Here is a 56326-nt window from a genome sequence, read left to right on the forward strand (position 1 = left end):
CTGGTCGCCACTGCGGCTTGCCTGGCCACGCTGTATCTGGTTGAACGCGCCGGCAATGCGGATAGAGCCCTCAGTGAAACTGTATGGCGATGGATTGCTGTCGGTTGTCTGGCCAGCGGGATCTGGGCCATGCACTTCATCTGCATCCTGGCATTCGCGCCCCCTGTTGCCACTCGCTACAGCATCGGCACCGCCATTGGCGCCCTACTCATGTCCCTGATCGCAGCCATCGCTGTCGTACAAGCCCTGCACCGCACAACCTACTGGCGCTCACTCCATCAGCTTTTGAAACTCGCCCTGTGTATTGGCGCCGCAGTCGCCATGCTCAGCATTCAGCTCACCAGCATGCCGACGCTCACCGCCCCCCTGGCGGACAGTTCAGGCAACCCACACTGGCAACTGGCCCTTGCGGTGGCCGTGGTGGTGCTGTTGTTGATTGGCAGCAGCGCCAGCGCCGCACTGGTCGACAAGAAACTGCAACTCAAGGAGCACGACCTGAGGCGGGTCAACGCCCTGCTGAGCCAGCTCGACCAGGCGCGTGCGTCCTTGCAGCAAGTCGCGCATTACGACCCCTTGACCAACCTGATCAACCGCCGCGGCTTCAACCAGCTATTTGCTGAAAAACTCAGTGATTGCGCCGCAAGGAACAGCAAGCTGGCCGTGATGTTCCTCGACATTGACCACTTCAAGCGCATCAATGACAGCCTGGGTCACGATGCGGGGGATGAGCTGCTCAAGACGATCGCCGCCCGCATCAAGCACTCCACCCGCAGCCACAATGACGTGGTCGCGCGTTTTGGCGGTGACGAGTTCTGTATTTTGATCAATCTCAACCATCGCGATGAAGCGCAAAGCATGGCTCAGCGCATCATGCTCAAATTGAAAGAGCCCATCGAACTGTCAGGACGCCAAATGGTGATGACCACCAGCATTGGCATCAGCGTGTTCCCGGATGACGGTACAAACAGTGCTGAACTGCTCAAGCATGCGGATCTGGCCCTTTACCAGTCCAAGGGCAGCGGGCGTAACAACCTGAACTTCTTCAGCTCCAACCTCAAGACCCGCGCCTCGCTGGAGCTGCAAATAGAGGAAGAACTGCGCAGTGCGTTGAACGAAGACAAGGAGCTGTTCCTGCAGTACCAGCCCATCTTCGACCTCAAGAATGGCCAGGTGGCCAAGCTTGAGGCCCTGATCCGCTGGCAACACCCCGAACACGGCCTGCTCGGCCCTGAACGCTTCATCGGCATCGCCGAGGCCAACGGGCTTATCGCCGATCTGGACCATTGGGTGCTGCGCAAAGCCTGCCATGACCTTGCTGCCCTTTCCCTCCAGGGATGGCAACATCTGGGGGTCGCGGTGAATTGCTCGGCGCGCAATCTGGTGCGGGTAGAGCTGGCCGACGAAATCGAAAGCGCGCTGCGCTCATCCGGGATTGCGGCGCACCGGCTGGAACTGGAAGTCACGGAAAACGCCCTGATGTGCAATCTGAGCAGCACTTCGCAGCTGTTACGCCAGATCCGTGCCCTTGGCGTGTCATTGTCCATTGATGACTTCGGTACCGGCTATTCCTCCCTCGCCTACCTCAAGCGGCTGCCGCTCAACACCTTAAAAATTGACCGCTCGTTCATCCAGGACATCCCGACCTCAAGTCAGGACATGGAAATCGTCCAGGCCATTATCGTCATGGCCCACACCCTGCACCTGCAAGTGGTCACCGAGGGTGTCGAAACTACCCAGCAATTCGAGTTCCTCAACCAGTACGGGTGCGATTTTATCCAGGGCTATCTGCTCAGCCGCCCCGTGAACTTCGAGGCGCTGCAAGAAACTCTCGAACAGCTCAACAAAAGCCCTGTCCCCGTAGCGGATTACGCCACCTTCATTCCCGTCAGCCAGTAAGCCGCATCTGTTCTCCAGACACAAAAAAACGCCACAGTAGCAACTGTGGCGTTTCTCTACGGCAAATTGCCACTACCTGAAACCGGGTTACTGGCCTACACACTCCGGGCTCTTCACAGCAGTGCAATAAAATGCGCCTGTTTGGTGCAAGGGGTTATTTTTGCGCCCTTTCCTGGACCATTACCCACGGCGAAACCACCACTGCCCATAGCTGCGGGTCACGTTCAAGAACGTCTAGCGCCTGCGCTTCAGTCATCTTGCCAAGTAACCCGGAGGCCATCCAGGCCGCGACTTTCTCTGCATCATCCTGAGTCACGGCCTGCGCCGCCTCAATCAAGTCCAGCCCGGGTTCAACCCATAGCAGATCGCCTTTGGCGAAGAAGGGCTGCAAGGCTTTCCATTCGATAGTTGAGGTCTCGCCAAGCAGCTTGGCATAGAGGGTGCTAGGTTCTTGATTCATGGGTTTCACCGGGTAAAAAAATCGGCGCAATGATAACGCCACCCACCCGGTAGAAAAACCCGGATTTTCAGGTACAGAAACGAGGAAAGAGGGAAAGTCCAAGGACAGGCACGTTGATTCGGCAACATTCTGATAACTATCAACAGCCTTATCCGCCGCGATTCTGTCTCTTTCTTTCGTTTAAGCGACATTTCCTGTTTTTTCCCTCGCCAGTACGCTGTTCAAGCGTTGAAGCGGCGCTCTACACTGTACCGGTACAGTTGCAGGGGGGATTGACCGGGAATTTCGCTAGTTGAGAAGACCCGGTCCGGCTGCCTTGGCTTCCAGGACTATAAAAATTACAACAGAAGAGTGGAGCACCAATAAAGATGGCTACGAAGCAGATTACTAAACTGTTTGCCGCTATGGTTTTGGCCGGGTTCGCCAGCCATTCATTTGCCGCAGACACCATCAAGATCGGTATCGCAGGTCCAAAAACCGGGCCTCTGACTCAGTACGGCGACATGCAGTTTGCTGGTGCAAAAATGGCCATCGAACAAATCAACGCCAAGGGCGGCGTTGATGGCAAAAAGCTTGAAGCGGTTGACTACGATGACGCCTGCGACCCGAAACAAGCGGTGGCCGTTGCCAACAAAGTGGTCAATGACGGTATTAAATTTGTAGTCGGTCACCTGTGCTCAAGCTCCACTCAGCCTGCTTCGGACATCTACGAAGACGAAGGCATCATCATGATTACCCCGGCCGCCACCGGCCCGGAAATCACCGCCCGCGGTTACAAAATGATCTTCCGCACCATCGGTCTGGACAGCGCCCAGGGCCCTGCAGCCGGTAACTACATCGCGGATCACGTAAAACCGAAAATCGTTGCGGTATTGCACGACAAACAGCAATACGGTGAAGGCATCGCCACCGCCGTTAAAAAGACCCTGGAAGACAAAGGCGTCAAAGTCGCAGTCTTTGAAGGCGTCAACGCTGGCGAAAAAGACTATTCCTCTGTTATTGCCAAACTCAAGCAAGCCAACGTCGACTTCGTCTACTACGGCGGCTACCACCCGGAGCTGGGCCTGATCCTGCGCCAAGCCAAAGAGAAAGGCCTGAACGCCAAGTTCATGGGTCCTGAAGGTGTGGGCAACGAGTCCATCTCGCAAATCGCCCAAGGTGCTTCCGAAGGCCTGCTGGTTACCCTGCCAAAAGCGTTCGACGCCGACCCTGCCAACAAGGCTCTGGTTGAAGCCTTTGCTGCCAAAAAGCAGGACCCTACCGGCCCATTCGTGTTCCCGGCATACGCCGCGGTTGAAGTAATTGCCGGTGGTATCGAGCAAGCCAAAAGCGAAGACCCGACCAAAGTCGCTGAAGCTATCCACAAAGGCACTTACAAAACGCCAACCGGCAACCTGAAGTTTGACGCCAAGGGTGACGTCGAAGATTTCAAATTCGTGGTCTACGAATGGCACTTCGGCAAGCCTAAAACCGAAGTAAGCCCTCAGTAAGAGCCAGCTTGCGGCCTGACATTCAAAGCCCACTGCGCTAGCGGTGGGTTTTGTTTTACGGGCCTTTGTCGTACGGATAATGAGCCGCACTTTCGTGATCCGAAAGTCGGCCCACCTGAAAATCTTTAAAACCGTCACCAGCGGTTCGCTGGCAGAAGACCTGTGCTCAAAGTGGGTGAAAACCCATACAGCCCGGGCCGGAAAATGACTCCACCAGTGAAATGCGTCTCAGGTTTTTAGGAGCTTTGTAATGCCTGACATCTATCACTTCTTCCAAATGCTGGTTAACGGCCTCAACGTTGGCAGCACCTATGCCTTGATCGCCATCGGCTACACGATGGTTTACGGCATTATTGGAATGATCAACTTCGCCCACGGCGAGGTGTACATGATTGGTTCCTATATTGCGTTTATCGCCATTGCCGGCCTGACCATGATGGGTCTGGACAGCGTGCCACTGCTGCTGACTGCCGCGTTTCTCGCCAGCATCGTGGTCACCAGCGCTTACGGCTACAGCATTGAACGGGTTGCCTACCGTCCGCTGCGTGGCAGTAACCGTCTGATCCCTCTGATTTCTGCCATCGGCATGTCGATCTTCCTGCAAAACACCGTGCTACTGGCACAAGACTCAAAAGACAAATCGATCCCCAACCTGATCCCCGGCGGTTTCACCTTTGGCCCAGGAGGCGCCAGCGAAGTTATCGTCTCCTACATGCAGATTGTGGTCTTCGTCGTCACCTTCCTCGCAATGCTTGGTCTGACCCTGTTCATCTCTCGCTCACGCATGGGCCGCGCCTGCCGCGCCTGCGCCGAAGACATGAAGATGGCCAACCTGCTGGGCATCAATACCAACAACGTCATTGCGCTGACCTTCGTGATCGGTGCTGCCCTGGCCGCCGTTGCGGCGGTGCTGATCAGTGTGCAATACGGCGTGATCAACCCTAACGCGGGTTTCCTGGTAGGCCTTAAAGCCTTCACCGCTGCGGTATTGGGCGGGATCGGCAGCATTCCCGGCGCGATGCTCGGTGGCCTGGTGCTCGGTGTGGCTGAAGCCTTTGGTGCCGATATCTTTGGCGACCAGTACAAAGACGTAGTGGCTTTTGGCTTGCTGGTGCTGGTGCTGCTGTTCCGTCCGACCGGCATCCTGGGGCGTCCGGAGATTGAAAAAGTATGACTAGGAATCTTAAGTCGGCGCTCTTCAGCGCCCTGTTGGTCTGGGCCGTAGCCTACCCGGTTCTCGGTCTCAAACTGACTATCGTCGGGATCAACATCGAAGTTCACAACACCAGCACCTTTACCCTGAGCGTGATCGCGATCTGCTCCTTGCTGATGTTTGTGCGCGTGTTTTTCAACCAGCAATTGAGCACGGCCTGGAAAAACTCTCCCAGCCTGCCCAAAGTACCTGCCAAGGCCACCAACTTCCTGACCCTGCCCAGCACACAGCGCTGGATCATCCTCGGTCTGGTCATGGTGGCACTGGTCTGGCCGTTCTACGGCTCGCGCGGTGCTGTAGACATTGCTACGCTGATCCTGATCTACGTAATGCTCGGCCTGGGCCTGAACATCGTGGTCGGCCTGGCCGGCCTGCTGGACCTGGGTTATGTCGGGTTCTATGCCGTGGGTGCCTACACCTACGCCCTGCTCTCGCATTACTTCGGCCTGAGCTTCTGGGTCTGCCTGCCGCTGGCTGGCCTGATGACAGCCACCTTCGGCCTGCTGCTCGGTTTCCCGGTACTGCGCTTGCGAGGCGACTATCTGGCCATCGTGACCCTGGGCTTCGGTGAAATAATCCGCCTGTTCCTGCGTAACCTGACGGACATCACCGGCGGGCCAAACGGTATCAGCAATATCCCGAAACCAACGTTGTTCGGCCTCAGCTTCGACAGGACCGCCGCCGAAGGCATGCAAACCTTTCACGAATACTTTGGCATCGCCTACAACTCGATCAACAAGGTCATTTTCCTGTACCTGATCGCGCTGGTACTGGTGCTGCTGGTGCTGTTCGTGATCAACCGCCTGCTGCGCATGCCTATCGGCCGTGCCTGGGAAGCGCTGCGCGAAGACGAAATTGCCTGCCGTGCCCTGGGCCTGAACCCGACTGTGATCAAGCTGTCGGCCTTTACCCTGGGTGCAACCTTCGCAGGTTTTGCCGGCAGCTTCTTTGCCGCGCGCCAGGGCCTGGTGACACCGGAATCGTTCACCTTCCTTGAGTCGGCGATCATTCTGGCCATCGTGGTACTGGGCGGCATGGGCTCGCAACTGGGTGTCATCCTGGCGGCCGTGGTCATGATCCTGCTGCCGGAAATGATGCGTGAATTCAGCGAATACCGGATGCTGCTGTTCGGAGCCCTGATGGTGCTGATGATGATCTGGCGTCCGCAAGGCCTGCTGCCAATGCAACGTCCTCACCTGGAGCTGCGAAAATGAGCCGCGAGTTACTGAAAGTCAGCGGCCTGAGCATGCGCTTTGGCGGCTTGTTGGCGGTGAATGGCGTGGCCCTGACCGTCAAGGAAAAACAGGTGGTGTCGATGATCGGCCCTAACGGCGCCGGCAAGACCACCGTATTCAACTGCCTGACCGGTTTTTACAAACCGTCTGCGGGCAGCATCCTGCTTGATGGTGAGTCGATTGAAGGCTTGCCGGGCCACGAGATTGCGCGCAAAGGCGTGGTTCGCACCTTCCAGAACGTACGCCTGTTCAAGGACATGACGGCCGTTGAGAACTTGCTGATTGCACAGCATCGCCACCTCAACACCAACTTCCTGTCAGGCCTGTTCAAAACCCCGTCATTCCGCAAAAGCGAACGTGATGCCCTGGACTACGCCGCGTACTGGCTGGACAAGGTCCACCTGACCGAGTTCGCCAACCGCCCGGCGGGCACCCTGGCCTACGGACAACAGCGACGCCTGGAAATCGCCCGCTGCATGATGACGCGCCCGCGCATTCTTATGCTCGACGAGCCGGCGGCCGGCCTGAACCCCAGGGAAACCGAAGACCTCAAAGCGCTGATCAGCGTATTGCGCAATGAACACAACGCCACCGTGCTGTTGATTGAGCACGACATGAAACTGGTCATGAGCATTTCCGACCATATCGTGGTGATCAACCAGGGCACGCCTTTGGCTGACGGGACGCCGGAACAGATCCGCGATAACCCTGAAGTGATCAAAGCCTATTTGGGGGAAGCGTAAATGCTGCAATTTGAAAACGTTTCGACCTTTTACGGCAAGATCCAGGCCCTGCACGGTGTCAACGTCGAGGTCCGTCAGGGCGAAATCGTTACCCTGATCGGCGCCAACGGTGCAGGCAAATCGACCTTGATGATGACTCTGTGCGGTTCGCCGCAAGCCCACAGCGGCAGCATCCGCTACCTGGGCGAAGAGCTGGTGGGACTGACCTCGGCGCAGATCATGCGCAAAAGCATCGCCGTTGTACCTGAAGGGCGCAGGGTGTTTGCTCGCCTGACCGTGGAAGAGAACCTCGCCATGGGCGGGTTCTTTACCGGCAAGCAAGAGTATGAAGAGCAAATGGACAAGGTTTTGCACTTGTTCCCGCGCCTCAAAGAACGCTTCAACCAACGCGGCGGCACCATGTCCGGTGGCGAGCAGCAAATGCTCGCCATTGGCCGCGCCTTGATGAGCAAGCCCAAGCTGCTGTTGCTTGACGAGCCATCACTGGGCCTGGCACCGATCATCATCCAGCAGATTTTCGACATCATCGAACAACTGCGAAGTGAAGGTGTAACGGTGTTTCTGGTGGAGCAAAACGCCAACCAGGCACTGAAAATTGCTGACCGCGCCTACGTGCTGGAAAACGGCCGGGTGGTCATGCAAGGCACCGGGGAGCAACTGCTCAACGATCCTAAAGTGCGTGACGCATATCTGGGCGGCTAAACCTGCCTGCGACACAAAACGGCCCTTCGGGGCCGTTTTTTATTTAACGGCTCATAATCTGTAGCCGCTGACGAGGAACGAAGGCTGCGCAGCCTCGCCGAGCTCCTCACCTCAGCGGCCACATGAAAATAATTCAGATGGGGTGTAACAACTCGCCACCTCGTCTCTCTAGTGGGGTAAGCCGGCAGCAATCGCTACCGGGTCTCTGGAGAGTCACCATGAACAACAAAACTACCCGCACCCTGTCCGCCGCCGCCCTGGCACTTGCCTTGGGCTCTGCTCTGAGCATCGCCGCCCTGCCCGCCCAGGCTGCTGGCGATATGGAGAAGTGCTTCGGGGTTGCCATGAAAGGCCACAACGATTGCGCCGCCGGTGCAGGCACTACCTGCGCAGGCACCGCCAAGACCGACCACCAGGCCAATGCCTGGAAACTGGTCCCTGAAGGCACCTGCGAGAAAACCGCCAGCAGCACCTCTGCGACCGGTTTTGGCCAACTCAAAGCGTTCACCGCCAAATCCTGATTCCCGTAGCCGAGTGTTGATGATGCACAGCCCGCTTGCTTCGCTCATCGCGCCTCGTGCGCCCCAGCTTGCGCCGCGTGCGGGGCTGGGGCTCAAGGCCGAGCATTTCCAGGATGTACTCGACACCCGGCCCGACGTCGGGTTCTTTGAGGTGCATGCAGAAAACTACATGGTTGCCGGTGGCCCTTTCCACCACTACCTGAACCTGATCCGCGAGCTGTACCCGCTCTCGATCCATGGCGTAGGCCTGTCGATTGGTGGCGAAAAGCCGCTAGATACCGAACACTTGAAACGCTTGAGCACTTTGCTCAAGCGCTACCAGCCACAGATGTTTTCCGAACATCTGGCGTGGTCCTCCCACGGGCCGTTTTTCCTTAATGACCTGCTGCCTTTGCGCTATGACACCGCCACCCTGACGCGGGTTTGCGCCCATGTGGACCAGGTGCAAGACCTGCTGCAGCGCCAGATCCTGCTGGAAAACCCCGCAACCTATATTGAGTTCGACGAGGCCCGCTTCGACGAAGCCGGTTTTATCCACGAAGTCATCAACCGCAGTGGCTGCGGGCTTTTGCTGGATGTAAACAACGTCTATGTGTCCTGCGTGAACCACGGTCGCGACCCCTTGGCCTACATCGATGCCTTGCCGTTACAAGCCGTTGGTGAGCTTCATCTGGCAGGTTTTGCTGAAGACACGGGCAACCCGGGCCAACGCCTGCTGATCGACAACCACGGAGCACCAGTCGATCAGGCGGTATGGGCGCTGTACCGGCAGGTACTCAATCGAACAGGTCCGATGGCCACCCTGATCGAACGCGACAACTGCCTGCCAGCACTTGCCGAACTGGTACAGGAAGCCCGACTCGCTGATGACTGTCTGCTCCGCGCACAGGTGCAAGCATGAATATGTACGATGACTTCAGCACGGCGCTGCTCAACCCCCTCGAACCCTGCCCGAGGGGTATTGCCTCCCATGACGGCGACGTTGACCGCCGCTTCTCTGTATATCGCAACAATGTCCAAAGCGGCCTGATCAACGCGCTGGCCACCAGCTACCCGGTGGTTTCACAGTTGGTCGGTGAAGCCTTTTTCCAGGCCATGGCGCAAATTTTCATTGCGAAATTCCCGCCCGACAACCCGGTCATGAGCACCTATGGCAGCCAGTTTTCTGACTTCATCAAGAGTTTTGCACCCGCCGACAGCGTGCCTTATCTGCCCGATATCGCCCGCCTCGAACGCTTGTGTGTGCAAGCCTTTCACGCCGCAGACGTGCGCGCAGTGAGCCCCCGATTACTGGCCCGGGCGCTCAACAACCCGGACGGCCTGGCCCAATTGCAGCTGCAGCTGCATCCCGGCGTCGCAGCCATGCATTCGCCCTACGCCATAGCGGCCTTGTGGGCGACTCACCAGCCCCAAGGGCAGATCAAGGGGCTTGACCCACGCCAACCACAAAGCACATTGGTGCTGCGCCACGGATTGCGAGTGGAGGTGTTCGCGGTCAGCGCGGGCTGCGCTGCTTTTGTACGCTTGATCAAAGACGGCAACGCCCTGGGCCTGGCCGCTGCGCATGCCCTGGAAGCCGACCCTGATTTTGACCTGAGCCAGGCCCTGGCGCTGTTGATTGCCCATGGCGCCATCACGGGCCTTCACCCTTGCTGCGAGGTTTCGCCATGAACACCCACTCTGCGCCGCCATCCCTGCTACACCGCTGGCTTGAGGGTGCGATCGAACTGATGCAACGCATCCCCCACTCGCTGATAGCCTTTGTCGCACGGTTTTCGATCGCGGCGGTGTTCTGGAAATCAGGCCAGACCAAGGTTGAAGGTTTGGCCATCGACCTGGTAAGCGGCACCTTTGAACCCGGCATCCCCCACCTGGCGGACTCTACGCTGTACTTGTTCAGTACCGAATACAAAGTCCCGCTGCTGTCACCCGAGATGGCCGCACACGCAGCGGCCTTCGGTGAGCACGTCTTCCCGGTGCTGATCCTGCTGGGGTTCGCCACCCGTTTCTCGGCGCTGGCGCTGCTGGGGATGACACTGACCATTCAGCTATTCATATACCCCGACGCCTACCCGACCCACGGCACCTGGATAGCGATCCTGTTGTACCTGATGGCCAGAGGCCCCGGCGTATTGTCGATTGATCATCTGATCGCCCGGGGTTTTCGTTAAAGCTGGTTAATTGCCTCACCACTGCGCTGGAACCAGCCTACAAGGTAGTCTGCCAAGACCTGCGTGCGCTTGGGCAAACCGCCCTGATACGGATGCACCAGATACATCGGGTTACTGCGTGTCTGATAGTCACGCAGCAGCCCGCACAAACGCCCGTCGGTCAATTCGGCATTGAGCATGTACGAGGGCAAACGGGCGATGCCGGCGCCGATCACCGCAGCCTTTTTCAGCAAACTGTAGTGGTTGCTGGCAAACGGCCCGGAGACCCGCACCCGGTGCAGTTCATGCTGGCGGTGGTACTGCCATTCTTCGCGGCCACTGTAGTGGCTGTTGAGCAGGCAGCGATGCTCGGCCAGTTGCTGCGGCGTGGTCGGTTCACCGTGTTGCTCAAGATAGGTCGGGCTGGCGCAAGTGACTTCGTGCCAGTTCAGCACGGGCTTGGCCACCAGTCGCTCGTGGCTGGCGACCTGGGAACGGATCGCCAGATCAAACCCCTCCCGTGCCATGTCGCGGTAGCTGTTGTTGAGTTCAAGCTCGATCTGCACCTCTGGGTAGTCTCGGGAAAACTCCAGCAACAGCGCATCAAAAAACGTTTCGCCCAAGGATACGGGCACAGTCATACGCACCGGGCCGGCCATGTCGTCCTTTAACCGAGCCAATGCCTGACGTGCCCGCTCCACTTGCACCACCAATGCCTGGGCCTGGGGCAATAACGCTGCGCCCGCTGCGGTCAGGCTCAAGCGCCTGGTGGTGCGGTGCAGCAATACCACCGAAAACCGGTCTTCCAGCAAACTGATGCGCTTGGACAGTTGCCCTTTACTGCAGCCCAATTGCTGGGCGGCCAAAGTGAAACTGCCCGCATCAATCAGCACCGCGAACGCCGCCAGATCATCCATTTCACTCATGGATTGTTTCCATATGAAAACCAAAGGTTGCCTATTAGCGCGCTTATCGCGCTAAAAAACCACCACTAGACTGGGCGCTCACCTCTTCCTTGAAGGAACACAGCATGAAAATCCTGTTGATCGGCGCTAACGGCACCATTGGTTCAGCCATTGATCGCGAACTGTCACCGCGCCATGAGATCGTGCGTATTGGCCGCAAAAACGGCGATTTTCAGGTGGACATCAGCGACAGCACATCGATCCGCACGCTGTTCGAACAGACCGGGCGTTTCGACGCGCTGATCTGTGCGGCAGGCAACGTCAACTTTGTGGCTCTGGACGAGATGAACGAAAAAGACTTTGCCCTGGGCTTGCAGGACAAATTGATGGGCCAGGTCAACTTGCTGCTGATCGGTCGCGAATTTGCCAACGATGGCGCCTCGTTCACCTTCACCAGCGGTGTGCTCAACCGCGAACCGATCCGCACCGGCAGCTCGGCGGCACTGGTCAACGCTGCGCTGGACGGTTTTGTAAAAGCGGCAGCCATTGAATTGCCACGCGGGATGCGGGTGAACTCGGTCAGCCCTACCGTGCTGGCAGAAGCCATGGGCAAATACGCGCCGTACTTCCGTGGTTTCAAACCGGTTGCAGCCGCAGATGTGGCGCTGGCCTACGCCAAAAGCGTGGAAGGCTTGCAGACCGGTCAGACCTACAACGTCGGCTGACCCAAAACCCAAATTTTCGGCCCCTGAAATCAATGTGGGGGCAGGCTGTTCGCGATGGCTTCAGCGTAGTTTCACTGACAAATCGCGTTGCCTGTATCGCGAGCAAGCCCGCTCCCACAAAGACCTCAGGCATCACCCGGTTCTACTTGTGATGCACGGCGAGCCTGAGTAACGTGGCGGCACCAGTCAGGAGTCCCAATGATGCGTGTCGCCCGTCCCTTAGTTTTGCTCGCCCTGCTGCCCGTGTTTGCGGGCTGCCAGATGTTCAGCAGCAAACCCGCCGATACCACTGCAGGCCAGACCCGCCTGCAAGGTGAGCTGGTTTCATCCAATGGCCAGCTAGTGTTCCAACCGTGCGTCGGCCAACAGCGCTATGTGGTGCGCGACAGTGCCAACACCACCCTCGTACAAGACGCTACGTATATGCCTGACGCACCGGGCAAATTGTTCGCAGACATCCGCGGCAGTTTTGTCGCCAGCAAAGCACCCGGCACTGACGGCGAAGTCGAGTTGCAACAGCTTTACCGCCTGGAGCGCAGCAGCACTGCCTGCCAGGACCCCAACTTCAAGCAACTGACCGTTCACGCCAACGGCAATGGCCCGGCGTGGGAAGTACAGGCCGGCGGCAAGGGCATGGTGCTTAAACGTCAGGGGCAGCCGGACCTGGCCCTGCCTTACGTTGAAGAACAGGTCGGCGATGGCCGTTTCTCCCTGTCCACCGAAGCCAACAATCAACGCATCGAACTGTGGGTTGCCCCACAACGTTGCACCGACAGCGCCAACGGCAGCGTGCAACATCTGGGCGCCGAATTGCGGATCAACGGTCAGGTCCAGCGCGGTTGCGGCTATTTTGGCGGTGCACGTAACGACTGATCGACGAGTGTTGCTGCATATGGCTGACGGTCGCGCGCCCATACAGCTTATAATCGCCCGTTGTTAAGGCTGCCAGGGTTTACCTGGCCCCGATATTGGACACTGTCATGTTACGAATCACCGAACTCAAGTTGCCGATCGACCATCCCGAAGAAGACCTGCGCCCTGCCATCCTGCAGCGCCTGGGCATCGCCAGTGATGACCTGCTCGATTTCACCTTGTTCAAGCGCAGCTACGATGCGCGTAAAAAATCATCCGAATTGTGCTTTATCTACACCATCGACCTGAGCGTGCGCGATGAAGCACCGTTGCTGGTCAAGTTCGCGGATGACCGTAACGTCAATCCGGCACCTGACGTCAGCTACAAAGTCGTCGGCCAGGCCCCGCAGGATTTGAACGAGCGTCCGATTGTGGTCGGCTTCGGTCCATGCGGTATTTTCGCCGGGCTGCTGCTGGCACAAATGGGCTTCAAGCCGATCATTCTTGAGCGCGGCACCGAAGTTCGCCAGCGCACCAAGGACACCTGGGGCCTGTGGCGTAAAAACGTGCTCAACCCCGAGTCCAACGTGCAGTTTGGCGAAGGCGGCGCAGGCACGTTCTCGGACGGCAAGCTCTATAGCCAGATCAAGGACCCTAAACACCACGGCCGCAAGGTGCTGCACGAGTTTGTCAAAGCCGGTGCGCCGGACGAGATCCTCTACGTCAGCAAGCCGCACATCGGTACGTTCCGTCTGACCGGTGTCGTGGAGAACATGCGCCAGCAGATTATTGCCCTGGGCGGTGAAGTCCGCTTCCAGCAGCGCGTGACTGACGTGCTGATCGACAACGGGCAACTGACCGGCGTGATACTGGCCGATGGCGAGCAGATCAATTCCCGCCACGTGGTCCTGGCGCTGGGCCATAGCGCCCGCGACACGTTCCGCATGCTCCACGATCGTGGCGTGTATATGGAAGCCAAACCGTTCTCGGTGGGTTTCCGGATCGAACACCCGCAGTCGTTGATCGACAGTGCGCGACTGGGCAAATACGCCGGCCACCCGAAACTGGGCGCCGCCGATTACAAACTGGTGCACCACGCCAAAAACGGCCGTTCGGTGTACAGCTTCTGCATGTGCCCGGGCGGTACCGTGGTTGCGGCCACCAGCGAGCCGGGGCGCGTTGTGACCAACGGCATGAGCCAATACTCGCGTAACGAGCGCAATGCCAACTCGGGCATCGTGGTCGGCATCACACCGGAAGACTACCCGGGCGGGCCACTGGCCGGTATCGAACTGCAAGAGCGCCTGGAAGCCCATGCGTACGTGCTGGGCGGCAGCAATTACGAGGCTCCGGCGCAACTGGTTGGCGATTTTATTGCGGGTAAACCGTCCACCGAACTGGGCAGCGTTGAGCCGTCCTACAAGCCGGGCGTGTCCCTGGGTGATTTGGCACTGGCATTGCCGGACTACGCCATTGAAGCCATCCGTGAAGCCTTGCCGGCATTCGAGAAGCAGATCAAAGGCTTCTCGATGCATGACGCGATCCTGACCGGTATCGAAACCCGCACCTCGTCGCCTCTGCGCATGACCCGTGATGCGTCGATGCAGAGCCTGAACGTCAAGGGCTTGTTCCCGGCTGGCGAAGGCGCAGGTTACGCTGGCGGTATCCTGTCGGCCGGTGTTGACGGAATCCGGATTGCCGAAGCCGTGGCCCGCGACATTCTGGGTATCGAAGCGTAAGGCCGGAGTACGGTTTGATTCTGTGGGAGCGGGCTTGCTCGCGATGCAAGCGCTGCGGTGTGACAGGAAAACCGCAGTGATGCAATCGCGAGCAAGCCCGCTCCCACAGGGGTTTTTCCGGGGCTGCCTTTCTCAGGTTCCCACAAAGCCCAGGCCTACACCTCAAATCCCCGCCCGCAATACCCCTTCAGGCAACGCAGCGCCCTGCTCCACGCAGGCTTTGACCGCTGCAATCAAACTGTCCAGCTCATACCCCTGAGCCGTGAGCCACTGCGCATCGTAATAGGTCGTGGCATAACGCTCGCCGCCATCACACAAAATCGCCACGATCGAACCCGACTCGCCATTGGCAACCATGTGTTGCGCCGCAATCAATGCGCCGATCAGGTTGGTCCCGCTGGAACCCCCGACCCGCCGACCCATGCGCTGCGCCAGGTAGTGCATGGCCGCCAGCGACAGGGCGTCCGGTACCTTGACCATCGCGTCGATCACTTTCGGCAAAAATGAGGCCTCTACCCGGGGCCGGCCGATGCCCTCGATACGCGAGCCACACTCCAGGCGCAAACCGGCATCACCGCTCTGGTAATACTCGAAGAACACCGAACGCTCGGCATCGGCACACAGCACACGGGTGTTGTGCTGGCGATACCGTACATAGCGCCCCAGTGTGGCAGTGGTACCGCCCGTACCCGGACTGGAAACCAGCCAGCTCGGCTCCGGGTGGCGCTCAAAACGCAGTTGCTGAAATATGGACTCGGCAATGTTGTTATTGGCCCGCCAGTCCGTAGCCCGCTCGGCATAGGTGAACTGGTCCATGAAGTGGCCGCCGGTTTCCTGTGCCAGCCGCTCGGATTCGGCGTGAATTTGAGTCGGATCCTCCACCAAATGGCTTTGGCCGCCATAAAAGGCAATCTGCTCGATCTTGGCGGGTGAGGTGCTGGCTGGCATCACGGCAATAAAGGGCAAACCCAGCAGCCGGGCAAAATAGGCTTCAGACACCGCTGTCGAACCGCTGGACGCTTCGATCACGGCAGAACCGGACTTTAACCAGCCATTGCACAGGGCATACAAAAACAGCGAACGCGCCAAGCGGTGCTTGAGGCTCCCCGTCGGGTGGCTTGACTCATCCTTGAAATACAACTCGATACCCGGCAACCCCGGCAGCGACACAGGAATCAGATGGGTGTCAGCACAGCGCTGAAAATCCGCTTCAATTGTGCGGATGGCTTCGCGGGCCCACTGGCGGTCTTGGTTCATGGGGGGTGGCTCGTGATAGCAACAAGAAGGAAAGCACAGCAAGGCTGTGCAGCGAAGAACAGCCAATCCTAAGATATTTCCTGTGCTCGCCACAGGCACAATACAGACTCAATTTGACACGCAACTGCTAGGCTTCTGAGCGATACATGAATGAACCTCGCCTTATAACAAAAAAGAATATAGTTTTTGTTTTAACCACTAACCTCACAGGTTAGGGTGTCGCACCCTTTACTTAATCGATGGAGAGCGACCTTGCCTCTGCGTAGTACTTTCACTCGTTTCTTTCAGTTGGAAGCTGCCAGCGGTCTGCTGTTGATTGCCGCGGCCGCTCTGGCTTTGATCATCAATAACTCACCGCTTTCCCACTACTACACGGCCTTTCTGGACGTGCCGGTAGCGGTGCAAATCGGGGCCCTGCAAATTGCCAAGCCTTCACTGCTATGGATCAACGATGGCCTGATGGCCTTGTTCTTTCTGCTGATCGGCCTGGAGGTCAAGCGCGAGCTGCTTGACGGACAACTGTCCAAGCCCTCGCAGGTGGTGCTGCCCGGTGCGGCCGCCATCGGCGGCATGGTGGTACCGGCGCTGATCTACTGGTACATCAACAAAGACTACCCCGATGCACTCGGCGGCTGGGCAATCCCCATGGCCACCGACATTGCCTTCGCCCTGGGCGTGCTGGCCCTGCTCGGCAAGCGTGTGCCGGTATCGCTCAAGCTGTTCCTGATGACGCTGGCGATCATCGATGACCTGGGGGCAATCATCGTGATTGCGGTGTTCTACTCCAGCGAGCTGTCCGGCGTGTCGCTGTTGCTGGCCGCCGCGTGCCTGATTGCCTTGATTGCGATGAATCGCATGGGGGTGATCAAGGTCGCGCCTTATATGATCATCGGCCTGATCCTCTGGGTGTGCGTGCTCAAAAGCGGTGTACATGCCACGCTGGCGGGTGTGACCCTGGCGTTCTGCATTCCACTGCGCACCAAGAACTCCGAGCCTTCGCCGTTGATGAGCATCGAGCATGCGCTGCATCCATGGGTGGCTTACGCGATCCTGCCGTTATTTGCATTTGCCAATGCCGGCGTATCGCTGGCGGGCATCACCCTGCACAGCTTCGTCAGTCACGTGCCGATGGGCATTGCGGCGGGCTTGCTGATCGGTAAAACCGTAGGCGTCTTCGGTCTGACCTGGCTTGCAATCAAGACCGGCATGGCATCACTGCCAACAGGCGCAAACTGGGGCCAGGTGTTTGGTGTCGCCATCCTGTGCGGTATCGGCTTCACCATGAGCCTGTTCGTGGGCTCACTGGCGTTCGTGGCGGGCAGTAGCGACTATGTGGGCATGGACCGCATGGGCATCCTGACCGGTTCGATCCTGGCTGCATTTATCGGCTATGGCGTCACGCTGTTCTTCAGCCGTAAACAATCCATAGCGTGACCCTGCCGTAATGCGGGAGCGGGCTGGCCCTGACAAAGGCAACGCAGATCACCTGCGTTGCCTTTGTCACGGGAAAACCGCCAAAAGAGGGAAACGTGGTCGATAAATTCCAGGTTGTTCAATACGCGGGCATCACCGTGATGTTCCCGGCAGCGTTGGTTATTGCTGCCTGGCTCTGGTCTGCTGCGTCGAAGAAAATCGCGCTGTCATGGTTGGCAGTGCTGGTGTGCGCCTACCTCATCGTGGGCGTCAGCAAGATCCTGTTCAAGGGCTGGGGCATTGGCCTGGAAGACCTGGGAATTGCGGTCTTCAGCGGTCATGCGATGAATGCCTGCCTGGTGTTCACCGTGATGCTGAACCTGCTGTGCCAGCAACTTGATCAACGCTTGCGCTGGCCAGTGCTTGGGGCCGGATTGCTGGCGACCTGGTGGTTTGCCATCAATTATGTCGCCCATACCATCCATCCCTTGCCGGAAGCCATCGCAGGAGCACTGATCGGTTCGGTTGCTGCTTGCGTGTTTCTGTTCAGCCTCAAGCCAAACAGCCTCGGCAAGATCCCTCGCCCTGCACTGGTGATGGGGCTGGCCGTGGTGCTGGCGTTCAACAGCATGCCCAAGTACACCGCGGAAAGGCTGCTGGACCACATCGCCATCTCGCTGTCAGGTGCAGAGCAGGCGTTCAGACACTCGTCCTGACCTGTGAAGCTGCACATGAAAAAACCCCGGCCAGTTCACACTGGCCGGGGTTTTGTTTTAGCGCTGCGCCCGATTTACTGGGTAACGCGGCTGGTGCCGTCAACGGTCATGATGCGCACGCGCTCACCGGTACGGAATACCTGGTTCGGCTCGACCTGCTGCACGTAGGCACGGGTGCTGCCGTCGTCTTCACGTACGGTGATTTCTACACCCTGGGTTTTGGTCAGGCCCGACTCGGCCGCCGAACCCAGCAGGCCACCGGCTACTGCGCCGATAACCGCTGTCACGATGCTGCCACGACCGCCACCGATGGCGCTGCCGCCAACACCGCCCACAATGGCGCCAGTCGCAGCGCCGATCGGGGTTTTAGTACCTTCGATTTGTACAGGACGCAAGGCAACGATGGTGCCCATACGAACGGTCTGTACACGTCGTGCTTCGTCACGCGAGTAGGTGTCGCCGGTCAGGCTGGAAGTACAGCCGCCCAACAGGACAGTCATGGTAGAAAAAGCGGCAACGAGCAAAACGGACTTACGCATAGGATCAACTCCAAAATATCAGGGATTCATTAAACTCCGCTGCCGGGTACCTGTCACGGTACCGCGCGGATAAAAGGGCCTTATTCAGCGTCTGTACAGTAAATACAGGCTCGGCAGCCATTTAAAAACATCAGCAAAGCGTAGCGCGAAACCGCCATTTTGCATGGTGCGCGATCATTGCAGGATACGTTTTCAGGGTGCCAGGCGCTCTCGCACCCAGTCAGCGCCCTCACGCCGGTAGTTCAGGCGGTCATGCAGGCGGCTTGGACGGCCCTGCCAGAACTCAATGCGCTGTGGCAGCAACCGGTAGCCGCCCCAGTGTTCCGGGCAATGCGGCTGGGTGTCGCTGAAGCGCGCCTCGGTGGCCTTGAGCAATTGGGCCAGCTCTTCACGATCAGCAATCACCCGGCTTTGCGGCGAGGCCCAGGCCCCGATCCGGCTGCCCAAGGGGCGAACCTGATAGTAGGCATCGGACTCTTGCGGCGTGACCTTGACCACTTGCCCTTCGATGCGCACCTGGCGTTCCAGGGTTGGCCAGAAAAACGTCATGGCTGCGAACGGCCGCGCTGCCAGCTGCTGGCCCTTGGCACTGGTGTAGTTGGTGAAAAAGGTAAAACCCTGTTCATCCAGGCCTTTGAGCAAGAGCACCCGGCAATGCGGGCGCCCTTCTGCATCCACGGTAGCCAGGGTCATGGCATTCGCCTCGACCGGAGGCTGCTCGGTTTTGACTGCGTCGCTGAACCACTGATGAAACAGCGCGAAAGGCTCGGCCGGAGCCTGAGCCTCGGCCAGCCCGTCACGGGTGTAATCACGCCGCATATCGGCCAATGCTTGAGTCATGACGCAATCCTTTCCTCGCTCAATCAGTTCTTGGCCTGTTCGTTGGCAACCGCTTTTTTGGCCGGCGCAGCTTTAGCCACTACTGGCTTTTTGGCTGGAGCCGGTTTGGCTGCTTTTTTGGCCGGAGCTGCTTTCTTGGCTACAACGCCTTTCTTGGCAGGTGCCGCTGCGCTCTTTTTGAGAGCAGAAGGGGCGACTGCAGGCTGGACCGCGAGCAGTTCGGCTGGCGACAGGGCTGGCTGGCTGTATTTGCTGACCAGCGCCAGCATGGTGGCTTGCGGGGTCATCAGGATTTCAACCCGGCGATTGAGCGCACGGCCTTCATTGCTGTCGTTGGCTGCACGTGGCATCACTGAACCCATACCGCGCAAGGTTAGACGGTTGCCTTGCAAACCACTCATGCGGAAGATCGCGGCTACTGATTTGGCGCGGTCCAGGCTCAGACGGGTATTGGCCGCCATGACGCCCGATGAGTCAGCGTGCCCCAGTACCAGCACCGCGGTTTTCGGGTCGCCTTCAACCACTTTGGCCACTCGGGTGAACGGGCCAAGCATCGATGGCATCAGCAAGTCAGGACGGGTTGCCTTGAACGAGCTGTCAGCCAGGGCAACAATCACCAGCAAGTTTTCACGCCGCTCCAACTGCAGGTTGGTGTCCTTGATTGCAATACGCAGGCGCGGCTCGTACTCGTCCAGCCAGGCCTGAGTGATTTTCGGGTCCGGCATCGGGATCACGCCAATCGGTGTGGCTTTTGCGTCTTTGGCATCGCTGCCGAACGGCCACCACCAGTTCTTGGCAGGCGCAGCCGCCGCAGGCGCGACGACAGCGGCAACTACCACTTTTTCCTTTTCGGCTGGAGCGGCTTTTTTGGCCGAATCAGAACCAAAAGGCCACCAGCTGGAGCCGCTGTCCTTGGCTGCGGCCGGAGCCGGGGCGGAGGCAGTCTTGGCAACGGGCGGCGTTACCTTGGTGTCCGCAGGCTTGGCCGCGGCACTTTTGTCCTTGGCTGCCGACGGCTGTTCGGACGAGCCCATCTGCCACCATTTGTGGCCGCCTTCCGCGTCATTCTGTGGAGTCTGTGCGCAACCGGTAATAGCCAGGCAAAGAGCCAGAGCGAGGGTCTTATTAGATGACATTGAATATCCACACAATGAATTAAGAATAAATAGGCACTAAGCCCACATAAAAAAACGTATTGAAAACATAAAAGCTACAGAGTTCCGACCTACGGCCTACAAATCCCCGATTAGAGGCACTTGGCCAGGACACCCACCAGCCTTTGCACCCGTGGATCCATCAAGACATAAGGCCCCAGGGTATTGGTGACAAACCCGAAAGCAACATCCCGTTCCGGGTCGGCAAAACCAATCGAGCCTCCTGCGCCAGGATGACCAAAGGCCTTGGGCCCCAGGCCGTAGGTCGCGTTAGGTACATCCGGCTGATCCAGCATGCAGCCCAGCCCGAGGCGGGTCTGCGTCAGCAGGGTTTTATCCTGGCCAATGCTGTGTTCACGGGTCAATTGCTCCAGCATTTCGGCTTCAAGCAGGCTGCCGTCCAGCAAACCGCTGTAGAAGCCGGCAAGGCTGCGGGCATTGCCATGGCCATTGGCCGCCGGCTGCTCCATCCGGCGCCACTCCGGCTTATTGGTACTGGTCATAATAGACGGCGGGTTAGCGAATGCCCGGGTGCTCATGGATGTTGGCTCATACATCATCGCCTTCAACAGGCGCTGCGCCGCTGCATCCCCCATGTTGCCCTTGCTGCGGGCAATATGGGCTACCCGGTAAAACTCTTCATCTGCCAGCCCGACATGAAAGTCCAGCCCCAACGGCCGGGCCGTACGGGCCATGATCGACTGGCCTGCGCTGCGGCCGTCGGCACGGCGAATCAGCTCGCCCACCAGCCAGCCATAAGTAATGGCGGCATAACCATGGCCTTCGCCCGGTGTCCACCAGGGTGCTTCAGCAGCCAGCGCATCGACCATGGTCTGCCATTCATACAATGCAGCAGGCGGCAGTGTTTCACGCAACGCAGGCAAGCCGGCCCGATGGCTCAGCAACTGGCGCAACGTGATGGACTCTTTGCCCGCTGCTGCGAACTCTGGCCAATAGCGGGCCACCGGAACATCGAGTTCCAGCTTGCCCTCTTCCACCAGTTGCAGTGCGGTTACAGCCGTAAAGGTCTTGGTGCAAGAAAACACATTGGCAATGGTGTCTGTGTGCCACGGTTGCTCACCGTCCTTGTCAGCCGTACCGGCCCACAGGTCGATTACCGTTTCGCCACCGATCTGGATGCACAGCGCCGCGCCGCGCTCTTGCGGATCATTGAAAAGATCGGCAAACGCCTCGCGAACTGTTTCGAACTTAAGGTCGTGAAAACCCTGAATCTGCACCCGCACCTCCTGGATCAAGCATGGCTCTACAAGGCGTGCATTGTTCCAGCACCAGTAAGATTTTGAAACAGAGCAAACAGCTCTGGACGCACAATATTTGTGCGTATTGGGATCGGCGCTGAAAGTATCAGCGCCGGAGTGGATTTTTTGTGAAAAGCACAAAACCTGTAGTTGCTGCCGAAAGCTGCGACAGGTTGCGCAGCGCGTCTAATCGCAAATGAAGTTATCGCAGCGACTGAAGCCGGTTTAGTACGCGCGCGGCCATCAGCACATGGCTGCACATGGGGTTTGGATACTTAGTGGCCTTTACCCGAGTGACCACCTGCATGCCCCGCGCCAGAGCCACCGCCGCTACCATCGTCAGTGGCATGTACAGGCGCCTTGACCGCTTTCTCTGCCGCGGCCTGGGCCTTGGCCGCCTCTTGGCCCAACTGGCCGAGGGCTTGCAGGTTGGCCTTGCGCACGCTGTCTACGAAGCCGGTAAACGGCAGGTCGGTAATGCCAATCATGCCGAAATGACCGTTTTCGCCATCCAGCAAACGACCGGTGACGGGCTGGTCCAGGTACTGGAACCAGTGCACGCCAACAATCGACGGCTCGGCCACGGCCTGCTTGAGAAACTTGCTGTAGGCCGGCCCGCGGGCCTCTTCGCTGGCCACTTCGGTCACGCCACCCCAGAACGGGCCACGGTCGCGGGAGCCGAAGTTGAACTCGGTAATCATCACCGGCTTGTCCAGCTCGCGCAGTTTGGCGAAGTCATAGCCGTCCTGCGGTTGCAGGGTGTAGAAGTTGAAACTCAGCACGTCGCAGAACTTGGCACACGAAGCCACCGCCTCCGGCGTGCTGACGGCAAAACGCCCGCCCAGCAGCAAGTGATTCGGGGCATGCCATTTCAGCGAGTCGGAAATGGTCTTGAAGTATGTGTCGGCGAAGACCTTCTGGAAATACTGGTAATCCGCTTCGATTTCCGGGTGCTCGGCGTTGGGCACAGGCGCCTCGAAGCCCGGGTCTTCCATCAATTCCCAGGCCGGGATATCGATACCCCAGGCTTTGGACAGGCCTTGCTGGTTGCGGTACTTGTCACGCAACTGTTTGAGGAATGCACGTTTGGCCGGTGCGTCCGTCGTCATGCGCAGAGTGCCGAAGGCCAGTGCATAACGGGATTTTGGATCATCACCCGGGCCGGCCCACGCCAGTTCATTGTCGGCAAAATAGCCGATCAGCCAGGGATCATCTCGATGGTCGCGGGCTGCAATGGCCACGGCGCGCTCGGTGGCCATGGCAAAACGCGGGTCAAACGGGTCAGGCATGCCGCCCCACCAGTCGGTGCCGGTACTGATGCTGGCGTAGTCGCCGACAATCGACAGCGGCAAGGTGTAAGGCACGCGGTCATTAAGGCCCAGTTCAGGGTCGCTCCAGTTGCCGATGGTGTTGAAACCCCAGGCTTGCAGGCGATCCAGGGTGCGGGTCTGCCACCCTTTGGCATCAAAGGTTTGTGGCGCACACGGGATCACAGGGGCGCCGCCCGGAACCGACTTGCCCTCTGCGCACGGCTGGCCGTAGATTCGCTGCAGGTTGGCGCCATAGAAGTTGTACCAGCGCCCGGTATTAAACCCGCGGCCCTGGGACGCGCCATTGCCGTTGTTATTGTTCGAAGTGCCGTAATAGGTCGCCAGCGGGGCAGCGTTTTCAGGCAAATCGTTGAACATCCATTCGCGGCCGGCGACGTACGTCTGGCTGTCATTGGCAGTCACGGCGTTCAGGCCCAGCGAGTAAAACGGGTGGCCTTCGGGGGTGACCAGGTTCCAGCGGCCATTGCGTTTTTCGGTACGAAAGAAACCGGTCGCTTCAAATGCCGGGCCTTTGAGCCAGCCACCAAATTTGTCCTGGTCAGAACGGCTGGCCAGCCACCCCTTGATCTGCTGCTGCTCTTTGGCTGCAGCGGCCTTGAGCTGTTCGTCATTGGCAACGCGCTCTGGCCATTTGGCACGGGTCGACTGGCCGTAGCCATCGACGATCGAGCCATACACGGCCTTGATCACGCCTTCGCCGTCCTGCACGCCAAAGCGCTCCAGCAGAATGCTTTGCGCAGCACTCGGCTGGGGTATCGACAGGCTCACTGACACCACCTGGCTCAGATCAATCTCACCCTGGCTGCTGGCAAGCAGGATGCGCTGACCATCGACCGTCATTGGCATCGGCGGACCGGCCCGCATGCCCTGGCTTTGGGGCGAGTTTGCCCGCAACGGCAACAACAGGGTCTGCGCCGGGCCTGCAGGCAGGTCGACGCGGCTGGTCAGGGTTTTGCCGTTACTGCTTTGTACGGTCACATCCAGGGTGAGCGCCCAGTTCATCGCGTTCTGGATGCGCAGGGTCATCATCCCCGACTGCGACCAGTCCCATACGCCGGTTTGCGGGGTCATGCTCAGGCTTGGCGCGGCGGCCGGGTTGAAGATCACGCGGCGCAGCACTTCGCCTTCGGCCGTTTGCTCCGCATTGTATTGCGGCAAGCTCGCATCCGCAGTCGCCACTTGCACCACATCGGCCGGGCGTACGAAGTTGAACAGGGTTTGTTGCCCGGCAGGCGCCGCCAGCAGCGGGGTCGTGACCAGCAACGCAAAAACAGCAGTAAGCGAACGGCGAATCATATGGATCTGGTTCTCCCAAACGGCCGAAAACGGGCCTGTGAGGTGGTGAAAGTCAAAGCATAGACAGCAAAGTCGACGATAACGCCGACTTGCACTTAAGAAATTTCGCGCCTGAATGGCGGCAGTGCGTTGAGAATCGCTTTGCCATAGCGCTGGGTGACCAGGCGTCGATCCAGCAAGGTGATCGTGCCCCGGTCCTGCTCGGTCCGCAGCAGGCGCCCGCAAGCCTGTACCAGCTTGAGCGAAGCGTCGGGCACCGAGATTTCCATGAAGGGGTTGCCGCCCCGGGCTTCGATCCATTCGGCCAGCGCCGCTTCGACAGGATCATCGGGAACCGAGAACGGGATTTTGGCGATCACCACGTGTTCGCAGTAGGCGCCGGGCAAGTCCACGCCTTCGGCAAAACTGGCCAGGCCGAACAATACGCTGGACTCCCCGCTGTCAACCCGCGCCTTGTGTTTGTTGAGGGTCTCCTGCTTGGACAGGTTGCCCTGGATAAACACTTGCTTGCGCCAGTCGCGCTCCAGGCCGTCGAACACGTCCTGCATTTGCTTGCGCGATGAGAACAGCACCAGCGTGCCCCGCGAGCCTTCCACCAGCCCCGGCAAATCTCGGATGATCGCGGCAGTGTGGGCGCTGGCGTCACGCGGATCAGCCTTGAGGTCCGGCACCCGCAACACGCCTGCATCCGCGTGATGGAAAGGGCTTGGCACCACCGCCGTGACGGCGGTTTTAGGCAGGCCCGCACGCATGCGGAACCGGTCGAATGTGCCGAGCGCCGTCAGGGTGGCCGATGTGACAAGCACGCCATAAGCCACGTTCCACAGGTTGCGACGCAGCATTTCAGCGGCAAGGATGGGGCTTGCGTTAACCTCGATATCAAACAGCGAACCGCTTTCAGCCAGGGTCAGCCAGCGCGCCATGGGCGGGTTGTCCTGCGGGTCTTCGACGGTAAAGGCAGTCCACAGCTCCCAGTTGCCCTGGGCACGGGACAGCAAGCTGCCAAACAGCGGATACCACTCCTCAGCCTGGTTGCTGGTGATGCCGATATTGACCTCGCCATCCATGCCGTCCTTGAGGATTTCGGTCAGACGGGTGAACAGGTCTGTAAGGCGCGAGAAGCCTTTCTTCAGCTCGATGCCCATTTCACGCATGTGATCGGGAATCAGGCCACCGACAAAGCGATGACGCGGCCGCTCACGGCCTTCGGGTTCTTCGCCGACCTTGAAGTCAGCGATCTGCTCACACGCGCTGAACATGAACTGTTGCTGGGCCTTGATCTCTTTGGCCAGCTCCGGCACCTGCTCCAGCAAACGCCCCAGGTCGCCCGGCAACGGGTGCTGGGCAAGCAGTTTGGTGAGGTTCTTGGCGGTTTGCTCCAGCCAGTCGGCCGTCGAACGCAAACGGGTGTAGTGGGCGAAATGGCCGATGGCCTTGTCCGGCAGGTGATGACCTTCGTCGAATACGTAGACCGTGTCACGCGGGTCCGGCAACACAGCGCCGCCACCCAGCGCGAGGTCAGCCAGCACCATGTCGTGGTTGGTGACGATCACGTCCACCTTGCTCATGCCTTCGCGAGCCTTGTAAAAGGCGCACTGGCCGAAGTTGGGGCAATGGCGGTTGGTGCACTGGCTGTGATCGGTGGTCAGGCGGGCCCAGTCCTGGTCTTCAAGTGCCTGGGGCCAGCTGTCGCGGTCACCGTCCCACTTATTGCCGGCCAGCTTCTCGATCATGCTGGTGAACAGCTTCTGACTGGCCTCATCAACTTCGATCTTGAAGCCTTCTTCTTCGAACAGCTGCGCCGTCGCAGTTTGCGCGTGGCCCTCTTGCAGCAGCATGTCGAGTTTGGACAGGCACATGTAACGCCCACGGCCCTTTGCCAGCGCAAAGCTGAAGTTCAGCCCGCTGTTGCGCATCAGGTCCGGGAGGTCCTTGTAGACGATCTGCTCCTGCAGCGCGACGGTCGCCGTGGCGACCACCAGACGTTTGCCCGCGGCCTTGGCCACAGGAATGGCAGCCAGGCAATAAGCCACGGTTTTGCCAGTACCGGTACCCGCTTCAACGGCGACCACAGCCGGGTCGCCACTGCGGTGGTTTTCTTCGTCGGTGTCGATATCGCCCAGCACTTTAGCCACTTCGGCGATCATCAAACGCTGGCCGTAACGCGGCTTGAGGCTCTTGGATTCGAGAAAACGCGAGTAAGCGCCCTGGATCTGGGATTTTAGTTCGTTACTAATCATGGTTCTTCGGGCGCAAGAAACGCTGGATAAATTTTCAGTGGTTCGAATGGCCGCTATCATACCCCGCTAATTCATCCCGCGCCGAACGGAGTACCCCAATGACCGCCTTTGCCCTCGCCTACAGCCTGCATGTACTGGCCGCCCTGATCTGGGTGGGCGGTATGTTTTTCGCCTGGATGATCCTGCGCCCGGCCGCTATCTCGGCCCTTGAAGGCCCAGCGCGGTTGAAGCTGTGGGTTGAAGTGTTTCAGCGTTTTTTTGTCTGGGTGTGGATCGCGGTGGTGATTTTGCCGATAAGCGGTGTGGGTCTGTTGCAGATGCGCTTTAACGGCTTTGAAACGGCCCCGCGCTACGTGCAGATCATGATGGGGTTGTACATCGTGATGGTGGCGCTGTTTATCCGGATTCAGTCGCTGCAACTGCCTGAACTGCGCAAGGCCGTAGAGGCTCAGGAGTGGGCAACAGGCGCGGCCGTGATGGGCCGCATTCGGCGCCTGGTGGGATGCAACCTGATTGTGGGGCTGGTGCTGGTGGCCATTGCGGCGGCCCGCCCCACATTCTGAAGCAGACAGCAGCCCCCACAGAGGCTTGAAACAGCGGCAGGTTACAGCCGCTGTATGGTCACTGCTCCTGACGATCCCGCATCTCCCGGCTGACCGGCCAACCCCGGCTTCCCTGATTTACCGCCATCGGTGCGGTACACAATGCAGCCTTTGGACTTGCCGCCTGCGCCCGGACGCCCGGCCTCGCCGGGTTTGCCCCCCGCACCGCCATCAACCCGCACACTGATCTGCTCTGCGGGGTAGCTACCCGGCAGTTCAATCCGTACTTTTGCGCCTGCGGCGCCCGGCTGTCCATTACCGCCGTTGTCGCCATCGGCTCCAGGGCCCGCCGCGCCCCAGGTGCAACCCGGGGTTTCGCCATTGCCACCATCAAGCCCGACAAAACCCGGGGCACCCGTACCGCCACGGGCATCGATGGACAGTTGCGGGGCTTGTAGCGACTCAATCCGCAGGGTCAGATCCCGCGCTGGCCGGGCAGGTTTTTCGAACGTCCCCGAGGCTCCACGGGCGTTGATCTGGCTGCCCTCCCCCAGCTCCGCACGGGCCACCCGCAACTCGATGCCTCGCTCGGCCGGCACGATGGTGATACGCGCTTCACGTCCCAAACTCAGCTGATCGATATTGACCCGGGTGACACCGGCCGGAATCAACAAGGTGCCGTAGTCAGCCACATCGAGTTTTTCCAGCTGCAGCACGCTGGCGTTAGCGGGCAAACGCATCAGGGAATTGGCTTGAACCTGCACCACGTCGGCATGGGCCAAAGGGCTGCACAAGGCCGCCAACAGACATAACTTACGCATGACGGGAATCTCGTTCAGAAGAGGTACCAAGGGTGTGCTCATGGAAAATCCCGACCAGCAGAATCAGCAGGCGATCACGCCAGGGATGCGGGCGGCCCCGCAGGCTGCCTTTGAACAGCAGCAGCTCAAGCACGTGGGTCAGCAGCAACAGGCTGGCGACCAGATTAATCAGTACATCGAACGGGTTGATCAAGGGTTCAAACAGATTGATCAGTACCACGCCCCAAAACATCAGCGTCAATACTTTCCCCAGCCCCCAAAACACCTTCATATAGCCGCCTTCGTGTTTTTCTTTGAGGCCACATTAACGGCTTGCAGGAGCACGACGCCAGAGGCCATTACAAATAGTTTCGCCGCTGATTTGACCAGGACGATCAAAGCAGCGGCGACTTCAGGTTCTGGGTGCGCCGCTCTACCCTGAGGCTTGCGGCCAGGCCCAGGGCAGACTCAACGAATGATCTGGATTTCGGTACGCCGATTTTGGGCGCGCCCCTCGGGTGTCTGGTTGCTGGCAACCGGGCTGGACTCGCCTGCGCCGGTCACAGAGGCAAACTGGTTGCGCGGGATGCCGCTGGCAATCAGGTACTCGACCACGGACTGCGCACGTTCTTTGGACAGTTTGAGATTGTAGGCGTCGCTGCCCACGCTGTCGGTGTAGCCCGTGACCTTGAGCTGGGCATTGGCGGCGTCTTTTTTCAGGCGCGCGGCAATGACATTGAGTTTGTCCTTGTCGGCGGCGGTCAATTTGGCGGAGTTGAACTCGAAGTGCACATCACGCACCACGATGGTCTCCTCTTTGACCACCACTGTTTCAACCACAACCACTGCCACTATCGGACAGCCCGCTGCGTCCACTTTCACGCCTTTGGGCGTATCGGGGCACTTGTCGCGGCTATCCGGTACGCCATCACCGTCCGCATCGCCATCACCGTGGACCCAGCAGTAAGCCGCCGCCATACCCGCGCCAAACACCGCACCACCCCCGGCCCAGGCCGAGCTTTTTATTGCACCCAATGCCGCCCCGCCTACACCACCGACGGCGGCACAGGTTGGCCAGTCGGTTTTTTGCAAACCGGCACAGCCCGTCAACACGCTGGTGAGAACAATCAAAGGTACTGCTGTCCTGATGATGCTCATGTGGGATCTCTCCTGAGGGTCGGCATTTGGCAGATGCACAGAAAGTAAAGACCCGGGTTGGGGTATGCGCCAGCGAGGTGATTGCACGGGGCTAGGCCTCGGGGCTCGCGCACGCTAGTCTTGGACGTTCTGATTGAGGACTTTCGATGACGCCCGGTATTTCTACACGTACGCCCCAGCAAGCGCTGGCTGCGCTGCTTGATCGTTATGCGCCGCAACACCTGCTCGTCGTTGGCGCCAGCAGTTTCCCGGCACTGGCCGCCTTTCAGGCCGCACACCCCGAGGCGCTGGTAGCCCTGGCACCTCCCGGAGCGCTGCCGGAGCATCTGGCTGCGCAGCGTTTTGACCTCGCCCTGATCATCGATTGCCTGGAGCACCTGCCCAAGCGCACAGGCCTGGAGCTGCTGGGCGGGATTCGCAACCTCAATGCCAGCCGTATCGCCGTGTTGGCGGACCTGGCAGCCTGCGACTGGAAAGAAACCGACTTTTTTGCTCTGGCCCTGCAAAGCAATGAACGCTTTCAGCGGGATGAGCAGGTACTGACGCTGTTCACTTACGATCTGCGCGAGTACAAACAAGTACCCGACTGGCTCAATGCCAGGTTTTGGGCCAACCCGGAAAACTTTGGCAAGTATTGGTGGTAACCCGATGAGTACATCCATTTGCCCCTGTGGCAGCGGCAACTTGCTGGACGCCTGCTGCGGGCATTATCACGACGGGCACCCGGCCCCAAGCGCCGAAACGCTGATGCGTTCGCGTTACAGCGCCTATGTTCTCGGGCTGATCGAGTATCTGGTGGCAACCACCTTGCCGGTGCAACAGGCCGGGCTCGATCGCCAGTCCATTGCCGCCTGGAGCGCACAAAGCACCTGGCTGGGGCTGGAGGTTGAAAGCAGCGAAGTGTTCGGCGGTCAGCCGGAACATGCATTTGTGACCTTTACTGCACGTTGGCACGACACCAACGGCGAGCACAGTCACCGCGAGCGCTCATCTTTCGTGCAAAGCGCCGGGCGCTGGTACTTCATCGACCCGACCGTACCGCTGAAAGTCGGGCGCAATGATGCCTGCCCATGCTCCAGCGGCCTGAAATTCAAAAAATGCTGTGCCGGTTTTTTCGGCCAACAGGGTTAACCGATACAGATCATCTGGAGTAAGGAATGGATTCTCGGGCTCAAATAACAAAAACAATTGCCCTGGTGATGATCCTGATGCTTGCGGGGTGCAGCTCCTGGTTCGGTTCGACAGACAAAGACCCGGACGTACAACTGGTGAAAGTCGAACTGGTTCAGGCCAAGATGCTGGAGCAGCGTTTCAAGCTGCATTTCAGGGTAGACAACCCCAATGACTCGACGCTCACCGTGCGCGGCCTGAGCTACACCGTGTATCTGGGCACCATAAAGCTGACGGAAGGCGAGCATGAACACTGGTTCAGTGTGGAGCCCAACAGCCACGCGACTTTCGTGATCCCGGTCCGCACCAACCTCTGGCCACACGTGCGCCCACTGGTCAAATTGCTTGAATCACCTGACCGGCCTATCCCCTACCGGTTTGAAGGCATCCTTGAAACCGGCCTGTTCTACGGTTACGACGTGCACCTGACGCGTAAAGGCGAGATAATCCCCGGCGATTTTATTCCAGAGTGATTGAGCAATGACCCAACAACCCCACGTTCATGGCCCCGACTGCAACCACGATCATGATCATGGTCACACCCATGACCACGACAACGGTCATGTCCATGGCCCGCATTGCGGCCATGCACCCCAAGAGCCTGTGCGCAACGAACTGAAAGACGTTGGCCGCAACGACCCTTGCCCGTGCGGCAGCAGCAAAAAATTCAAGAAGTGCCACGGCGCCTGATCCCCAGGGACGCCCTGCACACGCCGCACCTGCCTGGAGCACGTGCGGCGTTTCTGTTTTAGCTTCGTGAAAATCCCCGCAAAGAAGCCTTCCACCGGCTTTCATTCGACGCGCTTTTGGGAGTAAAACTGACATCCCCCAATCAACGACTACCTTTGATGGGTGTCAGTTGCTGCGTGAAATCCCCCTTCTGGAGCCCTTCATGATCGATCTTTATTACTGGACCACTCCCAACGGCCACAAAGTCTCGTTGTTCCTGGAAGAAGCCGGCCTGCCCTACAAGGTCCATCCGATCAATATCGGCAAGAACGAACAGTTCGCGCCCGACTTCCTGAAGATCGCTCCGAACAATCGCATCCCGGCCATTGTCGATCAGGCCCCGGCTGACGGCGGCGAACCGCTGTCGCTGTTCGAGTCGGGCGCCATCTTGCTGTACCTCGCGGAAAAAACCGGGCAATTCCTGCCCAAAGATCTGCGCGGTCGGCAGATGGCCCTGCAATGGTTGTTCTGGCAAATGGGTGGCCTGGGGCCGATGGCCGGGCAAAATCATCACTTCAACCGCTTCGCGCCAGAAAAAATCCCTTATGCGATGAAGCGCTACACCGATGAAACGGCCCGCCTGTATGGCGTATTGAACAAACAGCTGGAAGGCCGGGCGTTTGTCGCCGGGGCTGAATACAGCATCGCCGACATGGCGATCTACCCGTGGATCGTGCCCTACCAATGGCAGGGTCAGGACCTGGATGATTTCCCGGCGTTGAAGCTGTGGTTCCAGCGCATCAAGGCCCGCCCGGCCACAGAGCGTGCCTACGCGCTGGTGGATAAAATCAACCCGCCCAAGTAACCAGATCGGGCGTTGCATCACCGCTGCCACAGGCTGCAACGGGGTGCGAAGCGAACCCGCTGTTTTGAAGGTCCTGCGGTCCTTGTCGCACCCTTCGCCAGCGGCTGCAGCTTTCTCGTCCGGCCCCCCAAGATAGCGCTTGCACGGTGTCATCGGCCTCACTAACGTAGCGGCTTTCGATGACACCACCCCCGCAGGAGCTTTGCCATGGCCTCGCCAGCCCTTACTCATTTTCTACCCCGGTTCGGCGTTGCCGCGGCAGTGGTCAGCCTGCTGGGTCTGACCGGTTGCCAGATTAACAACCACTCGACTGAAAGCCTGGTGCCTGTCTCCGGCGTACTGCCGCTCAAAGGGCTGGCGCAGAACGTATCGGTTCGCCGTAACAGCCAGGGCATGCCGCTGATCGAAAGCAGCAGTTTTCATGACGCCCTGTTCACCCTGGGCTACGTACACGCCGGTGACCGTATCAGCCAGATGGTGCGCCTGCGCTTGCTCGCCCAAGGCCGGATGGCCGAGCTGGACGGTGCCGATGCGCTGGAATCCGACCGGTTGATGCGTACCGTCAATCTGAAAAAAACCGCGGACGAACTCTATAAAAGTGCATCGCCACGCCTTAAAAAGTTTTTCGAAGTGTACGCCCGCGGGGTCAACGCCTACCTGTTCCGCTACCGCGACAAGCTGCCGGCCGATCTGGCCCAGGCCAGCTACAAAATCGAGTACTGGAAACCTGAAGATTCGGCGCTGATTTTCAGCCTGTTGAACTTCGGGATGTCGGTCAATCTGCAAGAAGAGCTTAATTCCCTGGTACTGGCGCAAAAAGTCGGCACCGACAAACTGCCCTGGCTGATGCCGACCTACCCCAACGAAGCCCTGCCCACTGCCGAGGCCGACAAACTCAAAGGCCTGGCCCTGGGCAGTCAGTTGCAAGGTTTGAGCAGTGTGGCCCAGGCCCTGGAGCAGGTGACTCAGCTGAGCTTGCCGGGGGTCACCGCATCGAGTGACTGGGCCATAGGCCCGCAGCGCAGTCGCAACGGCAAAAGCCTGTTGGCCAACGACATCCACCAGCCCATCGGTGTGCCTTCGGCGTGGAGCTACGTGCAGATCCGCGCCCCCAAATACCAGGCTGCGGGGGCTTCAATCGCGGGCTTGCCGACACTCTTTGCCGGGTTCAACGGCAAGGTGGCGTGGGGCATGAGCATGGCCATGGGGGATAACCAGGATGTGTTCCTGGAAAAACTCAAACGCCAAGGCAACAGCCTGTACTACCTGGCTGACGGAAAATGGCTACCAGCGACTGTGCGCAACGAGACGTTCTTCGTCAAAGGTCAGCGCCCCATCCGCGAAGCCATTTACGAAACCCGCCACGGCCCGTTGCTCAACAGCGCGCTGGGCACACCCAATGCCTTGAACAGCAGCCTCGGGCTTGCACTGCAAACCCCGGACCTCAAGGGCGACAAAACCCTTGATGCGTTCTTTGACCTGTCCCGCGCCCAGAACAGCGAAAAAGCCTCGGACGCCAGCCGCGAAATCCGCGCCGTCGCACTGAACTTGCTGTACGCCGATGCCAACCACATTGGCTGGCAAGTGACCGGGCTCTACCCCAACCGCCGTGAAGGCCTGGGATTGTTCCCGTCACCGGGCTGGGACAGCCGCTATGACTGGGAGGGTTACGCCGACCCGATGCTGCATCCCTACGACCAGGACCCGGTCCAGGGCTGGCTGGGCACGGCCAACCAGCGCACCGCCGCCTATGGCTACGGCATGCAACTGTCCAACTCGTGGCTGGCCCCCGAACGCAGCGAGCGCCTTGCACAATTGGCAGGCAGTGGCAAACAGGACGCTCGCAGCATGATTGCAATGCAGTACGACCAGACCACTCTGTTCGCGGCCAAACTTAAAACCATGTTTGCCGCCCCCGGCATGGCGCAGCCGCTCAAGCAGGCGATTGCAGCGTTACCCGTGACAGACCAGGCCAAAGCCCGCGAAGCACTCGGCCGACTGATGGCTTTTGACGGCAAACTCAGCCCCACTTCGGCAGACGCCGCGCTGTATGAGCTGTTTTTGCAAGAAAGCACCCGGCAAATTTTCATCGATGAACTGGGCCCCGAGACCGGCGCCAACTGGAAGGCATTCATTGCCAACAGCAACCTGTCGTACCCGGCTCTGGCAGATCACTTGCTGGGCCGCGAAGACAGCCCCTTCTGGGACGATAACCGCACCCCGCAAAAAGAAGACAAACCGGCCATTCTGGCCCGCAGCCTGGCGAGTGCCATCAGTGCCGGGGACAGCTTGATGGGCGCTGATCGCAAGGCATGGCAATGGGGCAAGCTGCACCACTACCTGTGGCGCAACGCCAGCGGCCAGACGGTTCGCGGGCCGGTCATGGCAGGCGGTGATCACACCACACTCAACACCGCGGCTTACAACGTCGCAGGCTCAAGTTTCGACGTCACCCTGATCCCGGCGATGCGCATGATCGTCGACTTCGGGCAAATCGAACCGATGATGGGGCAAAACAGCACGGGCCAGTCCAGCAACCCGGCCAGCCCGCACTACACCGACGGTATCGACCCCTGGCTGAAGGGCCAGTACATCAGCTTCCCGATGCAGCCACAGAACTTCGACAAAACCTATGGCACCACACGGTTAACGTTGATGCCGGGGAAATAAACGCAAGCGACGCGGTGTGTCTGACTCACCGCGTCGCTGCTCCCGCAGTTTTTTGCCCCCTCCCCCTTTGCCTGTACGCACTGTTTAAGTGCGCCTGTTTTTCCATGCCTTTTTTTAAAGCACTCGCCCCTCTTCTGACCGCATTTATCCCTTTAATTCATTCCCGGTCCCACTGTGGTTCGGAACTTGCTACTTCCCTTGTGTCGTAGCGTTCCAGTAGCAGTCATCACGCGCCACAAGCGCTCATTGGTTTTAGGGATTGAATAATGAAAAAAGCATTTCTTGCCCTCTCTGCACTGACTTTATGCATGGCTGCCGGCGCAGCGCTTGCCAAAGACTATAAGGAGCTGCGTTTCGGTGTTGACCCGTCCTACGCACCGTTTGAGTCCAAGGCGGCCGATGGCAGCCTGGTGGGCTTTGATATCGACTTGGGCAATGCCATCTGCGCCGAATTGAAGGTGAAGTGCAAATGGGTCGAGTCTGACTTTGACGGCACCATTCCAGGGCTTAAAGCCAACAAATTCGACGGTGTGATCTCATCCATGACCGTTACCCCGGCCCGCGAGAAGGTCATCGACTTCTCCAACGAGCTGTTCTCCGGCCCGACCTCGCTGGTGTTCAAAAAAGGCTCGGGGCTGGACGCAAGCCCTGAATCACTGAAAGGCAAGACCGTCGGTTACGAGCAAGGCACCATCCAGGAAGCCTACGCCAAGGCGGTACTGGACAAGGCGGGCGTTAAAACCCAGGCCTACGCCAACCAGGATCAAGTCTATGCCGACCTTATTTCAGGCCGTCTCGACGCCTCGATCCAGGACATGCTGCAAGCCGAACTGGGCTTCCTGAAAACGCCACAAGGCGCTGATTACGAAGTCAGCAAGCCCGTGGACAGCGAATTGCTGCCTTCTAAAACGGCGATCGGTATCAAAAAAGGTAACAAAGAGCTACAGGCCTTGCTGAACAAAGGTATCAAAGCGTTACACGACGATGGCACCTACGCCACGATCCAGAAAAAACACTTCGGCGATCTGAATCTTTACAGCGGCAAATAATGCCTCGGCACCCACGTGCGCGTGGGTGCCTTTTTGACTGCCATAGGTTCGATTGTCATGGTTGAAAACCTTTTACAGAGCCTTGGGCTTTCTGCATTCAGCTTGCAGGGCTTTGGCCCCTTGCTGCTGCAAGGCACCTGGATGACCCTCAAGTTATCGGTATTGTCGCTGGCGGTGAGCGTAGTGCTCGGCCTGCTCGGCGCCAGCGCCAAACTTTCCAGCCTCAAGCTGTTACGCATTCCGGCACAGCTCTACACCACGCTGATTCGCGGCGTCCCCGACCTGGTACTGATGCTGCTGATTTTTTACAGCCTGCAAACCTGGCTGACCAGCCTCACCGATGCGATGGAATGGGAATACATCGAGATCGATCCGTTCAGTGCCGGGGTCATCACCCTGGGTTTTATCTACGGCGCGTATTTCACCGAGACCTTTCGCGGCGCGATCCTCTCGGTGCCCCGTGGTCAAGTCGAAGCGGCGACTGCATATGGTCTCAAGCGCGGGCAGCGGTTCCGCTACGTGGTTTTCCCGCAGATGATGCGCTTCGCCCTGCCGGGCATTGGCAATAACTGGATGGTGATGCTCAAGGCCACGGCGCTGGTGTCCATCATCGGTCTGGCCGACCTGGTCAAGGCCGCTCAGGACGCGGGCAAAAGCACCTATCAGCTGTTCTATTTCCTGGTGATTGCGGCGCTTGTTTACCTGGCCATTACCAGCGTATCCAACTTCGTGTTACGCCGGCTGGAACGCCGCTATGCCGCAGGATCTCGGGAGGCAGTGCGATGATTGAGCTATTGCAGGAGTACTGGCGGCCGTTTCTGTACAGCGACGGCTATCACATCACGGGCCTGGCCATGACTTTGTGGCTGCTGACAGCCTCGCTGGTGATCGGCTTTGTGGTGTCCATCCCGCTGTCTATTGCGCGGGTTTCGCCCAGCCGCTGGGTGCGCTGGCCGATACAGTTTTACACCTACCTGTTTCGCGGCACACCGCTGTATATCCAGTTGCTGATTTGCTACACCGGGATCTACAGCCTCGCCGCCGTCAGATCGCAACCGGTGCTGGATGCGTTCTTTCGCGATGCCATGAACTGTACGATTCTGGCGTTTGCCCTCAACACCTGCGCCTACACCACAGAGATTTTCGCCGGAGCCATCCGCAGCATGGCCCACGGCGAAGTCGAGGCCGCCAAGGCCTATGGCCTCAGTGGCTGGAAACTCTACACCTACGTCATCATGCCCTCGGTGCTGCGGCGCTCATTGCCGTACTACAGCAATGAGGTGATCCTGATGCTGCACTCCACTACCGTGGCGTTTACCGCAACCATTCCAGACGTATTGAAAGTGGCGCGCGACGCCAATTCAGCGACCTTCCTGACGTTTCAGTCATTTGGTATCGCTGCGGTTATTTATCTGTGTGTCACCTTTATTCTGGTTGGATTGTTCCGGCTGGCGGAACGCCGCTGGTTGGCTTTCCTCGGCCCGGCTCACTAGGACGTCTTCATGCAGCGACATCAAATCCACCCTTTACTGGCGCCTGTTCCGGGCACTGAACGGCATATTCACAGCTTTCACTACGGGCCTTCCCGGCCACAGGGCAAAGTCTATATTCAGGCCTCGCTGCACGCGGACGAACTGCCCGGAATGCTGGTCGCCTGGCACCTCAAGCAGCGCCTGGCCGAACTGGAAGATGCCGGCCGGCTGCGCAGCGAAATCGTACTGGTCCCGGTGGCCAATCCGGCGGGGCTGGAACAAGTACTGATGGATATCCCGTTGGGCCGTTACGAGCTGGAAAGCGGGCAAAACTTCAATCGCAACTTCCTGGATCTCAGTACGCAAATCGGCGATGAGCTTGAAGGGCAATTAAACAACGACGCTGCGCACAATCTGCTGCTGATTCGCCGTCATCTGCGCGAAGCACTGGCGGCACAAGTCCCGACGACACAACTGCACTCGCAACGCCTGACCCTGCAAGCGCTGGCATGCGATGCCGATATGGTGCTGGATCTGCATTGCGACTTCGAGGCCGTGGCGCACCTGTACACCACGCCCGAGGCCTGGCCGCAGGTCGAACCGCTGGCCCGCTACCTCGGCGCACAAGCCAGCCTGCTGGCAACAGACTCCGGCGGGTTATCGTTCGATGAGTGCTTCACCCTGCTCTGGTGGCAATTACAGCAACGTTTCGAGCACTGCTTCGCGATCCCGCAGGGCAGTTTTTCCGTGACCGTGGAGTTACGCGGCCAGGGCGATGTCAGCCATGAACATGCCGAGCATGACTGTCAGGCGCTGATTGACTACCTGATCGATTTTGGCGCGATTGAAGGCCAATCCAGGCCTTTCCCGCCTCTACCCTACCCCGCAACACCCTTGGCCGGTGTCGAGCCTGTGGCGACGCCTGTCGGCGGGTTGCTGGTATTTTGCGCCAAGCCGGGTGACTACCTCGACGCCGGCCAGTTGATCGCACAGATCATTGACCCCATCAGCGACCGGCTCACACCGGTTCACTGCACCAACGCCGGCTTGCTCTACGCCCGCTCGCTGCGGCGCATGGCCACTGCCGGCATGGTGATCGCCCATGTTGCAGGCCAAAACGCTTATCGCAGCGGCTATCTTCTTTCTCCTTGAGGTCAGCATGTACAAACTCACCGTCGAAGGACTGCACAAAAGCTATGGCGACAATGAAGTACTCAAAGGCGTTTCGCTCAAGGCCAAAAGCGGGGATGTGATTTGCCTGATAGGCGCCAGTGGCTCGGGCAAAAGCACCTTCTTGCGCTGCATCAACTTCCTCGAAACACCGAACGACGGTGCCATGACCCTTGATGGCCAGGTCATTCGCATGATCAGCGACAAGCACGGCATGCGGGTCGCCGATGATGACGAGTTGCAACGGCTGCGCACCCGCCTGGCCATGGTGTTCCAGCACTTCAATCTGTGGAGCCACATGACGGTGCTGGAGAACATCACCCTGGCGCCGCGCCGCGTGCTGGGGGTCAGCAAAAAAGACGCCGAGGAGCGCGCTCGCCGCTACCTGGACAAGGTCGGCCTGCCCGCCCGCGTGGCCGATCAGTATCCGGCCTTTCTCTCGGGGGGCCAGCAACAGCGTGTCGCCATTGCCAGGGCACTGGCGATGGAGCCGCAAATCATGCTGTTCGACGAACCCACTTCAGCGCTCGACCCGGAGCTGGTGGGCGAGGTGTTGCGAGTCATTCAGGGCCTGGCCGAGGAAGGTCGCACCATGATCATGGTGACCCACGAAATGAGCTTCGCGCGCAAAGTGTCGAGCCAGGTGATGTTTCTTCATCAGGGTCTGGTCGAAGAGCAAGGCCCCCCCGCGGATGTGCTGGACAACCCGAAAAGCGAGCGCTTGCGCCAGTTTTTGAGCGGGAACTTGAAATAAGGGTCACTACAGATCAGGCCGTCGGGGCAGGCGGCGGTTCGTCAGGCAGGGTCGGCACGCCCGGTTCGGGCTCGATCGGCTGGGGGGTATCAGGGTCGGGCTGGCCAGGGATGCCACCGGCATGCAACTGGGGATAAGCGAGCAGAGACCACGCCAGCAGCCCTACCTGATTGGGCTCAAGGCTTGCCAGCTGGGCGCGGATACTCGGATCGATCTTCATAAGGCACTCCTGAGCGATGCTCCGGCTCGCAGGATGCGTAACCGGAATACACTCAATAGAGTGCGTGATCGCCCAAGAATTCCCTCTGTTCGTCAGGTACGTGGCAAGGTCACGCCACGTTGGCCCTGATACTTGCCGCCACGATCCTTGTACGACACTTCGCACTCTTCATCCGACTCGAAGAACAGCATTTGCGCCACGCCTTCGTTGGCGTAGATCTTGGCCGGCAATGTCGTGGTGTTGGAGAACTCCAGGGTGACGTGGCCTTCCCACTCAGGCTCTAGCGGCGTCACGTTAACGATGATGCCGCAGCGTGCGTAGGTGCTTTTACCCAGGCAGATGGTCAGCACGTTGCGCGGAATACGGAAGTATTCAACGGTGCGCGCCAGTGCGAAGGAGTTGGGCGGAATGATGCAGACGTCGCTGATGACATCAACAAAGCTGCCCGCGTCGAAATTCTTCGGATCAACGGTCGCCGAGTTGATATTGGTGAACACTTTGAATTCATTTGCGCAACGAACGTCGTAGCCATAGCTCGATACGCCGTAGGAAATCAGACGGTTCTCACCCTCTTCACGCACCTGACGCTCGACGAAAGGTTCGATCATGCCGTGCTCTTGCGCCATGCGGCGAATCCACTTGTCTGGTTTGATGCTCATGGCGGGTGTCCTGAATAGCGAGGTAGAAAATTCTGTCGGGCATCTTACCGCCCCCTAGGGCCCGGTTCAAAAGTCTGGGGCAAAAATATCGAAAATAGCCTTAGATGCAGTAAATACAGGGTGTAAGGGCAACCGTCAGTCACGTTTTTATAGAAACCTTCGCAAAGACCCTTTGCACGTTCTGAAAAAAGCGTTAAGGTGGCGCCACTGTGTTGCTTGTGTCACTGAGAATCTCTACACGATATGTTGAATTTCGATCCAACCATCTCCAAGAATTTTTCCTGCTCTTTGCACTCAGTCTCGGCCAGGGCTTTTCCTGCGTCGCAGTTATCTTTGTTCAAGGAGTTACACCATGTCTAATCGCCAAACTGGTACCGTTAAGTGGTTCAACGATGAAAAAGGCTTCGGCTTCATCACTCCACAATCCGGTGACGACCTGTTTGTTCACTTCAAAGCAATCCAATCCGACGGCTTCAAAAGCCTGAAAGAAGGCCAACAGGTTTCTTTCATCGCTACCCGCGGTCAGAAAGGCATGCAAGCTGAGGAAGTTCAAGTTATCTAACTTGTGCTGATCCAGTAAAAAACCCCGCCCTTAAAAGCGGGGTTTTTTTATGCCTGCAATAAAATCGCCACAGGTGTGAACCATTCAAAACCTGCGGGAGCGGGTTTGCCCGCAATAGCATCACTGCGGCCACCCCCTCAAGCTTTACACCTGCCGCATAATCAGTCGTCGCTGGTAGTGATCGTCGGCATTGCCTGTGAAGCAGCTTCATGCTGAACAATCCGCGCACCTACCTGGCGGGCCAGTTCCTGATAGATCAGTGCAATCGGGCTATCAGGGTCAGCAACCGCTGTTGGTTTGCCGTTATCGGCCTGCTCACGAATCTCCATCGACAATGGCAGCGAGGCAAGCACCTCAACCCCGTATTGGGTAGCCAGCTTCTCGCCACCGCCCTCGCCGAACAGATGCTCTGCATGACCACAGTTTGAGCAAATGTGTACGGCCATGTTTTCCACCACGCCCAGCACCGGAATGTTCACCTTGCGGAACATCTCGACACCCTTGCGCGCATCCAGCAAAGCCAGATCCTGTGGGGTGGTGACGATTACCGAACCGGTCACCGGGACTTTTTGCGCCAGGGTCAGCTGGATATCACCCGTACCCGGCGGCATGTCGATGACCAGATAATCGAGGTCGTTCCAGGCGGTTTGCGTCACCAACTGCAGCAACGCACCCGACACCATCGGACCACGCCAGACCATCGGTGTGTTGTCGTCGGTCAGAAATGCCATCGACATTACTTCAACGCCATGGGCCTCAATCGGCACAAACCACTTCTGATCACGAATCTTTGGCCGGGTACCCTCAGGGATACCGAACATCACGCCCTGACTCGGACCATAGATATCCGCATCCAGAATCCCCACCCGCGCCCCTTCACGGGCCAGCGCCAGTGCCAGATTGGCGGCGGTGGTGGATTTACCGACACCGCCCTTGCCTGAGGCCACGGCCACAATGTTTTTCACATTGGCCAGACCCGGGATTTGCGCCTGCGCCTTGTGCGCCGCAATCACGCAACTGATTTCAACCTTGGCCGAGGCAACCCCATCCATATTCTCGATGGCCATTTGCAGTATTTGCGCCCAGCCGCTCTTGAACAGACCGGCGGCATAACCCAACTCAAGCTGGACACTGACGCGATCGCCCTGAATTTCAATGTTGCGAATGCATCCGGCACTGACCGGATCCTGATTCAAATAAGGGTCGGTGTATTGGCGAAGGACGGCCTCCACCGCTGCGCGATTGACTGCGCTCATGGGCAACTCCCGTAAAGACTGAGTGAAACAGGCCGCTATCGTACCTGTAATAAACCATCGGCAGCAGGCTTTTGCAGCGCTCAAAAACAGCCTAAACGATCAGATACACCGCCACGGGGTGAAATATATTGCTCGGCGCTTTATAGTGGCCGACCACCGTCTCATCAAGTAGCCGAGCCCCATGTCCGAGCCACGCAAGATCCTCGTCACCAGCGCCCTGCCCTATGCCAATGGTTCAATTCACCTTGGCCATATGCTTGAGTACATCCAGACCGATATGTGGGTGCGTTTCCAGAAACTTCGCGGCAATCAGTGCACTTATGTCTGTGCAGACGACGCCCACGGCTCGGCCATCATGCTGCGCGCCGAAAAAGAAGGCATCACCCCCGAGCAACTGATCGCCAACGTCCAGGCTGAACACAGCGCCGACTTTGCCGAGTTTCTCGTAGACTTCGACAACTTCCATTCGACCCACGCCGAAGAAAACCGTGAGCTGTCGAGTGCGATCTACATCAAGTTGCGCGAAGCCGGGCATATCGCTACCCGCTCGATCACCCAGTACTTCGACCCGGAAAAGAAAATGTTCCTGGCCGACCGCTTCATCAAGGGCACCTGCCCTAAATGCGGCACGGATGATCAATACGGCGACAACTGCGAAAAATGCGGCGCCACCTATGCGCCAACCGACCTGAAAAATCCAAAGTCGGCGATCTCGGGTGCCACTCCGGTACTCAAGGACTCCGAGCACTTCTTCTTCAAGCTGCCCGACTTCGACGCCATGCTCAAAAGCTGGACCCGTAGCGGCGCCCTGCAAGATGCCGTGGCCAACAAGATCGCCGAATGGCTGGATGCTGGCCTGCAACAGTGGGATATCTCCCGCGATGCACCGTATTTCGGCTTCGAGATCCCGGATGCACCCGGCAAGTACTTCTACGTATGGCTGGATGCACCAATCGGCTACATGGCCAGCTTCAAGAACCTCTGCGCACGCCGTCCGGAACTGGACTTCGATGCGTACTGGGCCAAGGATTCCACCGCCGAGCTGTATCACTTCATCGGCAAGGACATCGTGAACTTCCACGCCCTGTTCTGGCCAGCCATGCTCGAAGGTGCCGGCTATCGCAAGCCGACCGCCATCAATGTGCACGGCTACCTGACCGTCAACGGCCAGAAAATGTCCAAATCCCGCGGCACCTTTATCAAGGCCCGCACCTACCTGGACCATCTGTCGCCGGAATACCTGCGCTATTACTACGCTTCCAAGCTGGGGCGCGGCGTCGATGACCTGGACCTGAACCTGGAAGACTTCGTACAGAAGGTCAACTCGGATCTGGTCGGCAAAGTGGTGAACATTGCCAGCCGTTGTGCCGGTTTCATTCACAAGGGTAACGCCGGTGTCATGGTCGAGGGCAATGCTGCTCCCGAGCTGACCGATGCATTCCTTGCTGCAGCACCGAGCATTGCCGAAGCTTATGAAGCCCGTGACTTTGCTCGCGCCATGCGTGAAATCATGGCCCTGGCCGACCGCGCCAACGCCTGGATCGCTGAAAAAGCGCCTTGGGCAATGGCCAAGGTCGAAGGCAAGCAGGATGAAGTCCAGGCCGTCTGCGCCCTGGGGATCAACCTGTTCCGCCAGCTGATCATCTTCCTCAAGCCGGTACTGCCACAGCTCGCAGCCGATGCCGAGGCCTTCTTGAACGTCGAGCCTTTGACCTGGAACGATTACAACGTCTTGCTGGCCAACCATCAGTTGAATGCATTCAAACCATTGATGACCCGTATTGACCCGGTCAAGGTCCAGGCCATGAGCGACGCATCCAAAGAAGACCTGGCTGCCAGCCAGACCGACACCGGTTCCGCTGCCCCACAAGGCAACGGTGAGCTGGTCAAGGAGCCGCTGGCTGCAGAAATCGACTTTGATGCCTTCGCCGCTGTGGACTTGCGCGTCGCGCTGATCCTCAAGGCCGAAGCCGTTGAAGGTGCGGACAAGCTGCTGCGCCTGACGCTGGATATTGGCGATGAGCAACGCAACGTGTTCTCGGGCATCAAGAGCGCTTATCCGAACCCGTCCGACCTTGAAGGTCGCCTGACCATGATGATTGCCAACCTGAAGCCGCGTAAAATGCGCTTCGGCATATCTGAAGGGATGGTGATGGCTGCCGGCCCTGGCGGTGAAGAAATTTACCTGCTGAGCCCGGATAGCGGTGCTAAACCTGGTCAACGCATCAAGTAATAGCGCCCCCTCTTAACCGCTAACGGCCCACAAGCCGTTAGCGGTTGTCATTCTGCTGCCCTGCTTGCCTTGTCGGATAATCAGCCCTGCTCGCTTGACCGCACCGATCATGACTGACCTGATACTGATATTTGATAGCCACACCCCCAATTCTTCACCTGCGCATGATGAGTGCCGCCCGGGTGCGCCCCGCCGTCGCTGGACTGATCACACCATGAGCCTGATTCAACGTATTGATGCTTTATTGCCGCAAACCCAATGCGGAAAATGCGGCCACCCGGGCTGCAAACCCTATGCGCAAGGTATTGCCCAAGGCGAGGCCATCAACAAGTGCCCACCCGGAGGGCATGAAACCATTGCAGCACTCGCCACCCTGCTCAGCATTCCAGTACTGGAACTGGATACCGGACGAGGTGCCGCGCCACCCCAGGTAGCCTATATTCGCGAAGCCGAATGTATCGGTTGCACCAAATGCATTCAGGCCTGCCCGATTGATGCCATTCTCGGCGCGGCCAAGCTCATGCACACCGTCATTGTCGACGAATGCACCGGCTGCGACCTCTGCATAGCTCCCTGCCCGGTGGACTGCATTGAAATGCGACCTTTGCCTGCAAATGTAATCCCGATTGTCGGCGACCTCGCTCACGAAGCAGAGCAGTACAACGCCCGCAGCCAAAAACGAGACCACGCCCGCAGACGTTATGAGCGGCGTGACGAGCGCCTGCACCGCGAAGAGCAACACAGGCTCGCAGAACGCCTGGCACGCGCCCAACGGCCATCTGCAGGCGCCGACAGCGGCATGCACCCAGGGAGCCTGGCAGCAGAACCATTCAGCCCTAACGATGCAACGCTTAAAAAAGCCAAGGTCGAGCTCGCCATGGCCCGCGCCCAATTGAACAAATCGCTCAAGGCATTTGGCCATCCTCCAACTGCACCGCAGCAATTCCAGCTCGTGGCCCTGCAGCAGCAGTTTGAGTCAGCTGAACAAACACTGGCCCAACTGGAGGCTGGCCCCAAGGCTGCTGTTGCCGAGCCCGCTGCAAACAACGCAGAACTCAAACGCGCAAAAATCCAACTGGCCATGCGGCGCGCCGAGCTTAAAAAGGCGCAAACCCAGGAACAGTCCAGCGCGCAACTGACGCTTTTAACTGAAGCTGTTACCCAGGCGCAAATAACACTCAACGCGTTGAGCCCATCCAAGGTCTGATAGGTTCTTTCACCACAAAACAAGCGCCGCTTCGTTTAACGGACAGCTATCGAACAAAGGTTTAACCCATGAACGCCGCAAAGCGCCTTGAGATATTTCGCCGGTTTCACGAAGACAACCCTGAACCCAAAACCGAACTTGCCTACACCTCTCCTTTCGAACTATTGATTGCCGTGATCCTGTCCGCTCAAGCCACCGACGTGAGCGTGAACAAGGCAATGGCCAAACTGTTTCCAGTCGCCAATACACCAGAAGCCATCTACGCTCTGGGGGTAGAAGGGCTGACGGAGTACATCAAGACCATTGGCCTTTTTAACAGTAAGGCTAAAAACGTGATTGAAACCTGCCGTTTATTGATTGAACGCCATGACAGTCAGGTACCACAGACGCGCGAAGAGCTTGAAGCGCTCCCCGGAGTAGGGCGCAAGACTGCAAACGTGGTACTCAACACAGCCTTCAGACAGCTGACTATGGCCGTGGACACCCATATTTTCAGGGTCAGTAACCGTACGGGAATTGCACCAGGCAAAAATGTGGTCGAGGTCGAAAAGAATTTAATGAAGTACGTACCCAAACCGTATCTGCTGGACGCCCATCATTGGCTCATCCTGCATGGCCGCTACGTCTGCCAGGCGCGCAAGCCGCGGTGCGGGAGCTGTCGCATAGAAGACCTGTGCGACTTCAAGGAAAAAACCTCTGACGATTGAGTAATAGATATTTTATGGGCTGATCGATTGAGAAAATCTTTTTTACCCCGGCAGCGAATATCGCTATAAGGGGCGCCATTGACTGTCTTGGCCTGGAGTGAACTGAATGAGCACTGGCAAAGAAGAACTGGAAGTAGAAGAAGATTTTGCAGTCGTCGATCCGGACGAAATAGTGGAGCCTGTTATCGAGGTGGCCAAAACCAATTTGGCCAAACGCCGGACTATAGACGCACTTCTGGAAGAAAAAAGGCTCAGAAAAGAGCTTGAAGATTATGGATACGATCTTTAGTTTTTGGAAAACGACATCAAAAGCCTCCTTTAGCGGAGGCTTTTTTGTTTTCAGAGGGCTCTGGCTTGGCTCTCAATTCCCCACACCCCTCGTCTCATACCAGGCCATTACGCTGTGCAAGCTCGATCAAATCAACGAGCGAGCGGGCATTCAGCTTCAATAAAAGGCGCGTTTTGTAGGTACTCACCGTTTTATTGCTCAGAAACATGCCATCAGCTATCTCTTTGTTGCTTTTCCCTCGCGCCAACTGCTGCAGCACCATCATCTCTCGCCCTGACAGGCGATTGACCATATCCGCCTCGCTGGCATTTCCCAGGCTGGAGCGCACTGAGTGCAAGGCCTGATTCGGGAAGTAACTGTAACCTGACAGCACAGCCTTGATAGCACTCAGCAGTTCGGTCAAATCCTGCTGCTTGCATACATAACCTGCTGCACCTGCCTGCATGCAGCGCATGGAAAAGTGACCCGGGGCTTGTGAAGTCAGCACCAGAACCTTGACAGGCACTGCAGGTGTTGACAGGCGCGCAATAACTTCAAGCCCGTCAAGTTTGGGTATCCCAATATCGAGAATTACAATATCGGGCGCGTATTCACGTGCAAGCTGTAAAGCGTCCACTCCATTGTCCGTCTCTGCGATGACTTCGTAGCCATGTCTTTCCATGAGCATACGCACAGCAAGACGAATTACAGGATGATCATCCACGATCAGCACTTTATTCATGGGCAATTCCAATTTATCGCTGTTCGAATTTTTAGAACCAGCACAATAGCCTAGTCATGACAACCTGGGCATAGTGTCCCCCCAAGCACTAACAACCAAAGACATTTCCTACACAAAATCAAGAAAAAACCTACATGTTCACGACACAAATAACAGACATTTATTACACCTCAAGTAAACAACTAAACATACATCCTCCCCTGCGACGCCATCCTCAAACTTAATGCACAGCCATGAGCACAACTTGAAATATCTTTATACAAGTAATGGCAAGCGCTCTACCTCAAGTAAAAACCAAGATTTCACCATATCAGCACGCCCTTCACTCAACACCTGAACCCCCTTTAAAACCGTGCTACAACCCAATCAGAAAATAAAAAAAACCAAAACCAAGTAATTTTCACGAAAGGTAAAATCTACTCTTTTCCCATGAGAAAATAGTAGGCAATTTCACTTAAAGAATAGGACTACATAGCATTCAGAAAACACCCAAGCACAAAAATATATCAAAACAAAACTCACCCCCAATGCGTTTTTTTGAAAATAACTGAGCACAAGTAAAATCTAGATAGATACTCCCCTCACAGTCACACACATGCCGCATAATCCCTTCTCTATTTGATTTTATATAAAACGATTTACACCAGCATGCTTCACACCCCCTAACAACATTTATAGAACCCACCCTACTCTACGAAACACTTCCTACAGACAGCTCGAATTAAGAAATAAAACCGAAAAACCACTCCCTGACAGCGTCAACCGCACCTATATTTGTTTGCAACTTCAAAAACCCACGTCTAGGTTAATAACAGATGCACCCTGAAAACACATGAGCATCACCACCGCATCATAGCTTTCGACATCCCACGGCCCACACCGCCCCCCCCAAATAACCTCCTGCCGGAATTCATAAAATGATACGCCACAAAATAAAAATCAATAACCCACTTACAGTGATCGCTATCTTTTCAATGCTGACAGAAGCTTCCGCCGCAGTCTCATTGCCCTACATCAACAGCGAACACCAAAAAATATACGTATGGTTTTTGATTATATTTCCGTCTTTTTTAATCACCCTGTTTTTTCTCACTTTGAATTTCAATAACAAGAGCCTTTACACTCCGACTGATTTATCCAAGGCAGAACACACTCCCAGAGCTACCGAACTTCACCCAGAGGCCCCAGCCTCTTTTAAACACACAACACCGCCAATACCACTTTCCACACTGCGCTATCAGGCGAGCATAAATTTCAGCGCACGCACACCTCAGCGCTTTATATTCCTTCCCAGGGGCCATAGAGTGCATGATCCTGACCCGCCCAGCACGCCTGTAACGCTCTCGACAGAGAGCCTCGTATTGATTGAAGGCACCCAACCTACAAAACTTTACTTTATCGACCTTAGCCACGAACGCTCACAACGACCAGACAAATACACACTTGAAAATACCCTGCGCACTCACTTGAATATGTCACGCAACAACAAGAACAACATGACAGAAAAAGATGTACTGCTACTGCTGGTAAATACTCAATCACAACTAGATATGGTTAAACACTTTGTACGCAACGCGTGTACTGGCCATACACAAGTCATCGCCTACAATAGAGATACACGCAAGCTGGACACACTGAATTCACCTTGATGAGCCCGTCATGCCTGACTCATCAGCAAAAAAAAGCCCCGACCAATGGCCGGGGCTTTTTTACAGGCAGCGCGTATTAGAAAAACTTGCGGCCTTTGTTTGCAGCAATGCGCATGCGCAACGCATTCAACTTGATAAACCCTGCAGCGTCTTCCTGGTTGTAAGCACCGCCATCTTCTTCAAAAGTGGCAATATTGGCATCAAACAACGAATCGTCAGACTTGCGACCGGTAACGATCACGTTGCCTTTGTACAGTTTCAGACGAACGACACCGTTCACGTGAGCCTGAGACGCATCAATCATTTGTTGCAGCATCAAACGCTCAGGGCTCCACCAATAGCCGGTGTAGATCAGGCTGGCGTACTTAGGCATCAACTCGTCTTTCAGGTGAGCGACTTCACGGTCCAGAGTGATCGACTCAATGGCACGGTGAGCCCGCAGCATGATGGTGCCGCCCGGTGTTTCGTAGCAGCCACGGGACTTCATCCCTACATAACGGTTTTCAACGATATCGAGACGACCGATGCCGTTCTCGCCGCCGATACGGTTTAGAGTTGCCAGCACGGTGGCCGGGGTCATTTCGACGCCGTCCAGGGCAACGATATCGCCGTTGCGGTAAGTCAGTTCCAGAAAGGTCGGCGTGTTAGGCGCGTCTTCTGGCGACTTGGTCCAACGCCACATGTCTTCTTCATGCTCGGTCCAGGTATCTTCCAGCACACCGCCCTCGTAGGAGATGTGCAGCAAGTTGGCATCCATCGAGTACGGGGATTTCTTCTTGCCGTGGCGTTCGATCGGGATATTGTGCTTTTCAGCGTAATCCATCAGCTTTTCACGGGAGAGCAAGTCCCACTCACGCCAAGGAGCAATAACCTTGACCCCTGGTTTCAAGGCATAGGCGCCCAGTTCAAAACGAACCTGGTCATTACCTTTACCTGTTGCGCCGTGGGAAATGGCGTCTGCGCCTGTTTCATTGGCAATTTCAATCAGGCGCTTGGCGATCAGCGGACGAGCAATGGAAGTACCCAGCAGGTACTCGCCTTCGTAAACAGTGTTGGCGCGGAACATCGGGAAAACGAAGTCTCGAACAAACTCTTCACGCAGGTCATCAATGTAGATTTCCTTAACGCCCATGGCTTGCGCCTTGGCACGTGCCGGTTCGACTTCTTCGCCCTGACCCAGGTCAGCGGTGAAGGTTACGACTTCACAGTTATAAGTATCCTGCAGCCACTTCAGGATCACCGAAGTGTCCAGGCCGCCCGAATAAGCCAGAACGACCTTGTTTACGTCCGCCATGCCATCACTCCACGGGTTGTTCGAAAAGCCGAACAGTCTACCGCCCATATGCGTGAATTTACAGAGGCGCGACAGCTTAAGACGACAAAGCGACAGATTATGTCAAGGCCGCGACCAGACGATCGCTTCAAGAAATTGCAGAAGGCTGTGTAACAACCACTGACGGAACCGCTTTTACAGGCTCAGGGAGCCGCTCCAGACGGACACTGACCCGGCGGTTTTTGGCGCGATTTGCCCCATTGGTATTCGGCGCCAGCGGGTATTGTTCGCCGTGGAAACGCACCGTGATCTGCGACTCCTGCAACCCGTTTTCCTTGAAGTAATTCATCACGGCCAATGCCCGGCGCCGGGACAACTCGCGATTGGTCAACCGATTGCCCTGATTGTCCGAATGACCGTCCAGGGTGACGTGATTGACCGAAGGGTCTGCCTTCAAGTACTCAACCATCACTTGCAGGCTGCTCTGCGCATTGGGATCAAGTTCGGTACCGCTACCAGGAAATCCGATCTGGCTGTACCTGACCTGTTCAAAGTTTTTGGGCAGCAGCTTTGCCGTGCAGGCCTCGTAATCCCTATAAGCCTGGCGAAATCTGACCGGCAATAGACGAACTTCCGACACGCTACCCTCGCGGGAGAAATGCCTTACCAGCGGGCTTCGCCCTTCGAGCAGACCGCGAAACAAGCGTCCCGCCTGGGCTTGAGAGCTGTTGAACAATACCTGTCCACGTCCGATGCGTACGGCCCCCAGATCAATGTCTCCCCTCCCCGGCTGCCACGGTGCAGCCGCCGCCAGTAGAGTTGCAGAGCCCTCGCCAAGCATCGGACTGTAGGCATTGAGGCGGAAAACGGCCTGCTCGCCAGCCCGACGCACAAAGGCTCCGGAACCGAAGTCAGTAATGGGCTGGATCAGACGGCATTCAAATTTATCGCCTTCCACTTTCCACTCGATATTCTCCAGCCGTGTCTGAAAAGTCAGAGCCATGGCCGGCAGGCTGGCAAACATACTGAGCAGGATGAAATAACGCTGGCGCACGGGAGGCTCCACAGGCTTGTACTGCAAAAAAACAGTCAACCGATTTACGGCATACCCTGGAGATATCGGTTACTCACCACAAAACTTGATAGCGAGTGCCTGATAGAGTCTTTTCCGGTAGCATTCACATCAGTTTGACCCGCCTGGAATCCCCAATGTCTGACCGCCTGACCCTGCTGCGTCCCGACGACTGGCATATACATCTTCGCGATGGTGCTGTGTTGCCCCACACTGTTGCGGATGTAGCGCGCACTTTTGGCCGCGCCATCATCATGCCCAACCTGGTACCTCCGGTGCGTAATGCAGCCGAAGCCGATGCCTACCGCCAGCGAATTCTTGCTGCGCGCCCGGCCGGCAGCCGCTTCGAGCCGCTGATGGTGCTTTACCTTACTGACCGAACACAGCCAGAAGACATTCGTACGGCCAAAGCCTGCGGGTTCGTCCATGCTGCCAAGCTGTACCCGGCCGGCGCAACGACCAACTCCGACTCCGGCGTGACCAGCATCGACGCGATCTTTCCGGTGCTTGAAGTCATGGCCGAAGTTGGCATGCCATTACTGATACACGGCGAAGTCACCCGCGCCAACGTGGACGTCTTTGATCGCGAAAAAATCTTCATCGACGAGCATATGCGCCGTGTTGTAGAGCGATTCCCGACCTTGAAAGTGGTGTTTGAACACATCACCACCGCAGACGCGGTGCAGTTCGTCAACGAGGCTTCGGCCAACGTCGGCGCAACCATCACGGCTCATCACTTGCTTTACAACCGCAACCACATGCTGGTTGGCGGTATTCGCCCGCACTTCTATTGCCTGCCGATCCTCAAGCGCAACACCCATCAGGAAGCTCTGCTGGATGCCGCAACCAGTGGCAGCGAGAAGTTCTTCCTGGGCACCGACTCGGCACCCCATGCCCAGCACGCCAAAGAAGCTGCATGCGGCTGTGCCGGCTGCTATACCGCTTATGCGGCCATCGAGATGTACGCCGAAGCTTTTGAACAGCGCAATGCGCTGGACAAACTGGAAGCTTTTGCCAGCTTGAACGGCCCTCGTTTCTACGGGCTGGCCCCGAGCACCGAACAGATCACCCTGGTTCGCCAGGAATGGACCGCCCCAAACAGCCTGCCTTTCGGCGAGCTGACCGTAATCCCGCTGCGCGCCGGTGAAAAACTGCGCTGGCGCCTGCTTGAGGAACAGCTGTGAGTGACGACCATTATGATGACGAACACGAAGGCGGCCATGGCGGCGGATCGCGCCACCCGATGGCCGAGCGTTTTCGCGGCTATCTACCGGTCGTAATCGATGTTGAAACCGGTGGTTTCAACTGCGCCACTGATGCCTTGCTGGAAATCGCCGCAGTAACGATCGGTATGGACGAAAGAGGCTTCGTATACCCGGAGCACACCTATTTCCACCGTGTAGAACCGTTTGAAGGCGCCAACATCGAAGCTGCCGCGCTGGAGTTCACCGGCATCAAGCTGGATCACCCGCTGCGCATGGCCGTCAGCGAAGAGACAGCCTTGACCGACATCTTCCGTGGTGTGCGCAAGGCCCTGAAAGCCAATGGCTGCAAACGCGCCATTCTGGTTGGCCATAACAGCAGCTTCGATCTGGGCTTCCTCAACGCAGCCGTTGCGCGCCTGGACATGAAACGCAATCCGTTTCACCCGTTCTCGAGCTTTGATACAGCGACCCTGGCTGGCCTGGCTTACGGCCAAACCGTGCTGGCCAAAGCCTGTCAAACCGCCGACATCGATTTTGACGGGCGTGAAGCCCACTCGGCACGTTATGACACCGAGAAAACTGCTGAACTGTTCTGTGGCATCGTCAACCGCTGGAAACAAATGGGCGGCTGGAAAGACTTTAACGACTGATCAAGCCGTTTGGGTTTATCCCGCTCCATAAAAAAACCGGACACTGGGTCCGGTTTTTTTATGCCTGAAACTAACCTTTACAGCTGGTCAGCATTCTCAGTCAGGTAAGCAGCAACACCTGCAGTCGAAGCGGTCATGCCCTTGTCGCCTTTCTTCCAGTTGGCAGGGCAAACTTCGCCGTGCTCTTCGTGGAATTGCAAAGCGTCAACCAGACGCAGCAGCTCGTCCATGTTACGGCCCAGTGGCAGGTCGTTAACGATCTGGGAACGTACAACGCCCTTGTCATCGATCAGGAATGCGCCGCGCAGAGCAACGCCGCCTTCGGTTTCAACGTCGTAGGCCTTGCAGATTGCGTGATTGATGTCAGCAGCCATGGTGTATTTCACCTGGCCGATGCCGCCATTGTTCACTGGCGTGTTGCGCCATGCGTTGTGAGTGAAATGGGAGTCGATCGATACGGCAACCACTTCAACGTTACGCGCCTGGAACTCAGGAATGCGGTGATCCAGAGCAATCAGCTCGGACGGGCAAACGAAAGTGAAATCCAGCGGGTAGAAGAACACCAGGCCGTATTTGCCTTTGATGGCGGTGGACAGTGTGAAGCTGTCAACGATTTCGCCATTGCCAAGTACGGCAGCGACGGTGAAGTCAGGGGCTTGTTTGCCTACGAGTACGCTCATTGGATATCTCCTGGTGTGCGGTGCAAAAAACAGGACCTGGCCGCCATCGTGCAACTGCAGTCTCGTGGCCAGTACCTGCGTGAAAATGACCGACCATCATACACCGCCGGTCGGAACGGGCCTTAACCCTTTTTCAGCGCGGGAAAGCACAGCCCCAAGACCGTTCGTCAGCACGGTGCTGGGAAACCACAATTGAGACTCAAGGCACTTTGACAATCATTCTCGTTAACATTAAGATCTATCGCATTGAATCCCAACCAGTGATGGTTCTTATTTATGTACGTTTGCCTTTGCACTGGCGTCACCGATGGAAAAATCCGCGACGCAATCTACGACGGTTGCTGCAGCTACCGCGAAGTTCGTGAAGCAACAGGTGTTGCCAGCCAATGCGGTAAATGTGCGTGTCTGGCCAAGCAAGTGGTTCGCGAAACCCTGACCTCACTGCAAGCCAGCCAGGCGGCCATGAGTTTTCCAGCAGAATTTTCAGCCGCATAATTGACTCATTCCAAAGAACCGAACTTAGTGTTCGGTTTTTTTATGCCTAAAATTCAAGTGCTTAGGCCCAAGACGCGGAACACAAACATTCTTATTCCGATTAATTTTCATATATTATTCAACTACTTAGGTTTGACAGCCATCAAGGTGCGGCTCAAACTCTGCCTTATATACGGTTAATCAAGGCAGGCTCCGGACATGAAAGGCGATATTTCAGTCATTCAGCATCTCAACAAAATTCTCGGTAACGAGCTGGTCGCTATCAACCAATACTTCCTGCATGCACGCATGTATCAGGATTGGGGCCTGGAGAAGTTGGGTGCTCACGAGTACCACGAGTCCATCGACGAGATGAAACACGCGGACAAGCTGATCAAACGAATCCTGTTCCTGGAAGGCCTGCCGAACGTACAAGACCTTGGCAAGCTGCACATCGGCGAGCACACTAAAGAAATGCTCGAGTGCGACCTGCGCATTGAGAAGACTGGCCATGCCGACCTCAAAGCAGCCATTGCGCACTGTGAAGTGGTCGGTGACTTTGGCAGCCGCGAAATGCTGGAAGATATTCTTGAATCTGAAGAAGAACATATCGACTGGCTGGAAACCCAATTGGGCCTGATCGACAAAGTTGGCATTGAGAACTATCTGCAATCACAAATGGGGGAGTAACTAACCTCCATTAAAAAGCCCCGCCCTGATTATCAGGAGCGGGGCTTTTTTATACGCTGTAATTTAACAACCGTTACAGCGCGACTGTGATCACGCTTCAGTCTTGTTCGCAGCAGCTTTCTCGACAGCTTCTTTAATCAAAGCCTGCAAAGAACCATCAGCAGCCATCTCAGCCATGATGTCGCTGCCGCCAACCAACTCACCACCGACCCACAGTTGTGGGAAAGTTGGCCAGTTAGCGTATTTCGGCAGATTGGCGCGAATTTCTGGATTCTGGAGGATGTCCACGTAAGCGAACTTCTCGCCACAGCCCATCACAGCCTGAGCAGCCTTGGCCGAAAAGCCGCACTGCGGAGCATTCGGAGAGCCTTTCATGTAGAGCAGAATGGTGTTGTTGGCAATCTGGTCTTTAATAGTTTCGATGATATCCATGGAGCACCTCGGCTGAACTTTCCGACTCAGTTGTCGGCACGGTGGCGTATTGTAACGGAAAGCCAAGCGTCACGCTCGGTCTCCCAAGCCAGCGGTTTCCTACTGCCAGCGCAGGCACACAAAATTGCCAAGCAACGTAAGGGCAGTGTACAAATGGGCAGCTGAGGTGAGGCAAATCACTTGATCGTGGTTACAGCCACGCGCTCATGCAGCGCAGACTCGCTCAAACCTCTGAACACGTGACCCTTATTGGCAAGACGCGACATTTCCTTATAAGATCGCGCCTTCCCCTATTTCGTCGCCCCGTGCGGCTTTCGCCGCAGGTCTCGCCCGTTTTTCCGAAAACCCCGGCTTTGAGCATCTGCGGTCGTTGCAAAAAAGGTAGTTAATGATGAGCGCAAGGCACTTTCTCTCCCTGATGGATTGCACGCCCGAAGAGCTAGTCAGCGTGATTCGTCGAGGTATCGAGCTGAAGGACCTGCGTCAACGCGGCGTTCTCTTCGAACCCCTCAAAGGTCGCGTACTGGGCATGATTTTCGAGAAGTCATCGACCCGCACCCGACTGTCATTTGAAGCCGGCATGATCCAGCTGGGTGGCCAGGCAATTTTTCTGTCGCCTCGCGATACACAATTGGGCCGTGGCGAGCCTATCGGCGACTGCGCAATTGTTATGTCTCGGATGCTCGACGCCGTAATGATCCGTACCTTCGCCCACAGCACGCTGACCGAGTTCGCAGCCAATTCTCGCGTACCCGTCATCAATGGCCTGTCGGACGACCTGCACCCATGCCAACTGCTGGCCGACATGCAAACCTTCCTCGAACATCGCGGTTCGATCAAAGGCAAAACCGTGGCCTGGATCGGCGACGGCAACAACATGTGCAACAGCTATATAGAAGCGGCCATCCAGTTCGATTTCCAGTTACGCATTGCCTGCCCCGAAGGTTACGAGCCTGCCCCGGAATTCGTGGCCCAGGCAGGTGACCGCATTACCATCGTCCGTGATCCACGTGAGGCCGTGGCAGGTGCCCATCTGGTGAGCACAGACGTATGGACCTCTATGGGTCAGGAAGAAGAGACCGCCAAACGCCTGGAGCTGTTTGCCCCGTATCAGGTCAACCGCGCCCTGCTCGACCTGGCTGCCGACGATGTGCTGTTCATGCACTGCCTGCCGGCTCACCGCGGCGAAGAGATCAGCCTTGACCTGCTGGATGACAGCCGCAGCGTGGCATGGGATCAGGCTGAAAACCGCCTGCACGCGCAAAAAGCGCTGCTCGAATTTCTTGTCCAGCCGGCGTACCAACCCGCATGAGCCAGCCGTTATTGCTCAACCTCAGTGATCTGGCCTGTGG

The 56326-nt window shown here is 57.5% G+C and carries 59 protein-coding genes (2 of these 59 running past the window's edge); 39 read left to right on the forward strand and 20 right to left on the reverse strand.

Annotated features, from left to right (window positions below; all coding sequences use genetic code 11):
• Positions 1-1896, forward strand: partial view of a putative bifunctional diguanylate cyclase/phosphodiesterase gene (locus ACZRMS_RS08950; protein WP_463995021.1) — the 3' portion only. The gene continues 75 nt to the left of window position 1, outside the view; the window shows 1896 of its 1971 coding nt (coding positions 76-1971); its start codon lies off the left edge, out of view; it ends in the stop codon at positions 1894-1896.
• A 154-nt stretch (positions 1897-2050) separates the two neighbouring features.
• Here the strand turns inward: ACZRMS_RS08950 and ACZRMS_RS08955 are convergent, their stop codons facing one another.
• Positions 2051-2356: a DUF2288 domain-containing protein gene (locus tag ACZRMS_RS08955; RefSeq protein WP_235571561.1), complete on the reverse strand. Its 306-nt coding sequence runs from the start codon at positions 2354-2356 to the stop codon at positions 2051-2053.
• A gap of 362 nt (positions 2357-2718) precedes the next feature.
• Between ACZRMS_RS08955 and ACZRMS_RS08960 the strand changes: the two genes are divergently transcribed.
• From ACZRMS_RS08960 to ACZRMS_RS09000, 9 genes are all read left to right on the forward strand, one after another.
• Positions 2719-3846, forward strand: coding sequence for a branched-chain amino acid ABC transporter substrate-binding protein (locus ACZRMS_RS08960; protein WP_463995081.1), 1128 nt, complete (start codon positions 2719-2721; stop codon positions 3844-3846).
• 250 nt (positions 3847-4096) lie between these two features.
• Complete coding sequence (gene livH, locus ACZRMS_RS08965) at positions 4097-5020, forward strand: high-affinity branched-chain amino acid ABC transporter permease LivH (protein WP_463995022.1); 924 nt, start codon at positions 4097-4099, stop codon at positions 5018-5020.
• Entirely contained in the window at positions 5017-6273 is a 1257-nt protein-coding gene (locus ACZRMS_RS08970) for a high-affinity branched-chain amino acid ABC transporter permease LivM (protein WP_463995023.1), read from the forward strand. The genes livH and ACZRMS_RS08970 overlap by 4 nt, the downstream gene beginning before the upstream one ends.
• The gene (gene livG / locus ACZRMS_RS08975) at positions 6270-7037 is read left to right on the forward strand and encodes a high-affinity branched-chain amino acid ABC transporter ATP-binding protein LivG (RefSeq protein ID WP_463995024.1); all 768 of its coding nucleotides are present in this window, start codon (positions 6270-6272) and stop codon (positions 7035-7037) included. The genes ACZRMS_RS08970 and livG overlap by 4 nt, the downstream gene beginning before the upstream one ends.
• Positions 7038-7739 (forward strand): ABC transporter ATP-binding protein, encoded by a 702-nt coding sequence (locus tag ACZRMS_RS08980; RefSeq protein ID WP_463995025.1) that lies wholly within the window; start codon positions 7038-7040, stop codon positions 7737-7739. It abuts the gene before it with no gap.
• Between the two features lie 218 nt (positions 7740-7957).
• Entirely contained in the window at positions 7958-8260 is a 303-nt protein-coding gene (locus ACZRMS_RS08985; protein WP_463995026.1) for a BufA1 family periplasmic bufferin-type metallophore, read from the forward strand.
• Positions 8261-8279: 19 nt separating this feature from the next.
• Entirely contained in the window at positions 8280-9161 is an 882-nt protein-coding gene (gene bufB / locus ACZRMS_RS08990) for an MNIO family bufferin maturase (protein ID WP_463995027.1), read from the forward strand.
• Entirely contained in the window at positions 9158-9931 is a 774-nt protein-coding gene (locus ACZRMS_RS08995; RefSeq protein ID WP_463995028.1) for an HvfC/BufC family peptide modification chaperone, read from the forward strand. Before bufB ends, ACZRMS_RS08995 begins: the two co-directional genes overlap by 4 nt.
• A complete protein-coding gene (locus ACZRMS_RS09000) occupies positions 9928-10431 on the forward strand; it encodes a DoxX family protein (protein WP_463995029.1) in 504 nt (167 codons plus the stop codon). The genes ACZRMS_RS08995 and ACZRMS_RS09000 overlap by 4 nt, the downstream gene beginning before the upstream one ends.
• Here the strand turns inward: ACZRMS_RS09000 and ACZRMS_RS09005 are convergent.
• The gene (locus tag ACZRMS_RS09005; RefSeq protein WP_463995030.1) at positions 10428-11336 is read right to left on the reverse strand and encodes a LysR family transcriptional regulator; all 909 of its coding nucleotides are present in this window, start codon (positions 11334-11336) and stop codon (positions 10428-10430) included. The genes ACZRMS_RS09000 and ACZRMS_RS09005 overlap by 4 nt on opposite strands.
• A gap of 104 nt (positions 11337-11440) precedes the next feature.
• Between ACZRMS_RS09005 and ACZRMS_RS09010 the strand changes: the two genes are divergently transcribed.
• The 3 genes from ACZRMS_RS09010 (at position 11441) to ACZRMS_RS09020 (ending at position 14631) form a co-directional block, all read left to right on the forward strand.
• On the forward strand, positions 11441-12040 hold the full coding sequence (locus ACZRMS_RS09010; protein ID WP_463995031.1) for a short chain dehydrogenase: 600 nt from the start codon (positions 11441-11443) through the stop codon (positions 12038-12040).
• 201 nt (positions 12041-12241) lie between these two features.
• Positions 12242-12913: a COG3650 family protein gene (locus ACZRMS_RS09015; protein WP_463995082.1), complete on the forward strand. Its 672-nt coding sequence runs from the start codon at positions 12242-12244 to the stop codon at positions 12911-12913.
• A 107-nt stretch (positions 12914-13020) separates the two neighbouring features.
• Positions 13021-14631, forward strand: coding sequence for an NAD(P)/FAD-dependent oxidoreductase (locus tag ACZRMS_RS09020; protein WP_463995032.1), 1611 nt, complete (start codon positions 13021-13023; stop codon positions 14629-14631).
• Positions 14632-14793: 162 nt separating this feature from the next.
• Here the strand turns inward: ACZRMS_RS09020 and ACZRMS_RS09025 are convergent, their stop codons facing one another.
• On the reverse strand, positions 14794-15888 hold the full coding sequence (locus tag ACZRMS_RS09025) for a PLP-dependent cysteine synthase family protein (protein ID WP_463995033.1): 1095 nt from the start codon (positions 15886-15888) through the stop codon (positions 14794-14796).
• A gap of 252 nt (positions 15889-16140) precedes the next feature.
• Here ACZRMS_RS09025 and nhaA point away from each other — a divergent pair, with 252 nt between their 5' ends.
• Positions 16141-17322, forward strand: coding sequence for a Na+/H+ antiporter NhaA (gene nhaA / locus ACZRMS_RS09030; RefSeq protein WP_463995034.1), 1182 nt, complete (start codon positions 16141-16143; stop codon positions 17320-17322).
• A gap of 95 nt (positions 17323-17417) precedes the next feature.
• The gene (locus tag ACZRMS_RS09035) at positions 17418-18017 is read left to right on the forward strand and encodes a hypothetical protein (protein WP_463995035.1); all 600 of its coding nucleotides are present in this window, start codon (positions 17418-17420) and stop codon (positions 18015-18017) included.
• Between the two features lie 74 nt (positions 18018-18091).
• Here ACZRMS_RS09035 and ACZRMS_RS09040 read toward each other — a convergent pair whose 3' ends face one another.
• The 6 genes from ACZRMS_RS09040 to dinG form a co-directional block, all read right to left on the reverse strand.
• On the reverse strand, positions 18092-18556 hold the full coding sequence (locus tag ACZRMS_RS09040) for an outer membrane lipoprotein (protein WP_095002981.1): 465 nt from the start codon (positions 18554-18556) through the stop codon (positions 18092-18094).
• A 192-nt stretch (positions 18557-18748) separates the two neighbouring features.
• Positions 18749-19396 carry a pyridoxamine 5'-phosphate oxidase gene (pdxH, locus tag ACZRMS_RS09045; protein ID WP_463995036.1) on the reverse strand — a complete coding sequence of 216 codons (648 nt, stop codon included), beginning with the start codon at positions 19394-19396 and terminating at the stop codon, positions 18749-18751.
• A gap of 23 nt (positions 19397-19419) precedes the next feature.
• The gene (locus tag ACZRMS_RS09050; protein WP_463995037.1) at positions 19420-20532 is read right to left on the reverse strand and encodes an OmpA family protein; all 1113 of its coding nucleotides are present in this window, start codon (positions 20530-20532) and stop codon (positions 19420-19422) included.
• 110 nt (positions 20533-20642) lie between these two features.
• Positions 20643-21788 carry a serine hydrolase domain-containing protein gene (locus ACZRMS_RS09055; protein ID WP_463995038.1) on the reverse strand — a complete coding sequence of 382 codons (1146 nt, stop codon included), beginning with the start codon at positions 21786-21788 and terminating at the stop codon, positions 20643-20645.
• A 296-nt stretch (positions 21789-22084) separates the two neighbouring features.
• Positions 22085-24436, reverse strand: coding sequence for a beta-galactosidase (locus ACZRMS_RS09060; RefSeq protein WP_463995039.1), 2352 nt, complete (start codon positions 24434-24436; stop codon positions 22085-22087).
• A 95-nt stretch (positions 24437-24531) separates the two neighbouring features.
• Positions 24532-26676, reverse strand: coding sequence for an ATP-dependent DNA helicase DinG (dinG, locus tag ACZRMS_RS09065; RefSeq protein ID WP_463995040.1), 2145 nt, complete (start codon positions 26674-26676; stop codon positions 24532-24534).
• A 98-nt stretch (positions 26677-26774) separates the two neighbouring features.
• On the opposite strand from dinG, the gene ACZRMS_RS09070 reads away from it, so the two are divergent.
• On the forward strand, positions 26775-27239 hold the full coding sequence (locus ACZRMS_RS09070; RefSeq protein WP_463995041.1) for a CopD family protein: 465 nt from the start codon (positions 26775-26777) through the stop codon (positions 27237-27239).
• A 41-nt stretch (positions 27240-27280) separates the two neighbouring features.
• Here the strand turns inward: ACZRMS_RS09070 and ACZRMS_RS09075 are convergent, their stop codons facing one another.
• From ACZRMS_RS09075 to ACZRMS_RS09085, 3 genes are all read right to left on the reverse strand, one after another.
• On the reverse strand, positions 27281-28039 hold the full coding sequence (locus ACZRMS_RS09075) for a collagen-like protein (RefSeq protein ID WP_463995042.1): 759 nt from the start codon (positions 28037-28039) through the stop codon (positions 27281-27283).
• A complete protein-coding gene (locus tag ACZRMS_RS09080) occupies positions 28032-28310 on the reverse strand; it encodes a DUF1145 domain-containing protein (protein ID WP_463995043.1) in 279 nt (92 codons plus the stop codon). The genes ACZRMS_RS09075 and ACZRMS_RS09080 overlap by 8 nt, the downstream gene beginning before the upstream one ends.
• A 176-nt stretch (positions 28311-28486) precedes the next feature.
• Complete coding sequence (locus ACZRMS_RS09085; protein ID WP_463995044.1) at positions 28487-29176, reverse strand: PA1041 family peptidoglycan-binding anchor lipoprotein; 690 nt, start codon at positions 29174-29176, stop codon at positions 28487-28489.
• A gap of 146 nt (positions 29177-29322) precedes the next feature.
• On the opposite strand from ACZRMS_RS09085, the gene ACZRMS_RS09090 reads away from it, so the two are divergent.
• The 11 genes from ACZRMS_RS09090 to ACZRMS_RS09140 all read left to right on the forward strand — a co-directional run bounded on the left by ACZRMS_RS09090 (position 29323) and on the right by ACZRMS_RS09140 (position 38995).
• Complete coding sequence (locus ACZRMS_RS09090; RefSeq protein WP_463995045.1) at positions 29323-29820, forward strand: DUF6231 family protein; 498 nt, start codon at positions 29323-29325, stop codon at positions 29818-29820.
• Positions 29821-29824: 4 nt separating this feature from the next.
• A complete protein-coding gene (locus ACZRMS_RS09095; RefSeq protein ID WP_463995046.1) occupies positions 29825-30307 on the forward strand; it encodes a YchJ family protein in 483 nt (160 codons plus the stop codon).
• A gap of 26 nt (positions 30308-30333) precedes the next feature.
• On the forward strand, positions 30334-30819 hold the full coding sequence (locus ACZRMS_RS09100) for an LEA/WHy family protein (protein WP_463995047.1): 486 nt from the start codon (positions 30334-30336) through the stop codon (positions 30817-30819).
• Positions 30820-30826: 7 nt separating this feature from the next.
• A complete protein-coding gene (locus ACZRMS_RS09105; RefSeq protein WP_019823514.1) occupies positions 30827-31036 on the forward strand; it encodes an SEC-C metal-binding domain-containing protein in 210 nt (69 codons plus the stop codon).
• Between the two features lie 202 nt (positions 31037-31238).
• Positions 31239-31880 carry a glutathione S-transferase N-terminal domain-containing protein gene (locus ACZRMS_RS09110; RefSeq protein WP_463995048.1) on the forward strand — a complete coding sequence of 214 codons (642 nt, stop codon included), beginning with the start codon at positions 31239-31241 and terminating at the stop codon, positions 31878-31880.
• 207 nt (positions 31881-32087) lie between these two features.
• The gene (locus ACZRMS_RS09115; protein ID WP_463995049.1) at positions 32088-34550 is read left to right on the forward strand and encodes a penicillin acylase family protein; all 2463 of its coding nucleotides are present in this window, start codon (positions 32088-32090) and stop codon (positions 34548-34550) included.
• A 266-nt stretch (positions 34551-34816) separates the two neighbouring features.
• Positions 34817-35599, forward strand: coding sequence for a transporter substrate-binding domain-containing protein (locus ACZRMS_RS09120; protein ID WP_463995050.1), 783 nt, complete (start codon positions 34817-34819; stop codon positions 35597-35599).
• A gap of 57 nt (positions 35600-35656) precedes the next feature.
• Positions 35657-36385, forward strand: coding sequence for an ABC transporter permease (locus tag ACZRMS_RS09125; RefSeq protein WP_463995051.1), 729 nt, complete (start codon positions 35657-35659; stop codon positions 36383-36385).
• Positions 36382-37092: an ABC transporter permease gene (locus ACZRMS_RS09130; RefSeq protein ID WP_463995052.1), complete on the forward strand. Its 711-nt coding sequence runs from the start codon at positions 36382-36384 to the stop codon at positions 37090-37092. Before ACZRMS_RS09125 ends, ACZRMS_RS09130 begins: the two co-directional genes overlap by 4 nt.
• Positions 37093-37101: 9 nt before the next feature.
• Positions 37102-38223: a succinylglutamate desuccinylase/aspartoacylase family protein gene (locus ACZRMS_RS09135; RefSeq protein ID WP_463995053.1), complete on the forward strand. Its 1122-nt coding sequence runs from the start codon at positions 37102-37104 to the stop codon at positions 38221-38223.
• Positions 38224-38230: 7 nt separating this feature from the next.
• The gene (locus ACZRMS_RS09140; protein WP_463995054.1) at positions 38231-38995 is read left to right on the forward strand and encodes an ABC transporter ATP-binding protein; all 765 of its coding nucleotides are present in this window, start codon (positions 38231-38233) and stop codon (positions 38993-38995) included.
• Positions 38996-39008: 13 nt separating this feature from the next.
• Here the strand turns inward: ACZRMS_RS09140 and ACZRMS_RS09145 are convergent, their stop codons facing one another.
• A complete protein-coding gene (locus ACZRMS_RS09145) occupies positions 39009-39215 on the reverse strand; it encodes a hypothetical protein (protein WP_048359019.1) in 207 nt (68 codons plus the stop codon).
• Positions 39216-39307: 92 nt separating this feature from the next.
• Entirely contained in the window at positions 39308-39874 is a 567-nt protein-coding gene (gene dcd / locus ACZRMS_RS09150) for a dCTP deaminase (protein WP_048359020.1), read from the reverse strand.
• Between the two features lie 352 nt (positions 39875-40226).
• Here dcd and ACZRMS_RS09155 point away from each other — a divergent pair, with 352 nt between their 5' ends.
• Complete coding sequence (locus ACZRMS_RS09155; RefSeq protein ID WP_002554837.1) at positions 40227-40436, forward strand: cold-shock protein; 210 nt, start codon at positions 40227-40229, stop codon at positions 40434-40436.
• A 161-nt stretch (positions 40437-40597) separates the two neighbouring features.
• On the opposite strand, the gene apbC is transcribed toward ACZRMS_RS09155, so the two are convergent.
• Entirely contained in the window at positions 40598-41692 is a 1095-nt protein-coding gene (gene apbC, locus ACZRMS_RS09160) for an iron-sulfur cluster carrier protein ApbC (RefSeq protein ID WP_463995055.1), read from the reverse strand.
• A 181-nt stretch (positions 41693-41873) separates the two neighbouring features.
• Here apbC and metG point away from each other — a divergent pair, with 181 nt between their 5' ends.
• From metG to ACZRMS_RS09180, 4 genes are all read left to right on the forward strand, one after another.
• Positions 41874-43925: a methionine--tRNA ligase gene (gene metG / locus ACZRMS_RS09165; RefSeq protein ID WP_463995056.1), complete on the forward strand. Its 2052-nt coding sequence runs from the start codon at positions 41874-41876 to the stop codon at positions 43923-43925.
• A gap of 214 nt (positions 43926-44139) precedes the next feature.
• Complete coding sequence (gene rsxB, locus ACZRMS_RS09170; protein ID WP_463995057.1) at positions 44140-45132, forward strand: electron transport complex subunit RsxB; 993 nt, start codon at positions 44140-44142, stop codon at positions 45130-45132.
• 68 nt (positions 45133-45200) lie between these two features.
• On the forward strand, positions 45201-45839 hold the full coding sequence (nth, locus tag ACZRMS_RS09175; protein WP_463995058.1) for an endonuclease III: 639 nt from the start codon (positions 45201-45203) through the stop codon (positions 45837-45839).
• 106 nt (positions 45840-45945) lie between these two features.
• Positions 45946-46128: a PA3496 family putative envelope integrity protein gene (locus ACZRMS_RS09180; RefSeq protein ID WP_048359025.1), complete on the forward strand. Its 183-nt coding sequence runs from the start codon at positions 45946-45948 to the stop codon at positions 46126-46128.
• A gap of 94 nt (positions 46129-46222) precedes the next feature.
• Here the strand turns inward: ACZRMS_RS09180 and ACZRMS_RS09185 are convergent, their stop codons facing one another.
• Complete coding sequence (locus ACZRMS_RS09185; RefSeq protein WP_463995059.1) at positions 46223-46849, reverse strand: response regulator; 627 nt, start codon at positions 46847-46849, stop codon at positions 46223-46225.
• Between the two features lie 917 nt (positions 46850-47766).
• Here ACZRMS_RS09185 and ACZRMS_RS09190 point away from each other — a divergent pair.
• Entirely contained in the window at positions 47767-48498 is a 732-nt protein-coding gene (locus tag ACZRMS_RS09190; RefSeq protein ID WP_463995060.1) for a hypothetical protein, read from the forward strand.
• A 76-nt stretch (positions 48499-48574) separates the two neighbouring features.
• Here the strand turns inward: ACZRMS_RS09190 and ACZRMS_RS09195 are convergent, their stop codons facing one another.
• Positions 48575-49792: an argininosuccinate synthase gene (locus ACZRMS_RS09195; RefSeq protein ID WP_048359027.1), complete on the reverse strand. Its 1218-nt coding sequence runs from the start codon at positions 49790-49792 to the stop codon at positions 48575-48577.
• A 127-nt stretch (positions 49793-49919) separates the two neighbouring features.
• The gene (locus tag ACZRMS_RS09200; RefSeq protein ID WP_463995061.1) at positions 49920-50825 is read right to left on the reverse strand and encodes a flagellar protein MotY; all 906 of its coding nucleotides are present in this window, start codon (positions 50823-50825) and stop codon (positions 49920-49922) included.
• 155 nt (positions 50826-50980) lie between these two features.
• Here ACZRMS_RS09200 and pyrC point away from each other — a divergent pair, with 155 nt between their 5' ends.
• Positions 50981-52027, forward strand: a complete 1047-nt coding sequence (pyrC, locus tag ACZRMS_RS09205) for a dihydroorotase (RefSeq protein ID WP_463995062.1) — start codon at positions 50981-50983, stop codon at positions 52025-52027.
• A complete protein-coding gene (gene rnt / locus ACZRMS_RS09210) occupies positions 52024-52698 on the forward strand; it encodes a ribonuclease T (protein ID WP_048359030.1) in 675 nt (224 codons plus the stop codon). Before pyrC ends, rnt begins: the two co-directional genes overlap by 4 nt.
• Before the next feature lie 77 nt (positions 52699-52775).
• Here the strand turns inward: rnt and ACZRMS_RS09215 are convergent, their stop codons facing one another.
• Positions 52776-53378: a peroxiredoxin gene (locus ACZRMS_RS09215; protein ID WP_463995063.1), complete on the reverse strand. Its 603-nt coding sequence runs from the start codon at positions 53376-53378 to the stop codon at positions 52776-52778.
• Between the two features lie 276 nt (positions 53379-53654).
• Here ACZRMS_RS09215 and ACZRMS_RS09220 point away from each other — a divergent pair, with 276 nt between their 5' ends.
• Both ACZRMS_RS09220 and bfr read left to right on the forward strand, forming a co-directional pair.
• Entirely contained in the window at positions 53655-53873 is a 219-nt protein-coding gene (locus ACZRMS_RS09220; RefSeq protein ID WP_463995064.1) for a bacterioferritin-associated ferredoxin, read from the forward strand.
• Positions 53874-54071: 198 nt separating this feature from the next.
• Positions 54072-54542, forward strand: coding sequence for a bacterioferritin (bfr, locus tag ACZRMS_RS09225; protein WP_016779692.1), 471 nt, complete (start codon positions 54072-54074; stop codon positions 54540-54542).
• A 90-nt stretch (positions 54543-54632) separates the two neighbouring features.
• On the opposite strand, the gene grxD is transcribed toward bfr, so the two are convergent.
• A complete protein-coding gene (gene grxD / locus ACZRMS_RS09230; protein WP_016779691.1) occupies positions 54633-54974 on the reverse strand; it encodes a Grx4 family monothiol glutaredoxin in 342 nt (113 codons plus the stop codon).
• Positions 54975-55365: 391 nt separating this feature from the next.
• Here grxD and argF point away from each other — a divergent pair, with 391 nt between their 5' ends.
• Both argF and ACZRMS_RS09240 read left to right on the forward strand, forming a co-directional pair.
• Positions 55366-56286 carry an ornithine carbamoyltransferase gene (gene argF, locus ACZRMS_RS09235; RefSeq protein WP_463995065.1) on the forward strand — a complete coding sequence of 307 codons (921 nt, stop codon included), beginning with the start codon at positions 55366-55368 and terminating at the stop codon, positions 56284-56286.
• A protein-coding gene (locus ACZRMS_RS09240; protein ID WP_463995066.1) for an ABC transporter ATP-binding protein crosses the window boundary here: on the forward strand, positions 56283-56326 show its beginning. It continues 1066 nt past the right edge of the window; 44 of the gene's 1110 nt are visible here — the first part of the coding sequence; its start codon is at positions 56283-56285; its stop codon lies beyond the right edge, outside the window. The genes argF and ACZRMS_RS09240 overlap by 4 nt, the downstream gene beginning before the upstream one ends.

This window comes from Pseudomonas sp. B424, assembly GCF_055408345.1.

Bases quoted from the DNA above. Each gene is read 5' to 3' on its own strand.
- ACZRMS_RS08955 (WP_235571561.1), bottom strand. From the start codon at position 2,356: ATGAATCAAGAACCTAGCACCCTCTATGCCAAGCTGCTTGGCGAGACC.
- livH (WP_463995022.1), top strand. From the start codon at position 4,097: ATGCCTGACATCTATCACTTCTTCCAAATGCTGGTTAACGGCCTCAAC.
- ACZRMS_RS08970 (WP_463995023.1), top strand. From the start codon at position 5,017: ATGACTAGGAATCTTAAGTCGGCGCTCTTCAGCGCCCTGTTGGTCTGG.
- livG (WP_463995024.1), top strand. From the start codon at position 6,270: ATGAGCCGCGAGTTACTGAAAGTCAGCGGCCTGAGCATGCGCTTTGGC.
- ACZRMS_RS08980 (WP_463995025.1), top strand. From the start codon at position 7,038: ATGCTGCAATTTGAAAACGTTTCGACCTTTTACGGCAAGATCCAGGCC.
- ACZRMS_RS08985 (WP_463995026.1), top strand. From the start codon at position 7,958: ATGAACAACAAAACTACCCGCACCCTGTCCGCCGCCGCCCTGGCACTT.
- bufB (WP_463995027.1), top strand. From the start codon at position 8,280: ATGATGCACAGCCCGCTTGCTTCGCTCATCGCGCCTCGTGCGCCCCAG.
- ACZRMS_RS08995 (WP_463995028.1), top strand. From the start codon at position 9,158: ATGAATATGTACGATGACTTCAGCACGGCGCTGCTCAACCCCCTCGAA.
- ACZRMS_RS09000 (WP_463995029.1), top strand. From the start codon at position 9,928: ATGAACACCCACTCTGCGCCGCCATCCCTGCTACACCGCTGGCTTGAG.
- ACZRMS_RS09005 (WP_463995030.1), bottom strand. From the start codon at position 11,336: ATGAGTGAAATGGATGATCTGGCGGCGTTCGCGGTGCTGATTGATGCG.
- ACZRMS_RS09010 (WP_463995031.1), top strand. From the start codon at position 11,441: ATGAAAATCCTGTTGATCGGCGCTAACGGCACCATTGGTTCAGCCATT.
- ACZRMS_RS09015 (WP_463995082.1), top strand. From the start codon at position 12,242: ATGCGTGTCGCCCGTCCCTTAGTTTTGCTCGCCCTGCTGCCCGTGTTT.
- ACZRMS_RS09020 (WP_463995032.1), top strand. From the start codon at position 13,021: ATGTTACGAATCACCGAACTCAAGTTGCCGATCGACCATCCCGAAGAA.
- ACZRMS_RS09025 (WP_463995033.1), bottom strand. From the start codon at position 15,888: ATGAACCAAGACCGCCAGTGGGCCCGCGAAGCCATCCGCACAATTGAA.
- ACZRMS_RS09040 (WP_095002981.1), bottom strand. From the start codon at position 18,556: ATGCGTAAGTCCGTTTTGCTCGTTGCCGCTTTTTCTACCATGACTGTC.
- pdxH (WP_463995036.1), bottom strand. From the start codon at position 19,396: ATGACTCAAGCATTGGCCGATATGCGGCGTGATTACACCCGTGACGGG.
- ACZRMS_RS09050 (WP_463995037.1), bottom strand. From the start codon at position 20,532: ATGTCATCTAATAAGACCCTCGCTCTGGCTCTTTGCCTGGCTATTACC.
- ACZRMS_RS09060 (WP_463995039.1), bottom strand. From the start codon at position 24,436: ATGATTCGCCGTTCGCTTACTGCTGTTTTTGCGTTGCTGGTCACGACC.
- dinG (WP_463995040.1), bottom strand. From the start codon at position 26,676: ATGATTAGTAACGAACTAAAATCCCAGATCCAGGGCGCTTACTCGCGT.
- ACZRMS_RS09070 (WP_463995041.1), top strand. From the start codon at position 26,775: ATGACCGCCTTTGCCCTCGCCTACAGCCTGCATGTACTGGCCGCCCTG.
- ACZRMS_RS09075 (WP_463995042.1), bottom strand. From the start codon at position 28,039: ATGCGTAAGTTATGTCTGTTGGCGGCCTTGTGCAGCCCTTTGGCCCAT.
- ACZRMS_RS09080 (WP_463995043.1), bottom strand. From the start codon at position 28,310: ATGAAGGTGTTTTGGGGGCTGGGGAAAGTATTGACGCTGATGTTTTGG.
- ACZRMS_RS09085 (WP_463995044.1), bottom strand. From the start codon at position 29,176: ATGAGCATCATCAGGACAGCAGTACCTTTGATTGTTCTCACCAGCGTG.
- ACZRMS_RS09090 (WP_463995045.1), top strand. From the start codon at position 29,323: ATGACGCCCGGTATTTCTACACGTACGCCCCAGCAAGCGCTGGCTGCG.
- ACZRMS_RS09095 (WP_463995046.1), top strand. From the start codon at position 29,825: ATGAGTACATCCATTTGCCCCTGTGGCAGCGGCAACTTGCTGGACGCC.
- ACZRMS_RS09100 (WP_463995047.1), top strand. From the start codon at position 30,334: ATGGATTCTCGGGCTCAAATAACAAAAACAATTGCCCTGGTGATGATC.
- ACZRMS_RS09105 (WP_019823514.1), top strand. From the start codon at position 30,827: ATGACCCAACAACCCCACGTTCATGGCCCCGACTGCAACCACGATCAT.
- ACZRMS_RS09110 (WP_463995048.1), top strand. From the start codon at position 31,239: ATGATCGATCTTTATTACTGGACCACTCCCAACGGCCACAAAGTCTCG.
- ACZRMS_RS09115 (WP_463995049.1), top strand. From the start codon at position 32,088: ATGGCCTCGCCAGCCCTTACTCATTTTCTACCCCGGTTCGGCGTTGCC.
- ACZRMS_RS09120 (WP_463995050.1), top strand. From the start codon at position 34,817: ATGAAAAAAGCATTTCTTGCCCTCTCTGCACTGACTTTATGCATGGCT.
- ACZRMS_RS09125 (WP_463995051.1), top strand. From the start codon at position 35,657: ATGGTTGAAAACCTTTTACAGAGCCTTGGGCTTTCTGCATTCAGCTTG.
- ACZRMS_RS09130 (WP_463995052.1), top strand. From the start codon at position 36,382: ATGATTGAGCTATTGCAGGAGTACTGGCGGCCGTTTCTGTACAGCGAC.
- ACZRMS_RS09135 (WP_463995053.1), top strand. From the start codon at position 37,102: ATGCAGCGACATCAAATCCACCCTTTACTGGCGCCTGTTCCGGGCACT.
- ACZRMS_RS09140 (WP_463995054.1), top strand. From the start codon at position 38,231: ATGTACAAACTCACCGTCGAAGGACTGCACAAAAGCTATGGCGACAAT.
- ACZRMS_RS09145 (WP_048359019.1), bottom strand. From the start codon at position 39,215: ATGAAGATCGATCCGAGTATCCGCGCCCAGCTGGCAAGCCTTGAGCCC.
- dcd (WP_048359020.1), bottom strand. From the start codon at position 39,874: ATGAGCATCAAACCAGACAAGTGGATTCGCCGCATGGCGCAAGAGCAC.
- ACZRMS_RS09155 (WP_002554837.1), top strand. From the start codon at position 40,227: ATGTCTAATCGCCAAACTGGTACCGTTAAGTGGTTCAACGATGAAAAA.
- apbC (WP_463995055.1), bottom strand. From the start codon at position 41,692: ATGAGCGCAGTCAATCGCGCAGCGGTGGAGGCCGTCCTTCGCCAATAC.
- metG (WP_463995056.1), top strand. From the start codon at position 41,874: ATGTCCGAGCCACGCAAGATCCTCGTCACCAGCGCCCTGCCCTATGCC.
- rsxB (WP_463995057.1), top strand. From the start codon at position 44,140: ATGAGCCTGATTCAACGTATTGATGCTTTATTGCCGCAAACCCAATGC.
- nth (WP_463995058.1), top strand. From the start codon at position 45,201: ATGAACGCCGCAAAGCGCCTTGAGATATTTCGCCGGTTTCACGAAGAC.
- ACZRMS_RS09180 (WP_048359025.1), top strand. From the start codon at position 45,946: ATGAGCACTGGCAAAGAAGAACTGGAAGTAGAAGAAGATTTTGCAGTC.
- ACZRMS_RS09185 (WP_463995059.1), bottom strand. From the start codon at position 46,849: ATGAATAAAGTGCTGATCGTGGATGATCATCCTGTAATTCGTCTTGCT.
- ACZRMS_RS09190 (WP_463995060.1), top strand. From the start codon at position 47,767: ATGATACGCCACAAAATAAAAATCAATAACCCACTTACAGTGATCGCT.
- ACZRMS_RS09195 (WP_048359027.1), bottom strand. From the start codon at position 49,792: ATGGCGGACGTAAACAAGGTCGTTCTGGCTTATTCGGGCGGCCTGGAC.
- pyrC (WP_463995062.1), top strand. From the start codon at position 50,981: ATGTCTGACCGCCTGACCCTGCTGCGTCCCGACGACTGGCATATACAT.
- ACZRMS_RS09215 (WP_463995063.1), bottom strand. From the start codon at position 53,378: ATGAGCGTACTCGTAGGCAAACAAGCCCCTGACTTCACCGTCGCTGCC.
- ACZRMS_RS09220 (WP_463995064.1), top strand. From the start codon at position 53,655: ATGTACGTTTGCCTTTGCACTGGCGTCACCGATGGAAAAATCCGCGAC.
- bfr (WP_016779692.1), top strand. From the start codon at position 54,072: ATGAAAGGCGATATTTCAGTCATTCAGCATCTCAACAAAATTCTCGGT.
- grxD (WP_016779691.1), bottom strand. From the start codon at position 54,974: ATGGATATCATCGAAACTATTAAAGACCAGATTGCCAACAACACCATT.
- argF (WP_463995065.1), top strand. From the start codon at position 55,366: ATGAGCGCAAGGCACTTTCTCTCCCTGATGGATTGCACGCCCGAAGAG.